The 56751-nt window shown below is 59.2% G+C and carries 40 protein-coding genes and 4 pseudogenes; 23 read left to right on the plus strand and 21 right to left on the minus strand.

The window, feature by feature from the left end; all coding sequences use genetic code 11:
* Positions 1 to 46: 46 nt before the first annotated feature.
* From KQH55_RS14870 to KQH55_RS14890, 5 genes are all read right to left on the minus strand, one after another.
* Entirely contained in the window at positions 47 to 1780 is a 1734-nt protein-coding gene (locus tag KQH55_RS14870) for a ClcB-like voltage-gated chloride channel protein (RefSeq protein WP_235091541.1), read from the minus strand.
* A 17-nt stretch (positions 1781 to 1797) separates the two neighbouring features.
* Entirely contained in the window at positions 1798 to 2559 is a 762-nt protein-coding gene (locus KQH55_RS14875; protein WP_235091522.1) for a glutathione S-transferase, read from the minus strand.
* A gap of 174 nt (positions 2560 to 2733) precedes the next feature.
* Positions 2734 to 4431, minus strand: coding sequence for a hydantoinase B/oxoprolinase family protein (locus tag KQH55_RS14880; protein ID WP_235091523.1), 1698 nt, complete (start codon positions 4429 to 4431; stop codon positions 2734 to 2736).
* Positions 4432 to 4440: 9 nt separating this feature from the next.
* On the minus strand, positions 4441 to 6525 hold the full coding sequence (locus KQH55_RS14885) for a hydantoinase/oxoprolinase family protein (protein WP_235091524.1): 2085 nt from the start codon (positions 6523 to 6525) through the stop codon (positions 4441 to 4443).
* Positions 6526 to 7285: 760 nt separating this feature from the next.
* Positions 7286 to 7579, minus strand: coding sequence for a hypothetical protein (locus tag KQH55_RS14890; protein WP_235091544.1), 294 nt, complete (start codon positions 7577 to 7579; stop codon positions 7286 to 7288).
* On the opposite strand from KQH55_RS14890, the pseudogene KQH55_RS16570 reads away from it, so the two are divergent.
* Together KQH55_RS16570 and KQH55_RS16575 are read left to right on the plus strand one after the other, a co-directional pair.
* A pseudogene (locus KQH55_RS16570) lies at positions 7578 to 7742 on the plus strand (PIN domain-containing protein); the annotation flags it as partial. The gene KQH55_RS14890 and the pseudogene KQH55_RS16570 overlap by 2 nt on opposite strands.
* Positions 7743 to 7821: 79 nt before the next feature.
* Entirely contained in the window at positions 7822 to 7920 is a 99-nt protein-coding gene (locus KQH55_RS16575; protein WP_255763176.1) for a PIN domain-containing protein, read from the plus strand.
* A gap of 185 nt (positions 7921 to 8105) precedes the next feature.
* On the opposite strand, the gene KQH55_RS14900 is transcribed toward KQH55_RS16575, so the two are convergent.
* The gene (locus tag KQH55_RS14900) at positions 8106 to 8510 is read right to left on the minus strand and encodes a type II toxin-antitoxin system VapC family toxin (protein ID WP_235091542.1); all 405 of its coding nucleotides are present in this window, start codon (positions 8508 to 8510) and stop codon (positions 8106 to 8108) included.
* Between the two features lie 7 nt (positions 8511 to 8517).
* Entirely contained in the window at positions 8518 to 8772 is a 255-nt protein-coding gene (locus KQH55_RS14905) for a type II toxin-antitoxin system Phd/YefM family antitoxin (RefSeq protein WP_013435358.1), read from the minus strand.
* 70 nt (positions 8773 to 8842) lie between these two features.
* Between KQH55_RS14905 and KQH55_RS14910 the strand changes: the two genes are divergently transcribed.
* The gene (locus KQH55_RS14910; RefSeq protein ID WP_235091545.1) at positions 8843 to 9181 is read left to right on the plus strand and encodes a hypothetical protein; all 339 of its coding nucleotides are present in this window, start codon (positions 8843 to 8845) and stop codon (positions 9179 to 9181) included.
* Between the two features lie 370 nt (positions 9182 to 9551).
* Here KQH55_RS14910 and KQH55_RS14915 read toward each other — a convergent pair whose 3' ends face one another.
* Entirely contained in the window at positions 9552 to 10418 is an 867-nt protein-coding gene (locus tag KQH55_RS14915; RefSeq protein ID WP_235091525.1) for a hypothetical protein, read from the minus strand.
* A gap of 345 nt (positions 10419 to 10763) precedes the next feature.
* On the opposite strand from KQH55_RS14915, the gene KQH55_RS14920 reads away from it, so the two are divergent.
* Positions 10764 to 12143, plus strand: coding sequence for a hypothetical protein (locus KQH55_RS14920; protein WP_235091526.1), 1380 nt, complete (start codon positions 10764 to 10766; stop codon positions 12141 to 12143).
* A 338-nt stretch (positions 12144 to 12481) separates the two neighbouring features.
* Here KQH55_RS14920 and KQH55_RS14930 read toward each other — a convergent pair whose 3' ends face one another.
* A complete protein-coding gene (locus tag KQH55_RS14930) occupies positions 12482 to 13579 on the minus strand; it encodes a YeiH family protein (RefSeq protein WP_076794229.1) in 1098 nt (365 codons plus the stop codon).
* Positions 13580 to 13689: 110 nt separating this feature from the next.
* Between KQH55_RS14930 and KQH55_RS14935 the strand changes: the two genes are divergently transcribed.
* Entirely contained in the window at positions 13690 to 14565 is an 876-nt protein-coding gene (locus KQH55_RS14935) for a LysR substrate-binding domain-containing protein (RefSeq protein WP_076794231.1), read from the plus strand.
* A 246-nt stretch (positions 14566 to 14811) separates the two neighbouring features.
* On the opposite strand, the gene KQH55_RS14940 is transcribed toward KQH55_RS14935, so the two are convergent.
* On the minus strand, positions 14812 to 15459 hold the full coding sequence (locus KQH55_RS14940; protein WP_076788051.1) for a phosphatase PAP2 family protein: 648 nt from the start codon (positions 15457 to 15459) through the stop codon (positions 14812 to 14814).
* Positions 15460 to 15644: 185 nt separating this feature from the next.
* Here KQH55_RS14940 and KQH55_RS14945 point away from each other — a divergent pair, with 185 nt between their 5' ends.
* Positions 15645 to 16010 (plus strand): DUF3022 domain-containing protein, encoded by a 366-nt coding sequence (locus KQH55_RS14945; protein WP_076788052.1) that lies wholly within the window; start codon positions 15645 to 15647, stop codon positions 16008 to 16010.
* A 191-nt stretch (positions 16011 to 16201) separates the two neighbouring features.
* Here KQH55_RS14945 and KQH55_RS14950 read toward each other — a convergent pair whose 3' ends face one another.
* From KQH55_RS14950 to KQH55_RS14960, 3 genes are all read right to left on the minus strand, one after another.
* On the minus strand, positions 16202 to 16840 hold the full coding sequence (locus tag KQH55_RS14950) for an ATP-binding protein (RefSeq protein ID WP_076794232.1): 639 nt from the start codon (positions 16838 to 16840) through the stop codon (positions 16202 to 16204).
* A gap of 67 nt (positions 16841 to 16907) precedes the next feature.
* Positions 16908 to 17051: a cytochrome bd-I oxidase subunit CydX gene (gene cydX, locus KQH55_RS14955; RefSeq protein WP_076788618.1), complete on the minus strand. Its 144-nt coding sequence runs from the start codon at positions 17049 to 17051 to the stop codon at positions 16908 to 16910.
* A 141-nt stretch (positions 17052 to 17192) separates the two neighbouring features.
* Positions 17193 to 17678: a universal stress protein gene (locus KQH55_RS14960; RefSeq protein ID WP_076788620.1), complete on the minus strand. Its 486-nt coding sequence runs from the start codon at positions 17676 to 17678 to the stop codon at positions 17193 to 17195.
* Between the two features lie 468 nt (positions 17679 to 18146).
* Between KQH55_RS14960 and KQH55_RS14965 the strand changes: the two genes are divergently transcribed.
* Complete coding sequence (locus KQH55_RS14965) at positions 18147 to 19235, plus strand: purine nucleoside permease (RefSeq protein ID WP_235091527.1); 1089 nt, start codon at positions 18147 to 18149, stop codon at positions 19233 to 19235.
* A gap of 65 nt (positions 19236 to 19300) precedes the next feature.
* On the opposite strand, the gene KQH55_RS14970 is transcribed toward KQH55_RS14965, so the two are convergent.
* Positions 19301 to 19498, minus strand: coding sequence for a hypothetical protein (locus KQH55_RS14970; RefSeq protein WP_235091528.1), 198 nt, complete (start codon positions 19496 to 19498; stop codon positions 19301 to 19303).
* A gap of 40 nt (positions 19499 to 19538) precedes the next feature.
* Here KQH55_RS14970 and ribA point away from each other — a divergent pair, with 40 nt between their 5' ends.
* Positions 19539 to 20168, plus strand: coding sequence for a GTP cyclohydrolase II (gene ribA / locus KQH55_RS14975; RefSeq protein WP_235091543.1), 630 nt, complete (start codon positions 19539 to 19541; stop codon positions 20166 to 20168).
* A gap of 212 nt (positions 20169 to 20380) precedes the next feature.
* On the plus strand, positions 20381 to 21529 hold the full coding sequence (locus tag KQH55_RS14980; protein ID WP_076794234.1) for an ADP-heptose--LPS heptosyltransferase: 1149 nt from the start codon (positions 20381 to 20383) through the stop codon (positions 21527 to 21529).
* Positions 21530 to 21608: 79 nt separating this feature from the next.
* On the opposite strand, the gene KQH55_RS14985 is transcribed toward KQH55_RS14980, so the two are convergent.
* Entirely contained in the window at positions 21609 to 22223 is a 615-nt protein-coding gene (locus KQH55_RS14985; RefSeq protein ID WP_139337182.1) for an OmpW family protein, read from the minus strand.
* Between the two features lie 210 nt (positions 22224 to 22433).
* Positions 22434 to 23321 carry a LysR substrate-binding domain-containing protein gene (locus tag KQH55_RS14990; protein WP_235091529.1) on the minus strand — a complete coding sequence of 296 codons (888 nt, stop codon included), beginning with the start codon at positions 23319 to 23321 and terminating at the stop codon, positions 22434 to 22436.
* A 199-nt stretch (positions 23322 to 23520) separates the two neighbouring features.
* On the opposite strand from KQH55_RS14990, the gene KQH55_RS14995 reads away from it, so the two are divergent.
* The 9 genes from KQH55_RS14995 to KQH55_RS15035 all read left to right on the plus strand — a co-directional run bounded on the left by KQH55_RS14995 (position 23521) and on the right by KQH55_RS15035 (position 32525).
* Complete coding sequence (locus KQH55_RS14995) at positions 23521 to 24276, plus strand: sulfite exporter TauE/SafE family protein (RefSeq protein WP_076794235.1); 756 nt, start codon at positions 23521 to 23523, stop codon at positions 24274 to 24276.
* Positions 24277 to 24353: 77 nt separating this feature from the next.
* Entirely contained in the window at positions 24354 to 25916 is a 1563-nt protein-coding gene (locus tag KQH55_RS15000; RefSeq protein ID WP_076788057.1) for a 4-hydroxyphenylacetate 3-hydroxylase family protein, read from the plus strand.
* 11 nt (positions 25917 to 25927) lie between these two features.
* Positions 25928 to 27004: an aromatic ring-hydroxylating dioxygenase subunit alpha gene (locus tag KQH55_RS15005; RefSeq protein ID WP_076794237.1), complete on the plus strand. Its 1077-nt coding sequence runs from the start codon at positions 25928 to 25930 to the stop codon at positions 27002 to 27004.
* On the plus strand, positions 26997 to 28403 hold the full coding sequence (locus KQH55_RS15010; RefSeq protein ID WP_235091530.1) for a diaminobutyrate--2-oxoglutarate transaminase family protein: 1407 nt from the start codon (positions 26997 to 26999) through the stop codon (positions 28401 to 28403). Before KQH55_RS15005 ends, KQH55_RS15010 begins: the two co-directional genes overlap by 8 nt.
* Entirely contained in the window at positions 28400 to 29839 is a 1440-nt protein-coding gene (locus tag KQH55_RS15015; RefSeq protein ID WP_076794241.1) for a SidA/IucD/PvdA family monooxygenase, read from the plus strand. Before KQH55_RS15010 ends, KQH55_RS15015 begins: the two co-directional genes overlap by 4 nt.
* Positions 29799 to 30446: an FMN-binding negative transcriptional regulator gene (locus tag KQH55_RS15020; RefSeq protein ID WP_076794243.1), complete on the plus strand. Its 648-nt coding sequence runs from the start codon at positions 29799 to 29801 to the stop codon at positions 30444 to 30446. The genes KQH55_RS15015 and KQH55_RS15020 overlap by 41 nt, the downstream gene beginning before the upstream one ends.
* Positions 30436 to 31506 carry a cell division protein ZapE gene (zapE, locus tag KQH55_RS15025; protein WP_235091531.1) on the plus strand — a complete coding sequence of 357 codons (1071 nt, stop codon included), beginning with the start codon at positions 30436 to 30438 and terminating at the stop codon, positions 31504 to 31506. The genes KQH55_RS15020 and zapE overlap by 11 nt, the downstream gene beginning before the upstream one ends.
* A 2-nt stretch (positions 31507 to 31508) precedes the next feature.
* On the plus strand, positions 31509 to 31898 hold the full coding sequence (locus KQH55_RS15030) for a tautomerase family protein (RefSeq protein WP_076794246.1): 390 nt from the start codon (positions 31509 to 31511) through the stop codon (positions 31896 to 31898).
* Between the two features lie 372 nt (positions 31899 to 32270).
* Positions 32271 to 32525, plus strand: coding sequence for an integrase core domain-containing protein (locus tag KQH55_RS15035; protein ID WP_139337316.1), 255 nt, complete (start codon positions 32271 to 32273; stop codon positions 32523 to 32525).
* Between the two features lie 181 nt (positions 32526 to 32706).
* Here the strand turns inward: KQH55_RS15035 and KQH55_RS15040 are convergent.
* Positions 32707 to 46179 (minus strand): annotated as a pseudogene (locus KQH55_RS15040) (amino acid adenylation domain-containing protein); the annotation flags it as partial.
* A gap of 1063 nt (positions 46180 to 47242) precedes the next feature.
* Between KQH55_RS15040 and KQH55_RS15045 the strand changes: the two are divergent.
* Positions 47243 to 47530, plus strand: a complete 288-nt coding sequence (locus tag KQH55_RS15045) for a hypothetical protein (protein WP_076794252.1) — start codon at positions 47243 to 47245, stop codon at positions 47528 to 47530.
* 108 nt (positions 47531 to 47638) lie between these two features.
* Positions 47639 to 47851, plus strand: a complete 213-nt coding sequence (rpsU, locus tag KQH55_RS15050; RefSeq protein ID WP_076794254.1) for a 30S ribosomal protein S21 — start codon at positions 47639 to 47641, stop codon at positions 47849 to 47851.
* A 19-nt stretch (positions 47852 to 47870) separates the two neighbouring features.
* Here rpsU and KQH55_RS15055 read toward each other — a convergent pair.
* The 3 genes and pseudogenes from KQH55_RS15055 to KQH55_RS15065 all read right to left on the minus strand — a co-directional run bounded on the left by KQH55_RS15055 (position 47871) and on the right by KQH55_RS15065 (position 53476).
* Positions 47871 to 48706 (minus strand): annotated as a pseudogene (locus tag KQH55_RS15055) (AEC family transporter).
* Between the two features lie 199 nt (positions 48707 to 48905).
* The gene (locus KQH55_RS15060) at positions 48906 to 51365 is read right to left on the minus strand and encodes a mechanosensitive ion channel family protein (protein WP_235091533.1); all 2460 of its coding nucleotides are present in this window, start codon (positions 51363 to 51365) and stop codon (positions 48906 to 48908) included.
* A 758-nt stretch (positions 51366 to 52123) separates the two neighbouring features.
* Complete coding sequence (locus KQH55_RS15065) at positions 52124 to 53476, minus strand: 2-hydroxycarboxylate transporter family protein (RefSeq protein WP_235091534.1); 1353 nt, start codon at positions 53474 to 53476, stop codon at positions 52124 to 52126.
* A 463-nt stretch (positions 53477 to 53939) separates the two neighbouring features.
* Between KQH55_RS15065 and KQH55_RS15070 the strand changes: the two genes are divergently transcribed.
* Together KQH55_RS15070 and KQH55_RS15075 are read left to right on the plus strand one after the other, a co-directional pair.
* Positions 53940 to 54746, plus strand: coding sequence for an IS5 family transposase (locus KQH55_RS15070; protein ID WP_235091535.1), 807 nt, complete (start codon positions 53940 to 53942; stop codon positions 54744 to 54746).
* Between the two features lie 149 nt (positions 54747 to 54895).
* A complete protein-coding gene (locus tag KQH55_RS15075; RefSeq protein WP_235091536.1) occupies positions 54896 to 55141 on the plus strand; it encodes an MATE family efflux transporter in 246 nt (81 codons plus the stop codon).
* Between the two features lie 402 nt (positions 55142 to 55543).
* On the opposite strand, the gene KQH55_RS15080 is transcribed toward KQH55_RS15075, so the two are convergent.
* Positions 55544 to 56349, minus strand: a protein-coding gene (locus KQH55_RS15080) for an IS5 family transposase (RefSeq protein ID WP_235091537.1) whose coding sequence is annotated in 2 segments (ribosomal slippage) — positions 55544 to 56019 and positions 56019 to 56349 — 807 coding nt in all. Because the reading frame shifts where the segments join, the coding sequence is not laid out codon by codon here.
* 185 nt (positions 56350 to 56534) lie between these two features.
* Between KQH55_RS15080 and KQH55_RS15085 the strand changes: the two are divergent.
* Positions 56535 to 56751 (plus strand): annotated as a pseudogene (locus KQH55_RS15085) (IS110 family transposase); the annotation flags it as partial.

Below are 56751 nucleotides of genomic sequence, written 5' to 3' on the forward strand. Positions count from 1 at the left end.
TCCGTTGCTTTTTGCCGTCGCGACGACGCGTCGCATGCGGCGTGACTCAATCGCTAGCATTCATCCGGAAGTATGCCTGCAGCAGCGAGGTCTTGTAGACTACGCCTAGCAATTTAGGCGCCTGCTTCGATGCGACGACGGGCAGCCGCTCGCCTTGGAAGGCGAGAAAGTGCTGCAACGCGGCGGCAAGCGGCATGTCCGGCGTCAGCGCGGCGAAATCTCGGCGCAGGTAGTCACGCGCACGGTGCTCGCGCGGGCCGTGCTTGTCGAGCAGGTCGGAGGTGATGTCCTTTAACGCGACCACGCCCTGAAACCAGCCGGCAGCGTCGACGATATAGATGTACTTAACCGGATATTCGAGAAATACGCGCGTCATGTCCGCCACGCTCGCGTCTAGGCCAAGGACGGTGTCGGCCGGGCGCACCAGTTCACGCATCTGCGTGGCCTTCAGGCGCAGCCGTTCACGCCGCTCGCGGTTGCGCCGCAGTGTGACCTCGTACATTGAAGTCTCGGCCAGGGCCCGCGCGATGAAATAGGCGATCACGCTAGCCAGCATCAACGGCAGCACGACCTGATAGCTGAGCGTCATCTCAAAGATCATCAAGATCGCCATCAACGGCGCATGGGTCGCTGCCGCGAGGAAAGCCCCCATCCCGACGATGGCATACGTGAACGGCGCCGACGTGGCGAGCGGCAAGTGCGCATGGGCCGCGAGTCCGTAGATCGCGCCGAGCACCGCACCGACGAACAGCGTCGGCGTGAAAATACCACCGACCGCGCCTGAGCCGACCGTCGCGCAGGTCGCCGCTACCTTGAACGCTAACACTGCGACGAGCGCTTGCCAGGTCCAAGGCTGGTGCAGAATGGCGTTCACCACGCTATAGCCGTTGCCCCACACTTGCGGTGCCTGGATCGATAAGGCGCCCACCAGCGCGCCGCCCAGTGCGAGCCGCCAGGGCAGGGGCGCCACCCATCGGCCGAACAGCCGGCGCGAGGCACCCAGCAGGAGGAGGAACGCCGGCGCGAGCATCCCGCACAGGATGCCGAGCCCGACGAACCACAGTACTTCGAGGCCGGAGATGGTCGGAAAGGGCGGCATCTCGTAGGGCGCCTGGTAGCCGGACAATGCGCGCATCGTGACATTGGCGACCACAGATGACACGATGATTGGCCCGAAGCTCTCCATCGCGATCGAGCCCAGCACGATTTCAGTGACGAACAGCGCGCCGGCGATCGGGGCGCTGTACGCGGCCGTGATGCCGGCCGCGGCGCCGCACGCCACCAGCAAGCGCAGACGTTCTGGGTCGACATGCACGAGGCGGCCGAGCAGTGATGCGCTGAGCGCGGCAAGCTGCACCATCGAGCCCTCGCGGCCGATTGAGCCACCCGAGGCAATCGTGACCAGCGACGAGCCGCTGCGCCATAGGCTTTGCCGCACGGGCACCACCCCTTCGCCGATAGTAATCGCTTCCATATAGTCAGCATGGCTCTTGCCGTCGTCGTCACGCCGGGCTGCCAGCAGGAGCATGCTGGCCACGGCGCCGCCGACGATGGGCAGCGCGAGCCGTGCGTACCACGGTAGGTCGCGCGCGACCTCCACCAGTCCGCTCGCGTTAGGATCGACGAGCGATTCCAGCCAGTCGACGCCGAGGCGGAACACGATGGTCGCGGCCGCGCCGACCAAGCCGGCGAGGGTGGCCCACAGCAGCATCGTATGCTCGTCGGACAGCCTGAGCAGGCGTTGCGCGCGGGTGCGCAGCTTGAGCAAAAAGGCCAGCACGGCGCGATGGCGATGAGTCAACTGGCGTCCAATTCCGCGTAGTGCCGGAATATGCACGACTCGTTGTGCGGGATGCGGCGAGGCGACGCCAGGTACGCGGCGATACGCGGCCGCGTGCGCACCGCTTCATGCAGCGCTGTGAGCTTCGGATACTGTGTCGCGAAGCAAGCGGTGGCACGTGGAAACGCGTAGCGCAGTCCATCAATGAGTTGGAACATCGACAGGTCTGCGTAGCTCAATGCCGCGCCGACCAGGTGCGCGCATCCCGCGGGGTTCTGCTCGAGCACCCGCTCGAAATAGCGCATGAACTTCGGTATCCGGTTGGCGATGAAATCGGCGGCGCGCTGCCGGGCGGCGTCGCGTTGCTGCTCGAAATACAGTGCGTTGGCAATCGGGTGGTGCGTGTCGTGTGCCTCGCTCACCATGTCGGCAATCGTCAGCTGCAGTCCGTGGACCCAGTGGCGCAGTGTTTCATCGGCGGGCACCAGGCCGAGCCGGGGTCCCAGGTACAGCAGAATGTTAGCGGTCTGCGCAATGAGTGTTGTGCCGTCGCGCAGGAAGGGGGGAGCGAACGGGATGCAGGGCTCGGTTTGGCTTTGCAGAATCGACATCATCGTGCCGATGCCGTGCTCTGTGCCTTGCGGATTTGCGTCTTCGCGGCGACCGGACGGCGGTAAGCGCGCGACGTCAAGATAATCTGCCCCTGCCTCTTCGAGCGCTAAGCGGACGAATTCACCGCGGCCCTGTAGGCCCGGCCAGTAGTACAGTTCGTAGCTCATCATCACAGTCCTGGGATAGCGTAGCGACGGACAGCCGCCGCTGGCAGCCAGTGTTTCGGCGTCCGACGGCCGCTGCGCCCGCGCGGCACCGCAAGCCGGGCCGCGCCTGCCATCACGATACCATTGACTGCTGTACCACTGGGCTAGAGCGTGTTATGCACTTTGCAAGTACTTTCAGATCTGGCCTGCATGATGTAGTCGCACGCTCCCCTCCCAATGATAGACTTCGCGTGCCAGCTCGGCAGAGATATAGCCATTTCGGATGTCGTCGCGAACCGCATCGGGATCGCGCATCGACGGATCACCGTATCCGCCACCTGAGCCCGTACGCACGCGGACCACATCGCCGCGATCGAGCTTGACGCCGCTGGCCATGGCGTAGCGCTCGCTGCGGCCGTCGGCGCGCACGACCTCGACGTAATTGAGTGAGCCGTCACGCCCGTTCGCCTGGCCCCACGGTGGCACTTTGGCGCGCGTATATCCGCAGGTCAGGAAGCTGCCGTCGGAGCGGATCCGATAATCGAGCCGGATGCCGCGGCCGCCGCGATATTGCCCGTATCCCCCTGGCTCGTCGTTCAGTTCCATGCGCTCGACATAGACGCCATAGCGCGCCTCGCAGATCTCGGCCGGGCAGTTGTATGTCTCGCCATGCATTGCGGAGAACATCGCACTGTTGCCGTCGCGATCCCGCTTTGCTCCCCAACCGCCGATCTCAGGCTCGATCAGCGTGAAAATGCGCGCGGTTTCCGGATGGGGGCCGCCAATCACGGTGGCGCATATCGACGAGAAACTGCCGGCGGGGATGCGGTCGGGCAGATGCGGCGCAAGACAGCGTAAGATCAGGTCGTGCACCCGGATCAGGTTTTCAAAGTAAAACCCTTCTGCCGCAGGGCTACACGCATCAAACAGCGAACCAGGCCGTGTCACAACCTTCAGCGGCCGGAAGGTGCCGCCGTTGGCGCTGCCGTTCGGCTCGGTGATCGACTTAAATGCCATCTGGGCAGCCACTACCGTGCCGTCGCGGCTGAGATTGCCCGGTCCATGGACCTGGTCCGGGTTGTCGCGCAAGTCGACGATCATTCCGTTGTCGCCGATTTCAACGACTACTTTGTATACCTTGTCGTCGTCCTGAGGTTCGGCCAGTTCGAAGCGCCCTTTCGGCGTGTGACGCAGTGCTTTCAGCGAGACCTTTTCACCGTAGTCCATGAAGTCTTGCATTGCCTGCAGGAACATTGCTTTACCGTACTTCTGGGTCAGTTCAATCAAGCGTGTCGCGCCGCTGCGCGCGGCAGCGATGCCTGCCCAAAGATCACCTTCCATGAAGTCGGGCATGCGCGTGTTATAGCGCAGAATCTGCATCACGGGACGCACTGGCTTGCCGCGTGAAATCAGTTTTACCGCGGCCAGGCGCAGCCCTTCCTGGAAGATCTCGGTTGCATCGGTAGAGAACGATCCCGGAACCATGCCGCCAACATCGTTCCAATGAGCAATATTGGCCGTCCACGCGACGATGTCGTCGCCAACGAAAACCGGCATCGACAGTACCACGTCGTTCAGATGCGTCACGCCGCCTGAGTACGGGTCGTTGGTGATGAAGATGTCGCCCGGCTCGATGTCACCTGGTTGGTCGTGCTCGACCAAAATGCGGCGCACCGCCTTGTCCAGCACGCCAACAAAGGCAGGGATACCGGCGCCGGAGCTGGCGATATTGCCTTGTGCATCGGTGATGCCAGTCCCCATGTCGAGCACCTCGTAGATGATCGGGCTCATCGCGGTCTTGCGTATCGCGGTGAACATCTCGTCGGCGATGGCTTGCAGTGCATTCTGAATGATATCGAGCGTGAAGATATCGATCTTATCGCTGTGGCTCATGATGATGGCTCACACGGAAAGAGTGATGTGAAAGTTGCCGAGGCGGTCGACGCTCACGGCGTTGTTCGGGTGGACCACGATGGTCGTGCCGGGGTCTTCGATAATCGCCGGACCGGCGAAGTGCATGCCAGGCTCGATGCGTTTTGCGTCGTAGACGATCGCTTCATGCCTCCCTTCGAGCGCATAATCGACGGTGCGACGGCCTTTTGCCGCAACCTGAATAGTGGCGCCGGTGACTGGCAGGTCGGCCAGGTTGAGCTTGCCGATTTCTGCCACGGCGACGATATGAAAGCCGACGATCTCCAGCGGGGCGTTCAGCCGATAGGTGTACTGCTGCTCGTAGCTGGCGTGAAAGCGGGCAACGATATCGGCCCAATGCGTGGCGACGCGTTCATCTTGCCGCAGCGGCACCTCGACCGCATGCTCCTGGTTCTGGTATCGGATCTTGCAGTACGGGGCCAATTCGATAGCGTCGGCGCCGATGCCCTCGGTCGCGTACTGTGCCGTTGCATCATGCGACAGCTGTTCAAGCAGCGCTTGCGCACCGAGCGCCGCATCCGGACGATCCATCTCAAAGAGGCGGTTGACGAAGCAGTCGCGACGCAGGTCGGACATCGTCATGCCCCACGCGGAAAAGACAGACGCGCCACGCGGAATCACCACCTTTTTCACGCCAAGCTCCTGCGCGAGCGCAACGGCGTGCATCGCGCCGCCGCCACCAAAGGCGAGCAGCGTGAAGTCGCGCGGATCATGGCCCCGGCTGAGCGACACCAACTTCAGCGCATTCACCATGTTGTCGTTGGCGATCCGAATAATGCCGCGCGCGATTTCCTGCGGCGACAGCCGTAGCCGCTCGGTCAGCGGTGCCATGGCCCGGGCCACGGCGTCCATGTCGGCAATGAACGTACCGCCGCAAAAATAATCCTTATTAATGCGGTCCAGAATCAGGTTTGCATCGGTGGTGGTCACATGGGTGCCGCCGCGACCGTAGGCTGCGGGACCAGGCGACGCCCCAGCCGATTGCGGGCCGACATGCAACTTGTCGAATTCGTCGATCCACGCGATCGAGCCGCCACCATTGCCGATCTCGACCAAATCGACCACAGGTACCATGATCGGATAGCCGGCATGCGTCCGGTCGCGCTCGATCCAGTAGTCCGTTTTGATGGAGATCTGCCCGTCCTTGATCAGTGTGCATTTGGCTGTGGTGCCGCCGATATCGAGCGCGAGCACATTGGGCTCACCGATCAGACAGCCTAGTTCGGCCGCTCCCCAGAAGCCGCTGGCCGGCCCCGACTCCACCATCGTAATCGGGATTTCTCGGGCGTGAGCCACGGTGTCGACACCGCAGTTCGACTGCATCACATAGAGCGGCGCCCGATAGCCGTTCGATCGCAATCCGTCTTCAAGCCGCTGCAGGTAGCGTGCGGCGATTGGCTGCACATAGGCGGACAGTACCGCGGTACTGGAGCGCTCGTATTCCCGCCACTCGCGCGTGATTTGGTGCGATGCCACCGCCGATGCCTGTGGCCAGAGCCGACGCACACCGGCCAGCACCGCTTGTTCGTGCACCGGATTGGTATAGGCGTGCAGCAGGCAGATCGCGACGGCTTCCACCCCTTCGGCGCGGAATGTGTCGACGATGGCGGGCAGGCCGGATAGGTCCAGCGGCTCGCGCTCGCTGCCGTCTACATGCAGGCGCCCCGGTATTTCACGACGCAGGTAGCGTGGCACAAATGGCGCGGGCTTGACCCAGCTCAAATTGAAAAAGTCAGGCCGGTTGGCACGCGCAATTTCTAGCGTATCGCCAAAGCCTTGCGTCGTGATCAGTCCCGTCTTAACGCCACGGCGTTCGGTCAGCGCATTGATCACTACGGTGGTGCCGTGCGCGAGGAAGGTAACAGCGCTCAAATCCACATCGGCCTTTTTTAGTACGTTGAGGATGCCCTGCTCGTAGTCAGGCGGCGTCGTATCCGACTTGGCAGTCCGTACCGATTGCCGGCCTGTGCGCGGATCGACTTCGAAGTACACCAGGTCGGTAAAAGTGCCACCGACGTCAGTAGCCACGCGAATCGTCTTGTTTAGTTTGCTCATCGCGTGTCTCCTTGCCACTGAAGGCCGTCGCCCTGTCCTTTGATGTGACGCGCGCCGGCTTTTTGCTGTCGTATATGTTTAGCGCACCGATCCAGATCACTTCCGCATCTAGATCGGCCCGGCCAGGCGGTCAATGTTTTGCCCGGTGCCAAATGCTGCCGCTACAGCGTATTCTCGGTCATGTCAAATGCGGTTGCCTCGACCACCGCCGCGACACGGCAGGCGGCCTCACCGTGATCGCGCATTTTGCGATGCGTGACCCAACCGCCGCATTCAATTGCTACATGCCCCACTGTCGAACTGGCATCGACCGGATAGCATTGCAATACAGCGACTCGCCATTGAGACGGACCTGCGTCATGTGGCGCCGGAACGGGTCCAGGTGACCCGGCGTCCCCTGGGGGCACGCGGCTGGGCCGCCTGCTCATAAGCATAGGATGCGTGCCACAGTTGTGGGGGTATACAGGCGGATAGGGTTAAAAAGCGGCCGCTCAATTATATGGATCGGTGCCGTCCGATGGCCGCTACGCTTTATGGACTAGCTCGTATTGGGGGGAACTGTTTACCAGTATGCCAGTCAACTCGCGCGCCGAGGCACTCAAAAAATTAAACTGGTATGCCATGCGCTGGAAGATCGAGGCACTCCATAAGAACGTGAATCGGGGTGCAGGGCAGAATGAGGCTGACTCAAAAATCCGGCCATTCAAAAGTAGAAAAATCCGGCACGATGTGTGAATCCTGAAGCTACCCCTTCATACACTTATCGAATATGCCCGTTGCGGTGACGCGGCATGGCCAGACGGTAGGGTACTTCATTCCGGCACATGGTCAAGCCGAAGCGCATCTTGCCGCTATGAAAAAGGCGAGTGAAATCTTGGATGATCTGCTGACTGGCCGTGGCGTGGATGTCGAAGGGGTAGTGTCCGAGTTTAAGGCAGTTCGACTGGCAAGGGCAAGACCGGTGCCAAATCCGCATGAGCAATAAGGCAATCGTACCCGATGCGAACATCTTGATCCGGGCAGTTCTTGGCACGCGCGTGCGCGAGTTGGTCATGGTGCATGCTCACGCAGTTCAGTGTTTCGCTCCCGACGTGGCGTACACGGACGCTAAAAAGTACCTGCCAGCATTACTGGAGAAGAGAGGCGTTGCGCCGGAGTCAGCGATAGCCGTGCTGGATAGCTTGGTTCCCTTGATCCCAATTGTTGACGCTGAAATCTATGGAGATACGCAGGCCGCTGCGCTCCAGCGCATCGGGGCAAGGGATGCCGACGATTGGTCCTGTCCTGGCATGTGCTATGGCAATCGGATGCCTGATTTGGACGGAGGATGCGGATTTCTTCGGGACGGGGGTGGCGACTTGGACGACAGATCGAATCCAATTCTATTTGAATTAGGTCCTACGTAGTGTGAGAACAGCCAAAGGGAGGTGCGCTCGACTTATGATATCGGATCACCAGCCGCTCAATCTGAAGCGCACTTAGCACCAGCCGTTCGGTGAACCCCAACCCCGTTCGCATTTTTGCTTTCCTAGTCGTTAGGCGAGCCCGCCGGCGCGTTGACCGTCAAGATGTAGGTAAACTTATTTCCCGAATGGGTTGAACACCGGTACGTCAAAGCGTTCAAAGTCGCGAACGTTTCTTGTGGCGACGATAAGCTTGTGCGTCAGCGCGCTGGCCGCGATCATGGCGTTTTCATAGACTGTGTTCGACTGACGATGCATCAGCTTCGCCCAGAGCCGGAAGGTCGCAGCGTCCATGGGCAAGACATTGTAGGTCGCGCTGACTTGATCGGCCCACGCTTCTATCGCCGATGCCTTGTCGGCGTCTTGCTCGCGCGTGATTTCGATGCCTGCTTGAATTCCACCGAGTGTCACGGCGGACAGATAAAGCTCGTGATCGGCAACGCTTTCGAGCCATGACACGACTGCCCCATGCGGGCGCAGCTTGCGAAGTTCAGAAACAATATTCGTATCCAGAAGGAACACGGTGGTTTTATAGAGCAAGCGTTGTGCGACGCTGCGCCCGTCCACGTTGTGGCAAGTCAAGGTCACCACGACTGAAATCGGACAACAGCAAGGCTTTCAGCGAAGGGCGTGCGGCGGCGTTGAGCCGTTTCCACTCAGTGATAGGTACCAGCACAGCTGTTTCTGCGCCGCGACGGGTCACCAGCTGTGGCCCCTCACTGACACAGGCGTCAAGTAGCTCGCTGAAACGGGCTTTCGCGTCTTGTACAGGCCAAGCATGCATGGCGGATCCATAATGACTAGACATATAACTAGTTTATACGTGACATCACCGCAATACAAGGGTTCATTAATTGGCGCTGATTCACAACCGCATGTCTGGCGACAATTACTGGCTCTTCCCCACTTTGTGTGAAGGTTCACGTCACAAGTCAGCACCGATTCAACACGCGAGTACGAAGCAGTTGGAAGCCGGCGCGGCCATACATTGGGCGCTTGAGAAACTTGAGCCGATTGGCATGGCCTTCGACGATGCCGTTACTGTAGGGTGTGAGCTGTGCAGCGTGTATGGCATCGTAGTCGTGACCAATGCTTGGCTGCAAACCGCTGCATTTCTGGTACACTGCTGGTCTGCGCTTGACGCAGCCAGCTTGCCAACGCTTGATGTGTGCGGTGCTTGGCCATGTCAGTAAACTCGAGCGGCAGTTGTCGGATTGTTGTTATCTGGGAATTCTGCTCGGCGAGTCGTTGAACCAAGCGCTGGACGTGCCGCTTATCGCCGCTGGTGAGCGCGGTCGTACCCCGATCCATTCACCAGTAGCTTCGATGTTGTTGCCACGCCGGGCGCATTCGATTCGATCGCTGGCAATGCGGCAGAAGCGTCCTCGTGATTGAGCGAGCGTGCAACTCGCGGATAGGCAGCTGGCAGCGGCTCAGCGCGCGCTCAATGGCATCACCAAGGCTCTTCAACAGATACCATCGGTCGGCCACTTGTATGGCTTGCGGCGCGCCACGGGTGCAGTAGCAAACTAAGCTTGAAACAATCTGACCATGCGCCGGACCTCACTGGTCGAACTTGGCTTGACAGAGCAATTCAGTTCCGATATGGCGCGTGTTGTCGCGTTCAATAAGTTCTTTGTTGGTTCTTGGCATAGACCGTAAATAACCAAATTTAACCATTCTGCAGTAAATGACGCGGGCACCGCCGCTTTCCCGCTGCCCTGGTAGTTCCAACGTGTTTTTTTGCATCTGTAAGCTCAGCGCCCTGCGGAGGTGATGATTCGCGGCCTGTCGAGATCGGCTATAGGCTGAACTATGCTTGCTAAATGGCCTGCGGCCACATGAGCCTTTGTATAAAAAGCGAATGTCGGTGACCGCGTCACGGAGTCTTTTCGAGCGCACGCGTGAGCGGGCGTTGCCGCCTAATCGGACCGGTGGTGCGGCCCGATGCGGACTGGGTGGGTGTGCGCTGCCGCACACGCCGCGTTTTTCAGCGTCGGCATTCACACGCTGCAGCGCGGCCAAGCTGCCTTCCAGCATGCCAATTTGCTGACGTGCGTCCCCCAGTTGCGCCTGCAGCGCTTGCTGCTCAGCGCGGCGCTGCGCGTCCCTCTCGTCGTCACGTCGCACCGCCGCATCCCGTTCCTTGATTAGGCGCGCGCTGGTGTGGCGCTCATGCTCGGTCTCCAAAAGAGCGCGTTTTTCCGCCGCTTGCAGCCGCGCTTCGGCGCGAGCAGTGTCGGCCCGCAGCTTATCGAGTTCGCGGGCAAAATCGGCACCCGCCTGGGCGAGCGCCTGTGCGTCGCGTTGCAGGCGCTCGACTTCAGTGTGCAGCGTCTGGCGCGCCGCCTCGGCCACCGCGAGCGCGGGCTCCAGTTCCTGCAAGCGCGTGCGTTCGGCGTGCGCCGCAGCCTCGCGGGCGGCGGCCACCTCGGCGGTGGCCGCGGCTCGTTCCCACAGGCGTCTTGCGATCGAGCGATTCGTCCGCCGACGTCTTTAAATTCAGCCCTCAGGTTACGTAATCGGCAAAAATCACTCCACAGTTTCCTACAAAAAGCCTTAAAGTTGAGGCATTGGCCGGTTGATACGCCTTTTTGTCAGCACGCTTGCGTCGCCCCGTGCGATGTCGCGCAGTCTGTCCACCGGCCGGCTTATGCTACTCGCCAAAAATCTCACACTTACGACGTATCGCTGCACGTCTTCTCCTACTTTTCGTTAGCCTGCTGCACAGCTTCGCTACGCGTGGTGTCTTTTTACTGATTACTGAGCTTGCTAATGGACTTTGACTTGAATGTCGCTTTAAACCCTCACTCTAGCTACGTGTGCGCAGGGCAGGCGGGCCAACAGCCTGCCGCGTCAGCGCCGCCACGACCGTCTTCCAACGACGCGTTGACTCGCCCTTTGCCCACCCGACCGACGACGTATGATGACCTGTCGTCCGAACTGATTGCCCGGATCGGTGACTATGTACCCATTCAAGACGTGATGCCGTTCGCCATGGTCAATCGCCGCACGTATCATACGATGCAGACCCGGCGCCTCGTCCACCGCTATTGGCAGCGGGCAAACCAAGCCGTCAGCTTGGCGTCAGTCAACCAGCTGCTGGACGAAATAGGCGGTGCGTTGAGCAATCCAGCGCAGTATGTCGAACCCATTGATGCGCTAAGTCAGCGTCTGCGAGCGTTGCCAAAAGCCGAGCGAGTCGAGGCATTCAAGCGCGTGTTTGCGGCTGCGGAACGTATCCCGCGGGACGGCGTGCGAATACAAAGAGCGCTATTACGCGCTTTTTTTATTTTTCCTCCGAGCCGGCGTGATGAGCTATTCGACTTCGCTTATGCGATGGCGGAACGACGCGCGCCCGGGCAAGACAATATCTGGGCGGAGCTGGCTGATAGTTTGCGGTTTTTTTCGTTCCATTCGCCTTTTATCGAGCAGCGTTATCAGGCGCTTTTAGATCGGCTTGCGTCGTTAAGGGTATCCGAACAAGCGAAGCTCATCCCGGTATTATCCAATTTGCTCCTTTACTTTAATAAAACAGACCCACGCGTCCCTGAACGCTATGCGCTCTTACGCGGACACGCGTTACAACTGCCGCCCTCTCATCAAGGCGCATCGGTCGGCATATTAGCGAGTTGCGTACGGATTTTGCCAAAAGCAGAGCAATTTGCCCAATACACGCAGATGCGTGATTGGGCGCTGTCGCTGCCTGACGAGCAGTGGGGGATTGCTTTGCAATATTTGCCTGAAGGGCTTGAAGAGCTGTCGGATGAACAACGTGCGCAGGAGCTGACGTTACTTGAGGATCATTTAGCGCGCGTGCCTATGTCACAGCGTGTTTCGGCAGCGTTTGGACTACTCAAATGCCAATTGTTTTTAGACGATGTACAAATGAAGCGGGCCTGGCGGCAAGGTTTGAACCTACTGAATGGTGCGGGCGAAGCCGCTTTATGGGATTTGCTTCGCCAACTTCGGGCCGCTTGGGTGTTATCTGAGTCCAGCAATTTCAGATGGGAAATGGCAGTGGAGGAGATTACGCGCTTTATGGAGGCCAGCCAGTTCTCCGAGCCGGCGCGGGCGCGATTCCGGACCAACGTAGATTGGCTCAGAAGTGAACCACTAATATTTAGTGAGACTGAATCCAGTATGCTTCGTTGATCCAACGCCGGAACAGATACTGTTGTGCCATCGGCACGCTGGCAAGGGTTCGTCGTTGTTGTCATGCAACCTGAGATCGCCGCGAGATGCTCACCTGCAAGATCCAACAAGGTCTGACGTCTGGCAGACGAACCCACTGGCAAGTGAGCCGGGCATCCTTAACTGTGCGATCTCTCGGCCCATCATTTTATTTTAGTTGAAACGATGTCCGTGAATCGCACAAATCAAGGACATGGCAGCAGTTGTCGAAGGCGTTACTCGTCAGCTTGCATTTCGTCGTCTTCGCCATGCTCATGCTCGTTCATGCCGTACCTATCTTGCAAAGTGCATAACACGCTCTAGCCGAGCCAGCGCTCGACACCGAGCGTTAGCGCGTAACCTCCAGCAATCAGCCAGAGCTGTAGCAGCGCGCCGGCGATCAGCGCACGTGGCCCAGCCTCGCGAATCTGCGCGACCCGAGTTTCGATCCCGAGCGCGGTCATCGCCATCGTCAGTGCGAAGGTGTCCAGGCTATTGAGGACGTGTGACACGTGCGACGGGATCACGTGCAGCGAGTTCACCAGCACCAGCATGAGGAAGCCGAGCGCGAACCACGGCACGGGCAACTTGCCGCGCCGCGTGCTACTGCCGGCCGGCTGTGCATCGCGCGCGGCACGGGCGATAAAGCCGGCGACCACAAAAATCGCCGGCACTAGCAGCATCACACGGGTCATCTTGACGATCGTCGCCACGTGTACCGTTTGCGCGTTGATCGCGCTGGCGGCGCCGACCACTTGCGCCACCTCGTGAATGGTGCCGCCAAAGTATAGGCCGAGCCCGGTCGCGTCCAGGTGAAGCCATCCGGCATTGGCCATCAGCGGATAGACAAACATCGACAGCGTGCCGAACAGCACCACCGTGCCGACCGCCATCGCGCTCTTGTGCGGCTTGGATTGCAACGTGGATTCGAACGCGACGACTGCCGCCGCGCCGCAGATCGCGCTGCCCGCGGCTGTGAGCAGTGCGGTATCCCGGTCCAGCTTCAGCCATCGGGTTCCAACCCACCAGCCGATAGCCAGTGTCGCAGCGACGACCACGACGGACATCGCCAGCCCGGCCAACCCGACTTGCGCGATTTCCTGCAAACTGACACGTAGCCCAAAGAAGGCGACCGCGATGCGCAGCAGCTTGCGCGCGGAGAAGTTCACACCGGCAGCCCAACTGTCTGGCATGGCGATGCGCAATGCGTTGCCGTACACCGCGCCGCACGCGATGCCCACGATCAGCGGGCTCATGCCGAGCCCGGCGATGGGCGGCCACGCGGCCAATTGGGTGACCGCGAAGGCGAACAGCGCAACGAATAGCACGCCGTTGAGCAGCCCGCGACGTGACGCTGCGACAGCGCCCGCTGGCGTGCCCCGCGACGGCGAGGAGGACTCGGAAATTAAGAGGGACATGGCATTCACCTGAGAGATGACCTCGACAGCCTCATCGTAAAATGGATATAACGATATGAAAAATCGTCATTTGGGATGTAAACTATCGGCTAATCTGATAGATTAAGCGCATGACCCCCGATCAACTTTTGACTTTTGCAGCCGTCGCAGAACATCAGAACATCAGCCGGGCGGCCGAAGCGGTACACTTATCGCAACCAGCGGTGTCTGGACAGCTGCGGTTGCTGCAAGAGGAATTCGGTGAGCCGTTGTACGTGCGTGACGGCCGCGGCGTGCGGCTCACGGACGCTGGCCGGCAACTGGCTGTCCATGCCGCGCGGTTGCGCGACACATGGCGGCAGGCGCATGCGCTGCGCGACGCGTTGCGGGGTCTGGAGTATGGCACATTGCGCATCGGTGCCAGCACGACGCCAGCCAGCTATCTGCTGCCCTATCTGGTCGCGGACTTTCACCGCGCCCATCCCAATATCGAAATCCGCACCACCTATGGCAATACGAGCGATGTCTGCCATGTGCTGCAGGGGTTGGACATCGCGCTGATTGAAGGCGGTGTGCCCGCCGAGCTGCCGGCTGACACGCGCGTGCATCCATGGCACGACGACGAGATTGTCGCGATCGTGCCAGCCGGTCATCCGTTGGCCACCGATAGAGCCGTACCGTTGTCGTGGATCAGCCAGTTTCCGCTGATCTGGCGTGAGTCCGGCTCTGGCGTGCGGCACGAGGTCGAGCGCGCGTTTGCGCGGGCCGGCGCGCGCGCGCGGGTCGCGTTGGAGCTGGCCGGCGTCGAGGGCGTGAAGGAGGCGGTGCGCGCCGGCATGGGCGTGGGCTTTGTGTCGGCGATGGCGATGCGGCATGAGGATGCGCGCCTGACCAGCGTGTCGCTGGCGCCGCAACCGCTGACGCGGCGTTTCTCGATCCTGGTCATGCACGGTTCGGCGGCGTCGCGCGCGGCGCTCAAGTTCCTGGCCATTTGCGGCATCGATTAGGGTTAGTCTGCGTGGCACGATGTGCAAACCCGTACGGATCATTCCAGCATCCATCAGGCGCGGACCTCATGCCTTTTCGATGAAAAATCGGAACCGGTATATAAAATCGGAACCCATTCCAGAATTGGCTTTAAAAATGGACTCCATTGCCTCTTACTGCGCGAGATGTCGGCATGTCTGTGCCACGCGGGGCGCCGACGGTGAGCTGAGGGTGCGCGCGTCAACACAGCGGCGCTGACGGCCGTACTACGCGACCGCCCAGCCGCGCCGAATCAGCGCCGCGCACAGGAACCGATAGGGCGGCTCACCGCAGCGCAACAGTGGCGGCACGACCCATGGCGCGAGACGGTAAGCGAGCACGGCGCACGTCATGCCGAGCAGCATGCCGCAGCCGACATCCAGCGGGAAGTGGATGCCGGCATAGATGCGAGCCCAGCCGACCATCAGCCCGGCCAACGCCAGGGCCACTCCGGTCACCCGGGTGCCGGCGTGCAGCAGTAAGCTGCAGGCGACTGAGAAAGCGAGCGTGGTATGGTCGCTGGGCAGCGATGCGTCGTCGGCGTGGGCAATCCATGCGTGTCCCAAACCGATCGCGAACGGCCGTGGGTGGGGCCACATTGCACCGATGATTTGGGCGATCCCCAGGCCGAGCATGGCGGCCAATGCGGCTTCGACGAAATGGCCACGGCATGCTTGCGGGCGGGCGGCCGCACCGGTGAAGGCCACCGCATGCGTCGGGCGCGCGCGGCTCGGCACGCGTAACCAGCCGGCGATGAGCGTCGCCGGCATGGCCCAGATCAGCGCATTCGCGCAAAATGACATTAATGCGTGCAGCGTCGGCGACGGCGCACTCGCGTTGAGCAACAGGAACAGCGTTTGATTTAAGGATTCCATCGATTGGTGCAGCACGATTTTAGAAATGATGAGCGCCTGAGGATATCGCAACCACCTTAAAGTGTGCTAGGGTTGCGGCCACGGCACGCTTGGCGCGGCGGCGGGCTTCACAGGGCTGAAGCCATCCCGACTGGCATGCGCGGCTGACTGTGATAGCCTCGGCACTCTTTCCGAGCCCTACATCCATGCCCCGTCCGCCTTTTCTCTTTAACGATCCGCTGCGCGAGCACCTTGCCCGTGTCATCAGCGACCTGTTGCCGGAAACCGCCCACTTTACCGATACGCAGACCGAGGCCGGCCATCCGGCGCTGCGCATCGACTGGACAGTCTCGCCCTTTTCGCGGCGGCACTCGAAGGTCACGCTTGATGTGGTGTTCGTCGATTCGAGCCTGGCGCGCTATGCGGTCGCGCCGCCCAACGAGCGCGCGCGGGCCGAAGCCGTGCTGCGCGCCTACTTAGAGGCGGTGATCGGTTCGATGGAAGAGCAGTATGCGCTGGGCAAGGAGATCGAGCCGGTGTCCGAGGTCGAACTCGGGCGCGAGTTCGCATGACGTGTGCGTTGCGGCCAGGCGCACGCCACGCCGGATCGGCGCGATCGAATTGACGAGCGCCGGTGCGCTCGTGGATTTGTTTCGTGAAAGCAGGTTGCCGCAAAGCAACTTTATTCGGGAAGCAGGCCGCGCTTGATGCCTTTCTGGACAATCGCTTTGGCCGCTATCTATGAGACAGCCGGAGCGGAAACTCATTCGGGCGTGAACGGCGGCCTGCCGGCAGCGAGGGGGAAGGGCTCAGCGGAATGCGCTGGCGCGAGGAGCCGATCCTGCAGCGCGCGTCGGTTCGCGTCACATGGCGCATCGTTGTCGAAAATCAGCAGTTGGGGGTAGTCGGCCGGATCGGGTTCGAAACGTCGCTGGCGATAGGTTTCCCAATGTGCGAGCTTGTATGCGTCATTGGCGTTCGCCCGCCGCACGATGCGCTCGCGCGCGATATGTTCCGACACGCTAACCCAGACCCAACGCACGTCGACGTGCGCCGGCACGCGTAGCCAATCGCGATCGAAGATTCGCCGGTCGCGTACCTCCCGCGACAAGGGGCCGACGACAACCGCACTGATGCCCAGCGATACGTTTTCGCGCGCAGTGTCGAGCAGCCCCTGGTATTCGGGGTCACGCAATGTCTGTAGATAGACCGGGCTGTCGCGGTCGTTCGGGTCGTGCGTGAGCGCTTGCATCGCGACTGCGCTGTAGCGGCCGTACAGCGTGTCTTTGTCGAGCAGGCACAGCGGCTCGCGCGTGGCGTCGAGCAACGCCGGGACCAGTTGCTTAGCCAGCGTGGTCTTGCCCGCGCCGGCGTGCCCGCAAAAGAAAAGCAATCGAGTCATCGTAGCGGCCGCCCGCAGCCCGCCTGGTGCAGCGTAACCGAGGCATGCGTGGGGCGGCTCATGCGGATCAGTCGTGCCAACGACAGGCACGACCGTCCCGCGAGTCGGACCGCATCCGCGCCAGGTTCCTTTCGTTTTCCAGCCACATCGCGTTGATCACACCGAAGCCCAGCGCCACGCCGATACCCAGTATCCAGCAGAAGTACCACATTGCAGTTTTCTCCATTGGGTTGGATGCTGCCGCGCCGGCCGGCCGCAGCGGGACATAACCATGCCCGATGGAGTAATGATGACCGCGCACGCGTGCGCACGCAAGCATCACGATGCACGATGCGTGGGACAGTAGGCGGCGTTAACCGTTCGCGGTGGTCGACGGCGCCGCTTGCGGCACGTGGCTTGCCGACGGAATCAGCAACACCGGTAGCTGCGCGAGCCGCAGCGTTTGTTCCGCCACGCTGCCCAGCACCAATCGGCGCACGCCGCGCCGTCCATGGGTACCGAGCACGAGCAGGTCCGCGTTGAACGCCTGTGCCGCCTGCACGATACACTCGGCAATCCCTTCGAGGGACGATGTCGTCAATATCTGCGGCGTGCCGGCGATGCCTCGAGTACGCATCGCGTCAGCCGCCTCGTCGATCACGCGTTGGCCTTCCTCTGTCTGCGCGCGCATGACGATTGACGGATCGTAGCCGGGCACCGAATAGTAGAGTGGGACGTCGTCGACGACGAAGATTGGCTGGAGCTGCGCGCTCTCGGACGCCGCAAGATCGAGCGCGGCGTTGAATGCATGACGCGAGGTGCGGCTGCCGTCGACGGCCACGAGGATGCGATGGTACATGCTGGCGTTCTCCTAGTGTGATGGACCCTTCGTGCGCCCGAGCGTGCGCACGCACCTATGCATTATCGCCGCAAAGGAGAGCGCGCAGCGTTTGCCGCTCCCGTCCACGAGCCTGCCCGCCTCGTCGTGCGCTGCCTGTTGTTGCAGTGCGCGGCATGGGTGGCGCGTCACCCGAACAGTAGCGCGGTACCCACCGGCAGGTCGTCGACCATCAATGGCGTGCGATTGCGGGACGCAGGGGGAGGCTGTCTGCATTGGAATCTGCGCTCCTTGAAGCGTCGGATACGGGCGGCGTGATGCGCAAGTACGCTCCTCAACCGTCGCACGAAGACACACCGCGTCGTATCGATGTTTTATCAGACATCGTTAATAGAATCTTTGATTCGCTTTGTCCCTTGTTTTGACCTGCAACACCCTATAGTCTCGCCGGTGGCGTGGGCCGACTCGTGTTCGAACAAGGAGCGAACGATGTTCAAAAAGCTGATTGGCGGTACCGTACTGGCGGCTGGTCTGGCGTGCGCCGGCCTCGGCAGTGGTCATGCGGAACAAGCGGCAGACGTGGTGCAGGCGGAGCCGGCGCTGCATTCGGATTGGGCCGGCGGGTCCGGCCGCGCCGTCAAGGTGATGATCGTTTCGATGTTCGGGCCGGAGGGCCAGGTATGGCTGGATCAGCTAGGGCCATGGCAGGCGATCCGTGTTCCGAGCTTGTCGTCCGACTATCCGTCTGTGCACTGCAATCGCAGTGACGTTTGTGTGCTGACGACCGGCATGGGCCATGCAAACGCGGCGGCATCGACGATGGCGCTGGTCCTGTCCCGGCAGTTCGACCTGCGACGGACCTATTTCATCGTCGCCGGGATCGCGGGCATCGATCCGGCGCAGGGCACGATCGGCTCTGCTGCTTGGGCGCATTACCTCGTCGATTTCGGTCTGCAGTGGGAACTAGATGCGCGTGAGATCCCCGCCGGGTGGCAGTCCGGTTACCTCGGCGTCAACACGAAGAGTCCGGTCGAGAAGCCGCCGCTGGATTATCGCACTGAGGTATTCGAGCTAAACGACGCGCTGGTGCAGCGCGCGTTCGCATTGTCGCGCGGCGTGCAATTATCGGATAGCGCGCCAGCGCAGGTGGCCCGCGCGCGGTTCGGCTACGCGCCGGCCAACCTGCCGCCGTCTGTGATCCAGTGCGATACGCTGGCGAGCGACACGTGGTGGTCCGGCACGCAGCTTGGTCAACGTGCGCGTGACTGGACGAAGCTGGTGACGCACGACAAGGGTGTCTATTGCACCACGCAGCAGGAGGACAACGCGACGTACGAGGCGCTCAAGCGGGGGGCCGCGGCGCACCGGGTGGACCTGTCGCGCGTGGCGGTGCTGCGCACCGGCTCGGATTTCGATCGACCGGCTGCGGGCCAGAGCAGCGCGGATAACCTGTTCAATTATGCGGCGCAAGGAGGCTTTCAGGTTGCGCTGCAGAACCTGTACCTGGCCGGCAACCCATTGGTGCAGGAGATCGTGACGCACTGGAAGGCTTGGCGCGATGGCGTGCCGAAGCACTGAGCTTCTCGCGCACTCGTGTCGCTCGATGAAACGCGTGTGCCAAGCGGCAATCCCCGCCGCATTACTTAGTATCTCACCCAATGCGGCGCATCGATCTCCATGCGCTCGTACGGACCCCGCCAGCGTTCGAGTCCGATCGATAGCGACGGATGGACGTAGCGGTCGCGCATCGGCACCAGGTATTGCACCGGAGCATGGGCGCGCCGCTTATGCGGCATACGCAGCCGTGGGACGATATTGGCCGCGACGCGGTAGACTTGCATCCCCGAAGCCCCTATGGCAGTGCGAATGATCGAGGTTACGATGCAGCAACAACATTTTGACGAGGCCAGCGAATGCGCGGCGCACATTGCTAGCGCGACGCTGCCGACCCGCTATGGGACTTTTGCGTCCCACGTGTTTCGCGTCAGGGGCGACGGCACGGAGCACCTGGCACTGGTCATGGGGGAGGTGCGCGCGCGCGAGGCGGTGCTCACACGGCTGCATTCGGAGTGCCTGACCGGCGACGTGCTCGGCTCGTTCCGCTGCGATTGCGGCGAGCAGTTGGACGCGGCGCTGCGCCACATCGCGGCCGAGGCGGCAGGTGTGCTGCTGTATCTGCGCGGGCAAGAAGGACGCGGCATCGGATTGTCGAACAAGATTCTCGCGTATGCATTGCAGGAGCAGGGCCGCGACACGGTCGATGCAAACCGAGACCTCGGGCTACCCGACGATGCGCGCGAATACGATTCAGCTGCCAGCATCCTGCGCTGGCTCGGGGTGTCGTCGGTACGATTGATGAGCAACAATCCGGATAAGTTTGACACGCTACGGCGCCATGGCATTCCCGTGCATGACCGCGTCGACCTCGCCATCCCGATGCGCGAGGAAAACGAACGCTATATCTGGGCTAAGCGTAAGCGCTTTGGCCACTATTTCAGCGAAAACGAATAGGATACGTGCCGGATCTGCGAGCACCTATCTGTCAACGTTGGCCGGCACCTCGGACGAAGTTCTTGCCGGCGTTGGAAACCGCAGGCCGAGCGCGTGATTTGTTTGGAGGCGACGCTGGAGCTGTTGTTGCGCGCAGGCGCAGATAACAAGAAGCTGCCGCGCTCGTAAGCAAGGAAACAAAGTAGGAGGATCGTTGTCTGGACCGGCACGCCATGACTATGCTTGATGAGGTTTGCGTACTGTCGAATCCCGGCTCACTGCTGTCGCCGCACGCCCACGTGGCAGCCTCATATGACCTGAAGGTGACCGGCAAGCCGGCACATGGCTACCAGCCGTTGTCGGTGGTGAGCTGGATCCGCAATGCGAATGCGGTGCCCTTCACGATCGACTATCGCCAGCAAACGCATTTGCATGTGGTTAACGGCATGGGTGTCACACTCGGTGACTCGATTATTGGATTGAGCGCGCTTGACGCAATCCGACGCCTGCATCCGTCGTTGTCGGTGACGATTTATCGGCCCGCCCATGCGCCAGATTACGTGAAGCAACTGTATGCATTGGCAGCACCCCGCTTCGGCAACGTGATCGACTTGCCGGTGCCGCTCGACTCGATTCCAGCAACCGAACTTGCCATCGACGTTGGTAACCATCTTTTCTGGCCCGGCTTTGCGACCCTGCCGATGATTGATTTTTTCCTGTTCGCGCTCGGCATGGCGCCCCACACCGTGCCCGCGCGGTACAAGGCGAACGATTGGCTCACCACGCTGACATTACCGGCTCCCGGCAGGGGGTGGTGTGCACGTGGCTATACGTTGCTTTGTCCGGAGGCGAGCACGCCGGTGCGCAGTATCCCGGCCGCTGTGCGCGTGTCGATCGTCGATGAGATGTGGCGCACCTTCGGCTTGCCAGTGCTGGGCTTCGGTGCGCTGGAGCACGATCACTATACGGATATTGCCGCACTGTCGCCCGATACGGCGAGCTTTCTGAGCTGGGTTGCTCATGCCCGCCACGTGGTGACCTCCGACACGGCCGCGGTACACGTGGCGGCAGGCTTTAGCGTGCCAAGTACCGCGTATTTCACGACGATCGCACCGGCGCTGCGCGTGCGCGACTATCTACACTGCAAGGCGCTCGCGTTGGACGTGCCGGAATTGGATGGAATGCAAGTGAGCGAGCGGGCCGCCGACTTGCGTCGGGTCGAGCGCGCGTACCACGAATGGTATGCGGCCCGCGGCAACTGGTTAGCAACCTGTGATCGCGCGCCGGGGCAGCTGCTGTTGAGTCAACCGGAGCAGGGCCAACTGGAATCGGGCCAATCGGAACTGGCCCTGCCGGAATTGACGCCAATCGGGCTGGGCTAACCGGTGCTGAGTCCGCCTACGCTGAGCGTAACCTGCGCCGGTTCGCTCAGCCGACCCGTCGCGATCGTGCAATAGCGCCTCAGAAGCGCATTCCGACGCCGATGCCCACCACTAGCGGGTCGATTTTCAACGAGCCAAGCTGTGTGTCACCGATCGATGCGCTGGTGCGCATCCAGATCTTCTTGATGTCGGCGTTGACGAAAATGCTCTGGGTCACTTGCACGTCCACACCAGCCTGCAGCGCCGGACCGAAACTGGAGTGCTTGATTGACACCGGCGTGCCGCCCGCATGCAGCCCATCGTTATAGAAATAAGTGTAGTTCAACCCGGCGCCCACATACGGGCGGATCTTGCCGGCCGGATTGAAGTGATATTGCAACAACAACGTGGGCGGCAGCACGTTGACACCACCCAATGCGCCGATGTTGGACGTAATCTGGTGCCGCGATGTCCCAAGGATCAACTCGATGCCGATGTTGCGTGTCGCCATGTACGTGAAATCGAGTTCCGGAACGATCGCATTGTTGACCCCGGTGCCGAGTTGGCCGAGCGTGCCGCCGGCCGACACGTCGGGCTGAATGCTAATCGCGCGCAAGCGGGCCAGGATATCACCTTGCTCAGCCTGGACGGGCGCCGCAAACACGACGGGCGCTGCAAGCAGCATGCCGGCTGCGATACGGAAAAGTGCGTTCATGGTGTCGTCTTCTTGTGCAATGTTGTGGGTGGGTCATGTATATTGTCGAACGGACGTTCACGCTCTGTATTGACGTGAGTCAATACCCATGCTCGCGCCGGGTAAGAGTCGAGCGACGCGCTCGTCGTACAATTGCATGCCACGCCCACGCCCACGCCCACGCCCACGCCTACGCCTACGCCTACGCCTACGCCGGCGCGATGACCGTGCTCAGTTTTTTTCTGTGATTGCCGCCACGAATGTTTGGACGAGTGCGGATGCATTGCTCCGATACAGCATCGCAATGGCAGTGGTATTGCCGGCGCCGGCCAGCCGAATGAAGCGCACGCCTGCTGGCGCGATTAAGCGCATGCTTTCTGCGACCAGTGATACGCCGAAACCTGCTTCGATCAGGCTCAGTTGCGTTGTCTTGCGTGATGTCACGCGAGCCGAACGCGGAAAGTAGCCGTTTTTCATGCACAATTCCGCGACACGAAAACTCAACCCTCCTCGTTCGTGATGCGGCAGTGACACGAACGGCTCCTCGCGTAGCTCGGCAATCGAAACTGCTTCGCGTACCGCAAGCGGATGCGTGGCGCTAACGGCCAGCATCAGTGGCTCCGAATAAAGCTCGTCAGCACGCACACCGGGAAATTCCAGGTGAACAGGCAGTCGTACAAAGCCGACATCGTTCACGCCTTGCTCGATACTCGCCATCTGTTCTTCTGACGGCATTTGGGACACCTGCGCTGAAACGTGCTCGTTGACGTCAAGATAGCGTCGAACGCGTTCCAGCAAGGGTCCAGCGAATGGCACCGAGCTTGAATGGACCAGGCGGATGATGCCTTGCTCGCCGCGATTCGCATGACGTGTCTGTACAAGCGTTTCATTGAGGTTGAACAGTAGACGCTTTGCGCCATCATACAGCGCCTTTCCAGCTCGGGTTAGTTCGATCCGGCGCGCACCGCGCACGAGTAGCTGCACTTGTGCCGTTGCCTCTAGTTCCTTGATCTGCCTGCTCAAGGCGGATTGCGCGATGAAAAGCCGCTCGGCGGCAAGACTGTAGCTGCCCGCCTCGACGATTTCCACAAAGTAACGCAGTTGCCGTAGCGACATCATCTCCATGCCTTATTGAGATAGCACTTTGCCAAAATGATATTGGTTGGCCAAAAATTAGCGCGATATATTGCCTGCGGATTTGGCGGTTAGGTTAAATAATTGGGCTGATAAATAAGGGTCATAACGTATTCTGTCATTGTTTTCCTATTCCGAGTGATCGATGTAGAACACCGAAATAGCAATAAATCAAGGACCGCAATTGATCTTCGATCTGACTGTAACGCATTTGTTCATCGTATGGTTAGGGATCGCATTAGCGTATGTCGTGTTCGGCATGACTGGGTTTGGCACTGCACTGGTGGCTAGTCCACTGTTGGCCCAGTTCATACCGGTATCGCACATTGTCCCGCTGCTCGCATTGCTGGATTTTTGTGCGGCCACCACGAATGTGGTGCGAGACGGCAGAAAAGCCGAGCGCGGCGAATTGAAGCGACTGGTTCCTTTGATGGTGGCCGGCAGCGGAATCGGTGCGGTGATCTTGTTGGTGACGAAACCGGATCTGTTGCTGCTGCTGCTTGGGATTTTTGTGATTGGTTACGCAGCATACTCGTTAAGTGGCTATCGGCCAATGACACAATTAAGTTCATGGTCGTCGGTGCCTTTCGGACTCGTTGGTGGCATCTTCAGCGCGTTATTTGGCAGTGGCGGTTTTATTTATGCGATTTATCTGCAGGGACGGCTTGAAAACAAGGAGCATATCCGCATCACGCAAACCACGCTGATTGGATTGTCGACGCTTACCAGGCTGGTGATGTTCTTGGCGGCCGGCGTCTACGCCAACTGCAGTCTGCTGCTGCTCGCGGTGCTGCTCGCGCCAGGCATGCTGGCCGGCGTGTGGATAGGACGCCGCATTACGCTGAGGCTCTCGCGTGAGCAATTCGTCAAGCTGGTGAATAGCGTCATCCTCGTATCCGGTGTGTTTTTGTTGGTGCGGTATTTTTCGTCAATTTCATAGGTTATACCCGGTAGGACCGGGCGGTTCCATGGCGCTGTAGGCAGTCGCGGTTAGATTTAACGTTACCAGGAGTATCCATGATTCAAAGCACATCCGCGGCATTGAAGCTGGAAGCCGCTGAGAAGGACGAAATGTTGACGGCTGACGAGTATCTCGCCAGTCTCGACGACGGCCGTGAAGTGTTCATCTATGGTGAAAAAATTCGATCTGTCACGCAGCACGTGGCATTTCGCAACAGTGCGAGATCCATCGCTCGGTTGTACGATGCGCTGCATGCACCGGCGTCCCGAGACACGATGACGACACTGGATCCGTCCGGTTATCGCACGCATTGCTATTTCACCCCAGCGCGTTCGGCCGACGACTTGCTGCGGGCCCGCGCCGCAATCGCACACTGGTCGCGGCTGTCGTACGGCTTCATGGGGCGTACGCCCGACTACAAGGCGGGTTTTACCGCAACGTTGCTGTCCGATCCTGACTTCTATGATCCGTTCCGCGACAATGCGATCCGCTGGTACCACGAGACGGCACGCAAAGTGCTGTTCATGAATCATGTTCTGGTGAATCCACCAGTGGGCCGGGCCAAGTCGATTGACAGCATGCGTGACGTCTATCTGCATGTGGAGAAAGAGCGTGACGACGGTATCGTCGTGCGTGGCGCTAAGATGGTGGCGACCAGCGCGGCGATATCGAATGCCACGTTCGTGGCACAAAACAGTGCAACGCAGTACCAGCAGGGTCGGGAAGAGGATTTTGCACTGTGCTTCATCTTGCCGATGAGTACGCCAAACTTAAAAATTGTTTGTCGGCGCTCATACGAAGCGTCGTCGTTGAGTCCGTTTGACAATCCATTGTCCAGCCGTTTTGACGAGAATGATTCGGTGCTGATTTTCGATGGCGTGTTTGTGCCATGGGAAAACGTGTTGATTTACCGGGATATACCGAAGGCGCGCAGTTTCTATTCGGCCTCGGGATTCCTGAATCGTTATCCGTTGCAATCCGGCACGCGGCTCGCAGTCAAATTGGATTTCCTCTGTGGCGCGTTGATTAAGCTGCTCGAATCAAACGGCAGCTACGAATTCAGAGGCGTGCGCACGAAGGTGGCCGATGTAGTCGGCTGGCGCAACGCGATGTGGGCGATGACTGAAGCGATGTGCATTGCGCCGCAAAAGCGCAGCGACGGCTCTGTCGTACCGCGGCTCGAAGTGGCGGCGACAGTGCGGCACTTCGGCGCACAGGTGATGACCCACATCAAGCCGATTTTCGACACGATCCTCGGTGGTTCGCTGATCATGCAGGTGGCCAGTTTCGCGGACATGCACAATCCAGAACTGCGTGGGCTCATCGATACGTACTACCAAGGCACTGATTCGAGCGCACAGGAGCGGCTCAAGCTTGTGAAATTGCTGTGGGACGCGATCGGCAGCGAGTTTGGCGGCCGGCACGAGCTGTACGAGTACAACTATGCGGGTAACCATGAGCAGGTACGGTTGGACATGCTGAACCATTCCACCGCATGTGGTGCGATCGACCAATGCAGGTCGCTCGTCGAGCAGTGTCTTGCCGATTACGACGTTGATGGCTGGCGCAACCCGTCATGGCAGTTTGACGGCCAGCGTGAAGCCTACCCGTTTGCGTGATGAGGTGAACAATGATCTATTCTGGAAAGTGGGACCGGGATGCGCTCGACTACCGGGCGCTGCGCGATCAGTGGCATGTGGTCGCCCGCTCGGACGATGTGGCACGCGATATGCCGCTTGCCGTGCGCTTGCTGGGCGAGGACTTGGTGCTGTGGCGGAACCATGCCGGCATCAACGCGTGGCTCGATTATTGCGGTCATCGTGGCGCGCGGCTTTCGCTGGGCTGTGTGCGCGACGGGGAAATTGAGTGCCCTTATCATGGATGGCGTTATGCGTCGTCGGGACAATGCACGAAAGTGCCTGCGCATCCGGACCAAACGCCGCCCGCGCAGCGGCTTGTTCGCGTGTACCGTGTAACCGAACGCTACGGGTTAGTTTGGGTCTGTGTCGGACAACCGGCAGCTGACGTGCCGCCGTTCCCCGAATGGGATGACGCGAGCTTCCGCAAGGTGTATGCGGGACCTTACCGCTATCGGGCAAACGCATTGCGCTCAGTGGAGAATTTCCTCGATGCTTCGCATTTTCCATTCGTGCACGCAAATCTAAACGGCGATCCAAGTTGTCCCGATAAAATTGAGGATTACGAAGTAAAAATGACGGAAAACGGTCTCAAAACTTCGGAAATCGAGGTATTTCAGCCGTATGGCGATCATCGTGGGATCCCGGTTACCGCTCGCTATACCTATCACGCTTTTCGGCCTACGACCGCCTACTTCTCGAAGAAGACCGGCGTTATCGAACGCTTTTGCACGTTTCTGAACGCGACGCCTGTTGACGAGGACGAGTGCGTGATACAGCTCATTGTGGCGATCAACTTCGGTGAAGACTTGAGCGACGCACAAATCCTCCAGCGCCAGGACCGGGTGTTTGAGCAGGATCGCCACATCGTCGAATCGCAGCGTCCCTATCGGCTGCCACTGGACTTGCGCGAAGAGATGCATGTGCGCAGCGACCGCCTCGCGGTGGAGTATCGACGCTGGTTGCGTGTGCTGGGTGAGGCTGCAACAGCGGGCTGCAGCGCCCACCAAACCGCTGGCGTGCAACAGCATGCTCGCAGTGAGCATTCAAAGGAGTCGTATCATGCATAAGCAAACGCTGGATGCATTGTCCATGCTCGAGCATCGTGAGTCCAATGCTCGTACGTATGCACGCTCGATCACTCGCGTCCTCACGCGGGCAGAGCTTGCGACCGTCTACGATAGTGAAGGCCGTCAATATTTGGACTGCCTCGCGTGCGCTGGCGCGCTGCCGTTGGGACACAATCATCCGTACGTCATGGAGCGGGTCAGCCAGTTTCTCGCATCGGGCCACATTCTGCAGGCACTGGACATTGCGACGCCGGCGAAGATCGAATTTGTCGAAGCGTTATATCGCGTATTGCCGCCGCAGTTTGCCAACGATGCCAAGCTTCAGTTTTGTGGGCCGACCGGCTCCGATGCGGTCGAGGCGGCGATCAAGCTATTCAAGACAGTCACGGGCCGGCGGTCGGTACTGGCATTTCACGGCGCGTATCACGGCATGACGATGGGCGCGTTGAGTCTGATGGGCAACCGGGGACCGAAGGAAAGCGTGGCCGGGGCGATGGCAGAAGTGCATTTTTTGCCTTATCCGAATGCCTATCGATGCCCGTTCGGTGTTGGCGGTGCACAAAGCGATACGTTGTCGTTGGCGTATATCCGCCATCTTCTTGAGGATCCGGAGAGCGGCATCACGAAGCCCGCGCTGATTCTGCTGGAAGCGGTGCAGGGCGAGGGCGGCTGCATTCCGGCCAGTGCCGATTGGTTGACCGGATTGTCCGAGCTGGCGCTGCGTCATCAGATTCCGCTTGTTATCGATGAGGTGCAGACCGGCTTCGGTCGTACTGGCACGATGTTCGCGCATGAGGTGGCTGGCATCATACCCGACGCGGTCATCCTGTCTAAGGCAGTGGGCGGCGGTTTTCCACTATCCGTGCTCGCCTATCGGCGCTGCTACGACGGTTGGCGACCCGGTGCCCATGCGGGGACGTTTCGAGGCAACCAGATCGCATTGGTGGCGGGTGCCGCTACGCTTGAATTTCTACGCTCGCACGGTATTGCGCAGCAGGCAGCTGAGCGCGGCGCCAGGCTGCGCGCCGGTCTTGAATCGTTGCAACGGCGCTACGCGTGTATCGGCGACGTGCGTGGTCGTGGCCTGATGCTCGGCGTCGAGATCGTTGATCCACACGGTCCGCTGGATGCGCGCGGATTGCCGCCAGCGGAGGGCGAACTAGCGCGGCGCATCAAGCATGCTTGCCTGGACGAAGGTTTGATCATTGAGACGGGAGGACGTCACGGTGCGGTGTTGCGGCTGCTGCCGCCGCTGATCATTACAGAGGCTGAAACGGACGAAATCCTAGCTCGTCTCGAACGAGCGTTATCGACGGTGACCAGCGCGGTGGATGCGCCCTTGCTTACCCCTGACGGTATCGGCCGCAACGCTCACATTTCTGTATCGGAGACCTTATGAAAGCAGGACACGACGCCGCCACGGCGCTTGAACCTTGCGTTTACGATGTGATTGGAATCGGCTTTGGTCCCGCCAACATTGCGCTTGCCGTAGCGCTTGAGGAGCTGACCGACGGCCTCGACGTTTTGTTTCTCGAAAAGCGCGATGCGGCGTGCTGGCAGCAGGGCATGCTGCTGGAGGAGTCGGACATCCAGAACCATCCACTGCGCGATCTGGTCACGCCACGCAATCCACGCAGTCGCTATTCATTTACCAATTTCCTGTTCGAGAACGGGCGATTATTCGAGCATTTGAACCTCGGGCTATCGTTTCCATTGCGGATCGAGTATGCGCAGTACGTGCAGTGGGTGGCCGGCTTCTTCGCGCATCAAGTCAATTATGGCGTGGACGTGACGAGCATTGAGCCGGTCATCGACGCGCGTTCTGGACTGTTGGATGGCTATGTGGTGAGCGATTGCACTGGTCGCACATGGCGGGCCCGCTCGGTCGTTGTCGCGCCGGGGCGTACGCCGAACGTGCCGATGCAGTTCGCCGGCTTTGACGATCCGCGCATTGTCCACTTAAACGACTATCTCTTCGCGCTGCGACGGGCGTGTGACGGCGGCCGCAAGCCGCGCATCGCGGTCATTGGTGGTAGCCAGAGCGCAGTCGAGATTTTGCTGCACGCGTATGGTACCGGCTCGTGCGCGTCGGTTGTCGGCATCACGCGTAACTTTGCGTTCCGGCAGAAGGACACGAGCCCGTTTTCCGACGAGGTTTATTTTCCTGAATTTATTCAAACATTCTTTTTTGCGGACCAGGCAACGCGCAATCGGTTGCGCGCGGAACTGATGCCGACCAATTATGCTTCGGCGGACAAGGACGTACTGGAGGCGCTGTACGTCAAGCGCTACGTGAACCGAATATTGGGACGTGATGGTCTGGCGATACGGACCAATACGTACGTCGATGCTGTGACGGTCACAGAAGAGGGGATTCGCCTGGCGCTCGTCAACTCGGTGAGCGGTGAGCATGTGCTCGACTGCTTCGACCTGGTTGTCCTGGCAACGGGCTTTCTTGATATTGGCGACGGTCCGAGGTACGAGCCCTATCCACCGCTGCTGCGGCAGCTGGCGCCGCTGCTCGACTTGAGCCGCGGGCACCTGGATGTGTCGTTCGACTACCGCGTGCATTTCTCGTGTGCAGTGGCGCCGGACGCACCGCTGTATTTAAACGGGTTATGCGAGTCATCCCACGGCATGGGGGACTCCGGCTCGTTCAGTCTGCTGGCGTTGCGCTCCGAGGCCATTGCTCGGTCGCTCTACGCGCAGCTGTCGCGCCCCGCGGCACGCGCCAGTTCGAATGCAGTCGTGCCTTCTGCCACGGCCACTGCGGCCATCCATGATACGGACAAAAATGGAACCTCTAGCGAACCAACCCGTTTCGTTTCATTATGATGCGTTCCGCTTTACTGATCCGGAGCGGATCGACGCGATCATCGACAGCTTTCCGCTCGCGTTGATCGTCAGCACGGACGCGGGGCTATCTCATGCGAGCCATATCCCGCTTTTTCGCGAACGCCAGTCGCGCAGTCTATTCGGTCATGTCGATGCGGCAAACCCTCAGTTCTGTGATGTTAAAACGGTGCGTGCGCGTATTGTGTTCACTGGACCCGACAGCTATATTCCGCCCGAAGCGTACGTGACGCGACAACTTCCGACGTGGAACTACGTGGCCGTCCATCTGGTGGGCTCTGTGCATGTCGTGACCGACCTGGCGCAGAAGATCGACGTGCTGCGCGAGACAGCGGCCCGCTTGCAGCCCGACGATGCACGATGGCAGTTCGACGCGAATGATGAACGGGTGGCACGGTTCGCGCCGGGCGTGCTCGCGTTGCGCGTACACGTCGAGCATGAGGAGGCGCGCATCAAGCTTTCGCAGGATAAGGGCTTAGAGGACCAGTATGCGGCGCTCGACTGCCTGTTGTCCACGCGCGCGCGTAGTCTGCGGCCGCTGCTGGAGACATTCCTGCCGCCACGGGAGGGGGCCGCGCATGCTCGATGACGCGCAAGTCGTAGCCTCGCTTCGCAGCAGCGGAATCGAGCCGGACGAAAGCCAGCGCCGGGCAATCGCAGCGTTATGTATGCTGCTCATGGCACCGGGTCGGCGCTGGCTGGGCGCGCTGCACCGGTTGCATGGCGTGTATTGCCATGGTCTACCCGGACGAGGCAAGAGCATGGTCGTCGATGCGTTTTTTCAGCTCGCGCCAGGATCGAAGCGGCGGATTCATTTTCATGAGTTTCTGCGGGATATCAATTGCAGGCTTGTGAAGGCACCGCGCAGTAGCGATCGGCTCGCGGACGTCGCGAAGACTTGGCTGCACGGCGTCAATCTGCTGTGTTTTGATGAATTTCACGTGCATGACATCGCTGATGCGTTTCTTATTGGGCGATTTCTGACAACGGCCATCGCTGAGGGCGTGCGTATCGTGCTCACGTCGAACTATGCGCCGGACGATCTGCTGCCGAACCAGGAATATCATGCGCGTTTCGCACCGACGATCGACATGATTAAGCGTCATTTCACGATCGCGCACTTCGATGGACCGCGCGATTACCGGTTCAGTGATGCGGATACCGCACAGCCTCGGTTCTTTTCGCCGCTTGCGCTTGCTCGCGAGCCGTTACGCACCATTTTCGTCACTCGGGAAGGCGAAGCTGCGCTGCAACCTGGCGTTATGGAGTTGGCGGGTCGGCCGTTGCCGGTGAGCGCTGCGGGCGAGACAACGGTATGGGTGGATTTCGACGTGCTTTGCATGGCGCAGCGTTCGCATGTCGATTATTTGGCGATGGTTGATCGCTGGCAATGGGTCATCATTGACAACGTCTACGCAACGGCACTGGAAAATCCCGATACATTGCAGCGTCTGGTGTGGTTGATCGACATCTTGTATGACCGCAAGTGCGGTGTCTGTATCGCATCGGACATTGCGATCAGCGATGCACTCGAGGGCCTCGAAGGTGCGCATGATCTATCGAGGACAGTTAGCCGCCTTGCCGAGATGCAGTCTCGTGCCTACGCTGGTTTTACCAAAAATCCACTTACCATGATTCAGGAGACTTGAATATGCCAATCGTCAAAATCGAAGAGCCGCGGACGCGCACCGCAGACGAGAAGGCGCGACTCGTCGACTTGCTATTCAGCGTACTTCGACAAACACTGGGGGTTACTCCGAACGAGTTGCAAGCGAGATACCAGACGTTCGAACCGGAGGATTTTTATCCGCCGGCGGGTACTGGCGAGTATCTGGTGATCGAGATCACGCTGTTCGCCGGACGCTCGCTCGATGTCAAGCGCCGACTTTACGAACGCGTTGTCGCGGAGGTGGCGCAGGCGCGTCAGGTTGATCCATCCCGCATCCTAGTTCTGTTGCGTGAAGAGCCGCTCGACAACTGGGGGTTACACGGTGGCCATGCCGCAACGGACCTGAAGTTCGATTACGCGATTGCGATATGAAAGACGACGAACCTGGCCCGGCGGATTCCGACGCCGGATCGACACACGTGCCGGAAGACGCTTTTCCGTCGGCCGGTATTGCGTTCTGGTGTCAAGGCACCGGACTTGTCGTGTCCGCTGTCGATCGACGACAGCTCGCGTCCCCGACGTTATGGCGTATGCTGGAGGCAGCGCGGCGATCGCATCAACGTGCCGCTTGCGCGGCGGCAGCCCCCGGTCCTGACGGCAGTGACGAGCATGCGTCTGATGCGTAGTTGGTGAGGTCACGCGATCTATGACTATGTGTCACACCGAATCGCTTTCGGCATAGGTCCGGTACCGTCAGCTTTGCCTCCTCGCGCTTGAGCGTGTCCCTGAGCTGGCTGTCCGTGAATCTCGACTTCTTTATTCTGTAGAACCCCGTCAACGAAAAAATGCTACTTCTGTTCCCGCTGGATCCTCGGGAGGATTACCTTGTCACTCGAGAACGCCAAGCGCAAAATCGAGACTTGGCGCCAGTACTATAATGAGATGCGTCCCCACTGTGCACTGCAGTGGATGACGCCTGCCGAGTTTGCCCGCCAATACAGCCCCCAGGCCAATTTGGCCACCCCAAAGAGCCGGAAATTTCTACTAGAACGGCCCTGATTCGGGGGCAGCCTCAGCTTCTTTCGTATGCTTAATCCGCGTGAGTCGTTCTTCCCCCACTGCCGCCACAATTTTTTCATCGATGACAATCGATGTGGAAAGCTTGTAGCAGGCAGAGTTCATATCAAAAATATTAATACAAAAATATTTAAAGCAAGCTCTTATTAAAATTTCCGATCTTCTATGATGAAAATTCTTCCTCTTCATCACCGTTTGGCCGACATTCCTGTAACTCATTTAGCTTCTGACGCAGCATGCGCCCAATATGCGCAGTCGGTTCCGGCAGATCCATATCCCAATGCTTGCAGACAATGTCATGAACCTCAACATTGCCTAACACGTAAGGCTGCCAGACGTCCGGGGAGATGGTCTCAATAGACGTATCCTGTGGCACCGTCGCTCGAAAAAACAACATTTCACCACCATAAATACACGGAGAAAAGCTTTGAATAATACGTTCATTATTCTGTATAACTGCACGAATTTTTTTCCACAGATATTGACCGACCTCCGATAAGCTTTCCGCTTTGTAACGCGCAAACATATTCATATAAAACTCTTCTTCGATTATTTCCAGCCCATCATCCTGTTGCGTGTGATTAGGCGTAGCATCCAGCACTGCCAGCAACGCGACTCGCTCGCCCTGCTGCTCGAGTTGCGTCGCCATGTTGTGGGCAACGTTGCCACCCAACGACCAGCCCAACAAATAGTATGGACCACGAGGCTGAATACGACGCATCTGCTGGATATAGTCCGCCGCCATGGCCTCGATCGTAGGCGCGAGTGGCGAAGCGCCATTCAGTCCGCGGGCTTGCAAACCATAGACAGGATGATCGGTTCCCAAACAGCTTGCCAAGCTTCGATAGTGCCAACTCAACCCAGTAATGGGATGGATGCAGAAAAGCGGGGGCCGAAAGCCGTGCGGTTGAATCGGCAGCAGTACCGCAAAGGAATCATCTTGCACGCTGCCTTGCATGGAGACACGCTGCGCCAGCGCGGCAAGGGTAGGGGCCTCAAATAGCGTGCGCATCGGAATGGACACACCCAATGCGGTACGGCTGCGACTGATCATTTGCATTGCCTGCAACGAATGGCCGCCGAGCGCGAAAAAGCTGTCGTGACGGCCCACCTGCTCCACCCCCAACAGTTCGGACCAAATTTGGGCCAGTGTCGTCTCGAGCTCGCCTTGCGGCGCTTCATACGCTTGGTGCACGAATGCGTTGACGTCCGGTACGGGTAGTGCCCGACGATCGAGCTTGCCGTTCGGTGTTAAGGGGAGCGCGTCCAGCCGCACGAACGCGCTGGGCACCATATACTCGGGCAACGCTGAGGCCACATGTGTGCGCAACGTATTGGCCAGTTGCTCATCGGCCTGCGCCACCACATACGCCACCAGGCGCTTGGCGCTCCCTTCGCCCGTGGCCAACACCACCGCCTCGCGTACCTGGGCATGTTTAGCCAAACACGCCTCGATTTCGCCCAACTCAATCCGGAAACCGCGGATCTTGACCTGATGGTCATTGCGACCCAGGTATTCCAAATGACCGTCGGGTAAATAACGCGCTAGGTCACCTGTTCGGTACATCCGTGCGTCGGCTTCGCCCGAGAACGGATCACGCACGAAGCACTCGGCCGTGAGTTCGGGCCGGTTCAGGTAACCGCGTGCCACCCCCGCTCCGCCAATATACAACTCACCGACCGCACCCAACGGTACAAGCTGGCGATGGGCATCGAGCAAATAAATCCGCGTGTTCGCAATCGGTCGACCAATCGGCACAACCTTGCTGTTCATATCCCGCCTGCCTCGCCATATGGTGGCGCACACCGTGGCTTCCGTCGGGCCATACGCATTGAAAACGGTGTAGTGTTGGCTTAAATACTGCACGAATGCCGGATCAGGGGCTTCCCCCGCAAGAATCAGCATTAAGGGCGTACTGAGGGTAGGCAGCGCTTCGCCCTGTTGAAGCAGCGCGGGTGGCAGCGTCACGTGCGTAATCGCGTGACTTGCCAAATAAGTCCAAAGCTCCCGTTGATCCCAACGGGTGGTCTCGGGCGGCAAATACAATGTCGCACCGCTGCCAAACGCCATCAGAATTTCAGAGATACTCGCATCGAAACTGAGTGAGGCAAACTGCAATACGCGGCTGGTCGCGCACACCTCAAAGCGGGCAATCTGCGCGTGCACAAGATTCATCACGCCGCGATGTTCCACCATGACGCCCTTCGGCGTGCCGGTGGAGCCGGACGTATAAATCACATAGGCAAGATGACGAGCCGTGAGCTGCGGCACCGATGGATTCATGTCCCTCTGCTCCGGCACTGTGTTCGGGTTGAGCACCGTGCGAGACGCGAGTGCCGCGTCACCGAGCGCGGCACAACCCACCGCATCCGCCAACACAATCTCGGGCGCTGCATCTTGTAAAATATGCGCGAGCCGCTCGCCCGGATACGCTGGGTCCAGCGGCACATAGGCTCCGCCTGCTTTTAGGATCGCCAGCAAACCCACCATCATGGCAGGCGAGCGCTCAACACACATTGCCACTTTCGCGTCAGGCCGTACGCCCAGCTCGATCAATCGATGGGCAAGGCGATTCGCCTGCGCATTCAGCTGTGCGTAGCTCAGTAGGTGGGTACCCTGTACCAACGCCGTCGCATCGGGCGTGCGTACTGCCTGCGCTTCGAACAATTGGTGAATACACAGGTGGGCTGGATACGTCTGCTGTGTCGCATTCCATGTCTGAAGCAATTGTTCGCGTTCGGTGTCAGGCAGCCACTTCAATTGCTGAACAGGTTGGTCGGGCGTGCAGTCCAGTGCATTGACCAAACTTTCGAGCACCTGCTGCATGTAAGCGCACACGCGATTAGGATTACCGGGTTGTGCGATCTGCACAGTTAATCCGAGCGCAATACCATAATCCTCCACAGACAAGGCCAGTGGATAGTTGCTTCGCTCTTGCCCGCCCAGAAATTGGATGCCAGCCAGTGCTTCACTGTCCTCTGCCGAGAGCGTATTGTGCCGGTAATTCAACAACGCGCTAAAGAGTGGCGAGCCGGCGGGCATACCGCTACAGCGCAGCGCGCGCACCAGTGGCGTATGCTCATGTTCGAGCAGCGACGCCAGTCGAGTATGCGTGGCGTGTACACTCGACTCTACGCTGCCCTCCAGATCCACGCGCAGCGGCAACACATTTAAGAATAGCCCCAGCGCCCGGTCCGCGCCGTTGCCCGTTTGCATCCGCCCTAGCAGCACCGTACCGAACACGACGCGTTGTTGACCACTCGCGCGCGCGAGCACTTGTGCCCAGGCCAGATGACACAGACTGGCTAAGCTCACGCCTAATCGCTTAGCTTGTGCACGCAGCCGATCATTTAATGCTTGCGGCAACTTCCAATGTGCTTCAATGATTTGGTCACCGTTACCATACACGTCGGCGAGCCCAAACGGCAACGTCGGCTCCGACACGTCCGCGAGCATGTCAGTAAAGAAACGTTCGTGGGAGGCTTGATTGGCGCTCAATCTTACGTGCGCAACGAAGTTGCGGAACGGTTGCGCAGCAGGCAGCGTCTTGCCCTGGCCCATGAGAAATGTCTGCACCTCGGTATGCATCATCTCGTCAGTGGCGTGATCGCCAATCAGATGATGCAGTAGCTCGACGAGCAGCCAACGACCGTCGGTGTCCTGCGCAATGGCAAAGTGCAAAAGTGGCGCCTGAGTTAAATCCAATCGATAGTGACGGGGATCAAAGCGCTGCGCCAATTGCTCGGCGATCGGCCCGTCGGCAGCATCCAGCACAAGCTCAGTGACCGATAGGGGCGCATGTCGCCAAACCACCTGCGCGGGCGTGGACAAGCCCTCCCAAACAACGGCAGTGCGCAAAATATCGTGACGATTGACGACCTGTTGAACCGCATCCAAATACTGATCGAGCCGTTCGCGCGTGTCAAAAGCCCATTGTGCGACTAGCAGATACGGATCCCCGTCCGTCACCAGCAGATGATGGAACAAGATGCCATCCTGCAACGGTGATAGCGCATAGATGTCCTGGATATTGGCGACCCCACCCGGCACCTGCTCGACAATGCGATCGATCTCGGCTTGGGTCAGCTCGATCAACGGCAACAGGTCCGGGGTCAACTGACTCGTCTCAAGCGTGATGCGATTCGCTGGCACCACCACTTCCTGATGCTGACCCAGCGACTGAGCCAGCGTGCTGAGCACCGGCATATCGAACAGCGATCGCACAGAGATCCCTAAGCCGCGTCGGCGTAGCCGCTCGATCAATTGCACGGCCAGTAGCGAATGACCGCCCAAAGCAAAGAAGCTGTCGTGACGGCTGATCTTCTCCACACCCAGCAACTCGGACCAGACCGCAGCCAATGTGGTTTCGAGTTCGCCTTGCGGTGCCTCATACGCTTGATGCGCAAACGCGTCGGCGTCGGGCTCGGGCAGTGCCCGACGATCCAGCTTGCCGTTCGGTGTCAGCGGCAATGCATCGAGCCGCACGAACGCGGCCGGCACCATATACTCGGGCAACGCTGAGGCCACATGGGTGCGTAACGTATTGGCCAGTTGCTCATCGGCCTGCGCCACCACATACGCCACCAGGCGTTTATTCTGGCCTTCGCCAGTGGCCAGCACCACCGCCTCGTGCACCTGCGCGTGCTGGGCCAAGCACGCTTCGATCTCGCCCAACTCAATGCGAAAGCCCCGGATTTTGACTTGATGGTCATTGCGGCCCAGGAACTCCAGGTTGCCATCAGGCAAGTAGCGCACCAGGTCCCCTGTCTTGTACATTCGGGCATCGGCTTCGCTCGAGAACGGATCGCGCACGAAGCGCTCGGCCGTGAGCTCCGGCCGGTTCAGGTAGCCACGTGCGACACCCGCTCCGCCGATATACAACTCGCCCACCGCACCCAGCGGCATCGGCTGGCTGTGCGTATCCAGGATATAGAGCCGGGTATTGTCAATGGGCCGACCGATCGTGCGCCAGCTACTTTCGTGATCCGTCACCTCATGCACGGTAGCTGTCACCGTCGTCTCGGTCGGACCGTAAACGTTCAACAAACGCGGTCGATGACCGTCTCTGGCAAACCAGGCATCACGCGCTGTCGCGCTCAACGCATCTCCACTGATCATGACCACACGTACACTGTTGGGGAGTGGAGTTTTTTCCTGGATCAGTTGTGTCCAGAATTGGGTCGGTAAATCCGTTACACTGACACGGTTGGCCTGGCAAAGCGCCCAGAATGACTGCGCCCCGGCTAACCAAGCGTCGGTGCGTAACACTAATGTCGCGCCCTGAGTGAGCGTGACAAACATTTCCCCGAGCGACGCGTCAAAGGACAAAGACGAACATTGCAGCATCCGGTCTTGTGCAGTTAAGTCAAGACGACGCACCATCGCTGTCACCAGGTTAACCAAGCTGTGGTGTGGAACCATCACTCCTTTGGGCTGACCTGTGGAACCTGACGTATAAATCACATAGGCCAAATGCTGTGCATTCAACGATAATTCGTACGCGTCAGGATTATGCGCGCTTCGATGTGCCCACTGCGCTGCATCAGCGTGCAGATCCAGTACCGTCACACCGGCTCCTAAGCTTTGCGTTACCGCGGCAGGTGGTGTACCCACGCTGAGCAATACGGCAGGCGCACTATCTGTCACCATATAAGCCAGGCGTTCTGGCGGATACGCGGGGTCCAGCGGCACATACGCACCGCCGGCCTTCAGAATCGCCAGCAGCCCTACCATCAGCGCGGGGCTGCGTTCGACACAGATCGCCACCCGCGCATCGGGTGCAACGCCCAATTCAATCAGATGGTGTGCCAAACGGTTGGCCTGCGCATTGAGCTCTGTATAGCTGAGCATTTGGTCTTCGTAGACCAGTGCCGTCGCCTCCGGTGTGCGCACCACCTGTGCTTCGAACAATTGGTGGATGTACTGATGCGTCGGATAGTCCTGCTGCGTTGCGTTCCACGTTTCAAGCAGTAAAGTCCGCTCAGCTGGCGCGAGCAGCTCAACATGGGCGACAGGCTGTTGTCCGCCAGCGACTATCGCTTGCAACATCGCTTGCAGATAGCCGACATGCCGCTCAATCGTTGCGCGATCAAATAACGCCGTTGCATAGCTTAGGCTGCCGACGATTTCCTCGCCCGCCTCGTACAAACCTAACTCCAGATCAAACTTAACGACGTCATAGTCCAGCTCCATCGACTGCACAGCCAAGCCGGGCAAGTTCCAAGCCGCGGTCTCGCTGTTCTGCCACGCAAACATCACCTGAAACAGCGGCGTATGCTCGAGCCGGCGCGGCGGCTGCACGATCTCTACGACTTGCTCGAATGGCAAATCCTGATGCGCTTGCGCGTCTAGCGTCGTGCGCCGCACGCGCTCGAGCAACTGTGTCACATTGGGCTTACCGGACAAATCCATACGCAATGCGAGCGTATTGACAAAAAAACCAATTAACGGCTCGATTTGATAATGGTTGCGATTGGCGCTGGGTGTGCCGATCACCAGATCGTCTTGGCCCGACAGGCGGGACAGGACCGCACTCCACGCTGCGAGCACCGTCATGAACAGTGTGGCGCCGTGTGCTTGGCTCACGCGCTTCAACGCCCCCGTGGTTTGGGCATCAATACGAATCGGTACCTGCGCACCAGCAAACGATGGCTGCGCCGGGCGCGGCCGGTCAGTGGGCAACTCTAACAGCACCGGCGCGTCGGCCAGCGTCGCGCGCCAATAGTCGCTTTGCCCTTGGAGCCGCTCGCCCGATAGCCATTGACGTTGCCAGGCCGCATAATCCGGATACTGGATCGCCAGCGGCGGCAAAGGATCGGTCTGGCCGGCAGCGCTTGCCGCATAGAGTGTACTGAGCTCGCGCACCATCACCCCGATTGACCAGCCATCCGAGACGATATGGTGCTGCGTGAGCAGCATCACGTGCTCTTCGTCAGCTAACTGGATGCCGCGTGCGCGCAGCAGCGGCCCGTGCGCCAGATCGAACGGCGCGTGCGCTTCTTCGACGCTCAGCCTCGCCAGCTGTGCATGCGCGTCCGGTACGCCACGCAGGTCATACCAGCGTATCGGCACGCCCGTCTCGCGGGGCAACAAGTGTAACTGCGGCTGACCGTCAACGGCCACAAACACCGAGCGTAGCGCTTCATGGCGTGCGAAGAGTGCGTCGAGTGCTTGCTGCCAAGCGAGTTGATTTAAGGGGCCATGCAAGTGCAGTGCCAACGGAATGTGGTAAGTGCTACTGACCCTATCGAGCTGCGCGAGGAACCACAGCCGTTGCTGTGCAAACGACAGCGGCAGCGCCCCTGCACGCGACACCGGCGTGATTGTCGGTGGTGCGCTACTGTCTGACGCGCGTTGCGCATTGAGCGCAGCGGCCAACGCAGCCAGCGTAGGCGCGGCGAACAACGCTGCGAGCGGCAATGGCACACCGAGTGCGGCCACCCGATTCATCAAGCGCACCGCAAGCAGCGAATGGCCGCCGAGTGCAAAGAAGCTATCATGCCGGCCCACGCGCTCCACACCCAGTAGCTCCGCCCAGATCTCAGCGAGCGTCGTCTCGAGCTCGCCTTGCGGCGCTTCATACGCGTGATGCGCCAGTGCCTGCGCGTCTGGCTCGGGCAATGCACGCCGATCAAGCTTGCCGTTCGGCGTCAAAGGCCACGCGTCCAGCCGCACAAACGCGGCCGGCACCATATACTCGGGCAGCGCTGCGGCCACCTGCGCGCGCAGCGTGCTCGCCAACGACTCGTCGGCCTCAGCGACCACATATGCCACGAGCCGCTTGTGGCTGCCTTCGCCTGTCGCGAGCACCACCGCATCATGCACCTGCGGGTGCGCCCTCAAGCATGCTTCGATCTCGCCCGGTTCAATCCGAAAGCCGCGGAGCTTGACCTGATGGTCATTGCGCCCAAGGTATTCCAGGTTGCCATCAGGCAAATAGCGGGCCAGATCGCCCGTCTTGTACATCCGCGCGTCCGGCACCTCGCAAAACGGATCGGGCACAAAACGCTCGGCGGTGAGCTGCGGGCGGTTTAGATAGCCGCGCGCGACGCCGGCGCCACCAATGTACAGTTCACCGACCGCACCCAGCGGCACTGGCTGTCCATGTGCATCAAGCAAATAAACACGAATATTGTTAAGGGGACGACCAATCGGAACTACTGTGCTGCTCAGATCACGTGAGCCAAGCCATACTGTTGCGCAAACGGTCGTTTCCGTCGGACCGTATGCATTGAAGACGACGCATTGACTGGCCAAGTTCCGAAATAATGACGCACTGGCCGCTTCGCCTGCCAGAATTAATGTCAGAGGTGCGCCCAGATTGGGCAAATTCTCACTATTCTGGAGCAATGCAGGCGGGAAGGTCGCGTGCGTGATTGTGTGTTTTTCCAGATAATCCCACAGCCTTTGTCGGTCATAGCGGGTCTCATTGGGCAGTAAATACAAGCTTGCACCACAAACCAAAACCATGATTTCCGAGACACTTGTATCGAAGCTGAACGAGGCAAACTGCACGACCCGGCTGCATGCGTTTATTCGATAGCAAGTGAGTTGCGCCTGCGCATAATTCACTACACTCCGATGCTCGACCATCACGCCCTTGGGTGTGCCGGTGGAGCCAGACGTGTAGATGACATACGCAAGATTGCGAGCGGTGAGGTCTGGGACCGACGGATTGACGTCCGAGCACAGCGGCAGCGCATTCGGATCCAGCACAGTGCGGGAGGCCAGCGCCGCTTCCCCCAACGCGGCACGGCCCGCCACATCGGCCAGCACCAGCGCCGGTGCCGCATCACTCAGAATGTACGCCAAGCGCTCACTCGGATACACCGGATCCAGCGGCACATACGCGCCCCCCGCTTTGAGGATCGCCAGCAGTCCCACCACCAGCGCCGGCGAGCGCTCGACACAGAGCGCCACGCGCATCTCGGGCTTGACGCCCCGCTCGATCAACTGATGCGCGAGGCGATTGGCCTGTGCATTCAGCTCTGCATAGCTCAGTGTCTGCTCTTTAAACACGAGCGCCGGCGCCTTGGGGGTATGCTCGGCCTGCGCTTCGAATAGCTGGTGTACGCACCCATGTTCTGGATATGCCTGCTGCGTTGCATTCCACGTGTCAAGCAACAATTGGCGCTCCGCCTCGGGCAGAACCTGCAACTGCTGCACTGGGGTGTCCGGCGCCGCCTCAAGCGCATCGGACAGACTCTGCAGCGCTTGCTGCATATACCCACACATCCTGGCGGGCTCCAGCGGCTCCACCGTCTGCATCGTCAACCCCAGCGCTTTTCCGAAATCTTCAACCGACAGCGCCAGCGGGTAATTGGTGCGCTCTTCGATGCTCAGCCGCTCGATGCCCGGCGGCATGCCGTGCTCGTCTAAAGTCACCACATTGTGCCGGTAATTGAGCAGCGCGCTAAACAGCGGCGTGCCCGCCGGCACGCTACTACAACGCTGCGCGAGCGCCAACGACGCATGCTCATGCTCGAGCAGCGCCGCCAGGCGCGCATGCGTGGCACATACACTCGTTTTCACACTGCCGTCTAAGTTTACGCGTAGGGGCAGCGTATTGATAAAAAGCCCCATTGCACAATCCGCGCCGCCGCCGGCTTGCATCCGTCCAAACAATACTGTGCCAAATACCACTTGTTGTTGGCCACTGGCACGCGCAAGCACCTGCGCCCACGCGAGATGACACAAACTGGCTAAGCTTACACCCAGCCGCTTAGCCTGCGCGCGCAGTCGATCGTTCAATGCCTGCGGTAGCATCCGATGCGCTTCGCTCACCTGTGTGCCGTTACGATGCACCTGCACCAAGCCGAACGGCAACGTCGGCTCCTCAATGTCGGCTAGCATGTCACTAAAGAAGCGTTCATGTTCGGCTTGATTGACGCCCAAACGCGCCTGTGCGATTAGATTACGGAATGGCTGTGCCGGTGGTAACCTCCTACCCTCACCTGCGATGAACGCCTGCACCTCCACGTGCATCATCTCCAGCGTCGAGTGATCGCCGATCAAATGGTGCATTAGCTGAACCAGCACCCAGCGATCGTCGGTGTCTTGGGCAACCGCCAAACGTAGTAAAGGCGCCTGCGTCAGGTCCAGCCGAGCGTGACGCGAATCAAAACGTCGCGCCAGTTGCTCCGCGATCGGCCCGTCGGCCGGCTCCAGCGTGAGCTCGATCACCGACAGCGGCGCCTGGCGCCACACCACCTGCGCGGGCGTGGACACACCTTCCCATACCAACGCAGTGCGCAAAATGTCGTGGCGATTCACGACCTGCTGGAGCGCATCCAGATACTGATCGAGCCGCGCTCGCGTGTCAAAAGCCAATTGGGTGATCAGCAGATACGGATCACCGTCGCGGGTGAGCAGATGGTGAAACAGAATGCCGTCTTGCAGTGGCGACAGTGCATAGATATCCTGGATATTTGCGACGCCACCGGGCACTTGTTTAATAATCCGATCGATCTCGGCCTGCGTCAGCTCAATAAGCGGTAGCATTTCGGGCGTCAGCGCGGTGGTGGCCGGCGTGATAGCATTGGGCGGCACGACCACTTCACGATGCTCGCCCAGCGTTTGGGCCAGTGCCATAAGCACCGGCGTGTCAAACAGCGCACGCACCGACAAGCCGATTCCCCGGCGCCGCAGACGCTCAATCAACTGCACCGCGAGCAGCGAATGGCCACCGAGCGCAAAGAAGCTATCATGCCGGCTCACTTGATCGACACCCAGCAGCTCGGTCCAAATTTGCGCCAGCGTCGTCTCGAACTCGCCCTGCGGCGCCTCGTACGCCTGATGCATGAACGCGTTGGCATCTGGCGCGGGCAGTGCACGCCGATCGAGTTTACCGTTTGGTGTCAGCGGTAATATGTCCAGCTGCACGAACGCACTGGGCACCATGTACTCGGGCAAGCTTGCCGCCACATGCGCGTGCAATGTACTGGCCAAGTGCTCATCGGCTTCTGCGACCACATACGCCACCAGACGCTTGCCGCTGCCGCCGCCTTGTGCAAGCACGACCGCCTCGCGCACCTGCGGGTATTGCGTCAGGCATGCTTCGATCTCACCGGGCTCAATCCGAAAGCCGCGAATCTTGACTTGATCATCGTTGCGGCCCAAGAACTCCAGATTGCCGTCGGGCAAGTAACGCGCCAAATCCCCGGTCTTATACAGCCGTGCATCAGCTTTATCTGAGAACGGATCGCGCACAAAGCGCTCGGCGGTCAGCTCCGGCCGGTTCAAGTAACCACGTGCCACACCCGCGCCGCCAATATACAACTCGCCGACCGCGCCCAGCGGCACCGGCTGACCGTGAGTATCTAGCAGATAAATACGTATATTGGCAATCGGGCGACCGATGCTTTCAATGCATGGGTCGCCACGGTACATCGAGTTCCAAGTCGAATAGGTGGTGCACTCTGAAGGCCCATAAAGATTACACAGCCGCTTAACCGGCGTCTGTTCAAAAATCTGTTTGATTAAGCGCGCTGTCAGCGGCTCGCCTGCCAGATTGATTGTGCTCGCCGAAGCTAAGCTCGCTCGACGCATCAACAAGGACTGCAGCGCAGAAGGCACGGTATTAATTAAGCTGACTGGCTGAGCTCGATGCATTAAAGCCAAGGCATTGTCAGCCAGGTGCACAGTTGAGCCTTGCGTGAGCGGCACAAAACACTCGAAGACCGAAAGATCAAAATTAATTGATGTCGCAAACAGCGTGTGCCGCGTCTCTGATGGCGTAAAAGTTTGCAGTGCCCAATGCAAAAAATTGACTGTTTGAGCATGTTCAATCATCACACCCTTCGGCATACCGGTCGAGCCAGATGTGTAGATCACATACGCCAGATGCTGTGCGGTGAGGCCCGGCACCGACGGATTGGTGTCCGCCTGCTCCGGCAGCATGTTCGGACTGAGCACTATACGTTCGGCCAGCACCGTGTCACCGAGTGCGACGCACCCAGCCGCATCCGCGAGCACAATGTTCGGTGCGGCATCGGCGAGGATGTGCACCAAGCGCTCGCCCGGATAGTTGGGGTCCAACGGCACATACGCGCCGCCAGCTTTCAAAATTGCCAGTAGTCCAACGACCAGCGCGGGACTACGCTGCACGCAGACCGCCACACGGGCGTCCGGCTTGACGCCTAATTCAATGAGCCGATGCGCCAGGCGGTTAGCCTGCGTATTCAACTCCGCATAGCTCAGTGTCTGCTCTTCATACACCAGCGCCGGTGCCTCAGGTGTACGCTCGACCTGCGCTTCGAATAGCTGGTGTACACACAAGTGCGATGGATAGTCTTGTTCTGTCGCATTCCACTCGACCAACAGCCGACGCCGTTCGTCAGCGTCGAGCAGATCGATGCTGCCAATCGGTTGCATGGCATTGTCAGCCAGCGCTTGTATGAATCGGATAAACCGGCGCTGATGCGCTTCAAGCTCCTGCACGCTGTAGCAAGCAGGATTGGCGTCAAAGTCAATGCGCAATTGATGACTATTAGGTATCCAATAGACATCAAGCATTAAATCGTCAACCGGACCAAGGAGCAGATTATGGTTTGTCGACAGATACCTGCCAAACAACAGGTCATAGTCAAACGGCATCACGTTGACCGTGGTACCAAACAGCCGCTGCCCGGGCGGCAGCCCAAGTTGACGCCGCAGCGCTTCGCTCGGGTAGCGTTGATGCTGTAGCCCGCTTTGCATCTCCTGCGCGGCCTGCTGCATGAACGACGACAGGTTTATTCCTGGTCGTATTGTGAGCCGCAGTGGCAATGTATTGGACTTCATGCCAGGAATATGCCGGTCGGCACCGAAGCGGGCCTTGACCGGAAGACCCAATACGACGTCTTGTTCACCCGTGAATCGATAAAGATACGCGGCCATCGCCGCCGTCATAAACTGTGTTAGCCGACGAGTATCCGACGCAGTGTCGCCCAGCGCCTGGGTGGCCAGATAAGTTGTCTGGCGCAGCCGCTGCTGTGAAGCAGAGGCGCGGCGGCTTACCAGCGTCGCAGGCTCAGGCCAATTGGCGCAGTGCTTAAGCCAATAGGATTCATCCCGTGCTCGCTGGGCGGAGGCCTGGTATTGCGCATCGCTTTCTAACAGCTTCAGCACCGAGCCAAACGTACAAGGCGCGGGCTCACGTTTCGCGCGCATCGCACTGTACACGTGTGCGACACGCTGTGCGATGAGGAACTGGCCATATCCGTCCATGATGATATGGTGATAGCGCTGATACCAGAGCCATTGCGTGGGCGCGACTTGCAACAACGCGTAGCAAAAAAGCGGATCCCGTAAAAGATTGACTGGCTGCTCATAATCGGTGCGCATCCACCCCTGGGCGGCCGCCTGCGGATCCGCTTCTGTTGTGAGGTCCAGCACCGGCACTGACCATGCGGGTGAGCCGATCCTCTGCCGCAGCCCGTTATCGCCGTCGATAAATTGCAAGCGCAGGGTGTCGGCCTCATCAATGACTTGACACAATGCCGCTTTAAAAACGGCAGGATCAATCGCGCCTTCGATCACCGTGTACTGTGCAATGTTGTAGACAGGGCTGTCTGGATGCAGCTGCTGCGCGAGCCAGATCTCCGTTTGGGCAGCGGATAATGCATACGTAGCAGACGTGACGCTAGCATCCATAACAAAGCTCCGATTCAGGTGACTGATTAGCCTAACATTTAATAGGCATACAAATTAACATTAAAGCTATAATCAGGATTTATCGTTGCCCTTCATAAACCACTCGGCTTTTATGTCACGCCGCGTGCAATCCCTAACCATTCACTGCGGCGATCAGAGCCACCCATCGGCACACGTCAGGGAGCCGTTCGTGTCACTTGGCCCGCCGGTGACCACGCCACAATCAACTTGTGCCAAGCTTTAGCGAAAACGCTGAGCATAACGCGAAGGCTGCGCACTGGCGCGGCGTCATTCAGTTTAGTACTGGGGTACTTCTTCATTTTTCCCTCCAGACATCACTTTTATTTAGCCATACGGCTATGGCAACGCACCCGTTCCTTGACTAATCAGCTTGACGTTACCTACTTCACCTCTTGCAAACACTGTGCCCAACTGTCAAGAGCCGCTACAAAGGTTCATGTAACTGCAACGCTTAGCGCCTGGTTGAAAGACTGCAAAGCGCCCGCCATAATGCATTCAATTGCATTATCTTTGCTTAAACGACAAGCCATTAAACGATAAAGCCGAAACTTGCAACAAATAGCGAAAAGCAAGTCATTGCGATCGCCACTGTGCCAACCTATCAGCGAGGCTTAGTACGCTTTTAGCTGAGACTGCTTGGGTAGCAAAACGCGTCAGATGCTGTGAAGCGTGAAGCCACCGCATCATTGGCACAACACGTCTCCTTCAGTACGCGAGCCATAGGCTTTATATTAGTGATAACATGTTCTCATCCGTTATTGAGTAACGCTCAGCTGCGAACCATCACAATCGCATCATCGTATTTGCGTTCTACATCGTACTCATCGATAATCGTGGGCACCGCTATCTCATCCGTCAACGTACAGCGATCCTTGATGAGCTTGGGCCCTCGGCACTATCAGCTCACCCCGAAGAGCCGGAGATTTCCACTTTAGAGCGGCCTGATTTGAGGTTGCCCTCACCCATTTCTCAGAGCGCCAGAATATCGGGACCCGCTCCGTGATTTGCGTGTATAGTGGCCGATGTCCCCTGTCGAGGAGCGACTATGTCGACACCGCTGCGACTTCTATACAAGGGGTTCGAGCTTCGTCCGCTTGTTTTCGCGCGCCAATTCAGCCGTTTCGACGGTCACCGGCGCTATGACGAAGGTTATGATGTTGCCGTGCGCATCTGTCGTCTGGGAACAGACGGCGTCGTGGGCGCGGGCCGCGTGTTCAAGATGGACCAGGAGCATGTGTTTGCCGATTTCGGCGTGGCCCGACGTGTTGCCTGTCAGCGAGGACAGGACATCATCGACGGCAAGGTGGACGGCGCGTCGGTGATCGACATGTGAGCGGGCCAGCCATTACTTGCTTTAGCTGATGTTTCGTGAGCATGCGACGCCTTGGGTTTCGCACAGGCGTGCGGTACCTTTTTCTCCCATTGAACTCAAAGGAATGATTTGACCACTGTTATCCCGAAGCCTAATGAGCCCGTCGAGGTTGCACTCCGGCGTTTCCGCCGTTCGATCGAAAGCACTGGCTTGATCAAAGAGTTGCGTGCCCGCACGGCATATGAAAAGCCCACCGCAGAGCGCAAGCGGAAAAAGGCAGCCGCCGTGGCGAGATTGCGCAAGCAAATTCGCCGCTCCTTGCCACCCCGGAAGTTGTATTGACCCTATCGCGTGTGGCGAGTCAGCCGCCCGGTGCGCGCATCCAATACAGCAGCAGCAACAGCGACGCCAGGGAACCCATCGTGGACAGCAGGATCGTCTGCGCCGTCACGGCAGCTTCGCGGCGGTAAAACTCGGCTAGCATGTACGGCCCCGTGCCGGTGGGCAACGCGGCGAGCAGCACGGCGACGTCGGCCAGTGGCGTGGCGAGAGCGAATACGTGGACTGCCAGCCACCATGCAAGCATTGGCTGCACGAGCAGCTTGACGCCGGTAAACACGAGCGCCGCGCGGGTAGTTCCGGTTGCCGGCCGGGGCTCGGCCAGGAACAACCCGAGGCTCACGAGCGCGCATGGACTGGCCGCGCCGCCTAGCAGTTTCGTGAACACGGTCAGGCCGGGCGGCTGCGCGATCGCGGCACCGGAGACGAGCGCGCCGACGACAGGTGCCATGGTTAGCGGATTTTTCACGAGTGACCACGCCACCTTCGCCGCGAGCTTGCGCGGCGCGCGTTCATTTTGCACGCCGATTTCTATTAGCACGATCGCAAAGGTAAACAGTACGCAGGTGACGATGACCGTAGCGATCGTGGTCGGCGCAAGGCCAGCATGGCCGAACGCGAGCAGGACAAGGGGGAAGCCGAGATAGCCGGTGTGCAGCTGACAGAGAACGTGGCGACCAGCGCCGGGTTAGTCAGCTGCGCCCAGTCCGAATGGGCGGTGATGTCGAAAAGCAGCGCTGGCAGCGCGAGCCGTACAACAAAGCGGTTCAATTCGGACGCGGCCGTCGGGCCAAGCAGTGCGCGCCGGCGACACACGAAGCCGTAAATTGAGTTGGGCTGGAAAGCCGGTCGCGACAGGTTAAGCGGTTACAACGATACAATCCAATTCAGAATGTGATGGTCAGCCCTGCTTTTTGCATCGTGATCGACGTCAAGCCGCTTCGTTATTGGGTCGCGCTCGCGCAGCTCCCCATTTCGTGCGGGCGGCCGCGCGACTGAACCGGCTCCCCCGGAGCCGGCAGTTGGGCGCGTTAGGGGCGCCGCGCAATGCGCAATTCTACCGGTTCGGGGACGTGCCCGCGTCCGGCCCGCTCGGCTGCGTGGCCGTCGCGCGCGCATCGATCACGAAGTTGCGCTGCTGTGGATTGGCCAACTCGATGCCCCGTTCCGTGAAACGATCCAAGATGCGCCGGTTGAATTCACGCTGAACCGGCCAGCGACGGGTATCGCGGCACGCGATCTGACCGACCAGCGTAATGCTCGCGCCATCGATCTGGTCGACGCCCCAGAAGCTGAAGTCGGACAAGATGCCATCCTTGAACTTGTCATCGCTGCGCAACTCGGCGCCGATGTCGACCAGCGTCTGGATCGCGTACTGGACGTCTGCCCCTGCTGCGATCACGACCTTCACTGCGGCGTTGCCGATGCCGCGATTGGTGTTGTTGACCGTTGTGACAGAGCTGAATGGCACCGTGTACAGCGAGCCGTCGCCGCCGCGCAAACGTACAGTGCGGATCGATAAATACTCGACCGAGCCCGATACGCCCGCGACCGTCACCCAGTCGCCGACCTGCATCGCGTTTTCCATCAATAGGAAAATGCCGGTGATGAAGTCTTGCACCAGCTTTTGCGAGCCGAATCCGAGCGCGACGCCAAAGATGCTTGCGCCGGCCAGCAGGGGGCCCGTGTTGACACCGATTTGGCTCAGCGCGGTGAGCCCGACGATCATCAAGATCGCGATGAATAGCGTGGTACGCAGCATCGGTAATAGCGTGCGCAGCCGCGCCGCCCGGATCACGTCGCCAGCCGCCGTCCACCGCTCGAGCCGCCGCTCGGCGCCTACGTTCGCGATCTCCCAGATCAACACTGCGACCAGCGCTGCAATCGCGATCGTCACCAGCGCCGAGCCAAGCCGGTTGCCGATTGGATTGTAGACAAGGAACGTGCCGACGTGCAGTCCCCATATCGACAGCAGCACCAACAAAGTTGCTACGCCGATCACCACGGACAAGGCTTGACGCAGCAGCGGATAATAGCGGTACGCGCGCCGACGTCCGACGCTGGAAGTGTTGTCGTCCACGCCTTGTCCAAACACGCGTCCGAGCGCGCCGAACGCGACAATGGCGACGACGCGCGCGGCGAGCAGTACAGCGAGTGACAGCCCGCCCAGGTGTAGCACCATCTCGTAGCCGTTGCGCACGTCGAGCGCCCAGACTAACCACAGCGCGAGGATCACGAACACCGTCGAGCCTGCCCAGATATCCGCCAGCCAGTGGCCCAGGTACGCGAGCGTTGGCCGTTTCGTGAAATAGCCACGGATCGTACGCGCCACCGGTACCCGGCATTGCAGGATTGCGATCGCCGCCATGATGTGTACCGCCAGCGCCACCAGCTTGACCAGTGCCAACTGCGCTTCCTGCGTCATGCCGAGCCGGCCGGCAGCGCCTGCCCATGCTCCGCCGGCCCCTGCGACGACCACCATTCGAGTCATCCAGCTTTGTGCAAACGACGCCCAGCGATCTCGCAACGGAAGTAGACGCAGGTGTGGCGCGTTAGGCGAAAAAAAGAATGCACAGGCGAGCAATACCGCCCGGCCAATTACGTACGCATCAACGACTACGCCCATTGCGCTTGCCGCTTGCGCGTTGGAATCGCCCCACACGGACAGCAGCATGGATGCACATAGCGCAAACGCGGTCAACGGCAACGCACCAAGCGACAAGTGGACCAGCGCGCGGGGTAGTACTTGCAGGCGGCTCCAATGATGTGCCGCGCGCGACGCAGACGCTCGCGGCACGCCTGCGTCGCCGGGCTGGGTGCCACTTTGGGGCGATGGGGCAGGCGGCTCGTGGGGTGTGGCGTGATGGGACGCCAGCGCGCTGCGTGAGCGCCGTACTGCCCGTCGCACCAGCAATTCGAGCATTAGTGACGGCACCAGCACGGCAAGTAGCAGTTCTAGCAATCCTAGCAACGCATGCCTGCCTTGTGGGCTGGATAAATGCCATGCCCACCATTGATGGACCGACGGAAAGTCGAGCAATGCCGAACTCGACAGGTGCACGCGCTGTCCGAAAGTGGAAGCGGATTGTGCGATGTGCCGCGATAACTGTGTCACCAGTCCATCCGCGTCGAGCGCCTTGGCCAACGACCCAGCCGGACCGCTGGCGGCCGAGGGCACACTCGCGGCGACGGCAGGGAGCGACGCGGCTGGGCTTGCCAGCGTACCCGCCGCGGCGATCGCCCGCAGCGTGTCCTCGAACTGCGCGCGGCGCCGAGGATCGTTCAATACTTGCAAAGCGGCACGTGCCTGCTCCGGCGTGAGCGTGACCACGGCGTTGCTCGCTGGCGCGGCCGGCGTGCCAGATGACGGCGGCACAGCAGCGCTAGGAGCGGGGGTGGGCGCCGCGCTTACTCGCACTGCGATAGATAACGCGACCACCAGCACTGCGAATACGGTTGCAACCCAGGTAAGCTGACGGGCGGGTTGGCAAAGTGGCGGACGGAAAGAAACGGGCATGGCAGTAATTCGAAAAGGCACAAATCGATTACGACAGCGTTCGTGCAGAGGAATTCATCTCGGCGCTACGTCGGGTCGATGCCGCAACATGTCGATGTCCTATTGCTGCGGTACACTGCGTTGCAATAGATACGTCGGACATCCCAAGAAAACCGGCGCCGATCATATAAGCATTTCTGCCATTCGGATCTTCATGTGATGTTGTCCGGTTTTCAAGCGGGGCCTGCGTTGGCGGACGAATACAGAGTAAAATGACGTTGGATCGTTTGATTTTACCCGAAAGGAGCGTGCTCGTCTCGCCCTGAGGCTGGTAAATCCAGAACCGAATGACGGCCCGCGATGGCGCGCGACGCGATTGTCATTGCGATGCCTAGCCAATCACGCGGTCCTGGACATGGATGCATCCAAAGAAGCAGTCGTTATTGCCGCGCATCATGCAGAAAGTGATGCCATTACATACCGTAATTGCCCGACAGCTGTTTGACTCAATGCATACTGCCTCAGCATGCGTTCGCGTTTCCTTGAGGATGACTTTAACGTTGTTGCGGCGTTTCTTACCATTGTAGCCGGCGTATCAGTTGCAAGAGCCAGCTGTTAAGCCATATCACGCTTGACGCGACTGAACATGCATTACACAATCGCGGTTCACACATCGTTATGGAATATAGCTTAATTGGCCCCTACATAAATTATATAATATTTTAATAATGTTACTGATTTTATGTCGACGACGTAGATAGAACATGTGCATTTTTGCATCAAATACATTGGTCCAACAATAACAGCGCTACCACCACTGTAAGCGCCCCACCGATCCGAGTGGCAAGTTGCGCAAACGGCATCAATGGCAAACGGTTGGCCGCGGTGAGAATGGCCAAGTCTCCGACACTACCCATGCCACTATGACATGCGTTGACCAACGCGCTTTCAATCGCCGGCAGCCCCGTCCAACGTCCGACGAGAAAGCCGGTGGTCATTAGTACAAGCACCGTGACAAGTGCTGTGACAAGGTGCACTGGACTCAGAGCGGCAATGACTGCACCCCATGGCATCAATGTGATGCCAACACCACATAGCAGTGGATAAGACACCGCGCATGCGAAGAAACGATAATTCCAGTGCGCGCCATGTTCGAGGTGAGAGGGCACGGCACCAATTATCTTAATCAAAACGGCGAACGCTAACATGCCGATCGGTGCGGGCAAGCTTGTAAAATGTTGAATAACCAGGCCAGCAAAATACAAGCTAATGGCAATCGTTGCGGCTGCCGCAATGTGCTCAATGGGAATAGACTTACGGCATAACAGTGCAGTGTTATCCGCCGTCGTCAGCCAAGCCTGGGTGTCTTGGGGCCAACTTCGGCTGACTCGATGCAGTATTGCGGCACTAGCGATGACACCTAAATTGCCTAGGACAATCGCCGGCACTACTTGCGCAAACAATTGGCCTTGTGGTTGCTGTAATAGCGCGGCATAGCCGATGGTAAGAGGAATCGCACCTTCGCCGATTCCGCCGGCCATAATAGGTACAACAATGAAAAAGAATGTATCCTGCGCGCTCAAACCGAATGCAACACCCGTTGCGGTGCCAGCTAATGCCGCAGTCACTGAACCGGCCACAACGGGGACGCAGAATCGCACAATGCCTTTAATCAATACTTGTCGATCCATACCCAGTAAGCAGCCCGCGATCACGAGGATGCAGAATAGATAGAGGATATTTGTTGCCACCCACAGCTCGCGGATTGAAACAATCAAGTTTTTTGGCAACCATTGATGATGGGTCAAACAAGAGGGTAATAATAGTGTCACGATCACCGGACCACCCATGTGACGTAGCATGGGCATCCGGGCGCCAATTTCAAAGCAAGTGAACCCGACAACTGCAAGCACGGCGATGAGTACTGGCAATTCGCTCGGTAGCTCCTCAAGCGCAATAAGTGCGCTTAAGCATGCGAGGATGAGCCCATACGCTGGCAATGGGATAATGCCAATATGTTGCTTCATCAGCCGTTGCCAATACGCAGAGGCACAGAACCTGCGAAAACGGAAAAGAAATACTTGACGAAGAAACTGCCGAGTCGAGCGAGCAGCAATAGGCGGCATAGCCATGGCTTGGCTCCTTGATCAGAATTTTGTATTGTCCCCTTCTTACAGGGACGCGAATTGATCGAGTTCTGCAAACTGAACGCAAGAAACTGGCCTGGCTGAGATATGGCCAGCCCTGGTCCGAGTGCAACGTTGGCCGTGTGCTTTCGATTGATCAATCGCTTGTTTAGCATCTTCCCTACCATGTTGAACAACGGGGCTGCGAAGTTTCATAGACTAAGATTTTGCCGTTGTATAGGTCCAAGTTCGGTGCAAAATACAGCTTCTGGCCTCCCATTTTGCGTTTCTCACGTCGGTTACGTGCTTTGGGTTGAGACGTTGCACATTGAATTGTCGCTCAAGAAAATTGAGTATATTGTGATCTTTGTACACTCGGTTTTTCTTCATTCGAACGCAGCCCCTTAAGCCTCAGTTCAGCCATTAGAGCGTGTTAGGCAGTTTTGGTCAGAGTTGTTACCCTATCGGGATGACAGAACACAAGCCTTACCCGACAGATGTATTGAACGAGGAATGGAGCTTTGCCGCTCCCTACCTGACTTTAATGACTGAAGAGGCACCGCAGCGTCGATACGAACTGCGTGAAATGTTCAACGCGCTGCGCTGGATGGCGCGAGCAGGTGCATCGTGGCGTATGCTGCCGACCAACTTCCCGCCGTGGGAACTGGTCTACCAGCAAACGCAGCGTTGGCTGAACGCGGGTTGCTTCGAAGCGATGGTCAACGATTTGCGTTCGGTGCTGCGCGTGGCGCAACAGCGCCAGGCGCAGCCCAGTGCAGTTATCCTGGATGGACGCACGTTGCAGTCCACATGCGAAAGCGGCCCGCGTGCGGGCTACGATGGTCATAAGCGCAAGCGAGGCAGCAAGGTTCATATGGCGGTGGACACGCTGGGCCTGCTGCTGACGGTGCACATTACGCCGGCCAACGAGCAGGAGCGCACACAGGTGGCCGAGTTTGCGCGTCAGGTTCAGCATGTCACCGCTCAGACAGTGAAACTTGCATTGGCTGACCAGGGCTATACGGGCGACACGCCTGCGCAGGCCGCTCGCGATGAGGGCATGGAACTGCAGGTCATCAAACTGCCCGAGGCAAAGAAGGGCTTCGTGCTGCTGCCACGCCGCTGGGTGGTCGAGCGCAGCTTCGCCTGGCTTAACCGGTTTAGGCCACTGGCACGCGACTACGAGCGCCTGCCCGAAACCCTGGCCGGCCTGCATTTCGTCGTCTTCGCTATGCTCATGCTCTTTCATGCTGTACCCATTATGAAAAGTGCATAACACGCTCTAGGCGCTGGATGGCCTTACGGTTGATCGCAATGCTGTCTTGAAGGATGGTGGCTGTAATGCGCTGATACCCGTATCACTATGCGTTCTCTATGGCGGTCTTGTTCACTTGGCCTCGAATTCAGGAGGAGGTTTGTGCAATCTTGGAGCTTGCCGTTCCGCTGTTTGGAGGTCGCTTGTCTTTTATCGGTATAGGTTTGATCAATGTAATGCTCGCAGGTCAGCTGTGCGCCCATGTTCTTGCCACAGTGACGATCGGATCAAGCGTCTGGATGTTAGCTGCCCTTGTGCTAAACGGGCTGATGATGGCACTACAGGCTTTGGTGGCACAACTTAAAGGTGCGGGCCGACACGCTGAAGTGGGACCACTTTTCCCGCAAGTGCTGTGAGGTAGCATTATGCTTAGTCTGTTTTTGACGGCGCTTGAATGTTTCTTAAGATAGTTTTTAATTCAATTAATTGAGGCGGCACTGGAGGTGATCCGAAATGCACGCAATTTTTTATATGCATATTATATGAATCGCTGGGCCTGTGTTTGTCATTTTATAAGCTTGTCGAGGGCTATTTGAAAGGTTGTCAATGGCGCGGAAAATTTCAAGTTTAATTTGATCGGATTTGTGCTGATAGGTAAAATTGGATGCGTGTTAATGTAAGTGTATTTGGTTTGACAGCGCTTGGTGCAGTCGGCAATGGAATAAAAGGTGGGCATCATTGCTTGGGTACAAACGTTAAACTTTATTTTTTATATTATCGTAAAGTTTTTTTATTTTGAATTGAGGCGCTAAGAGTCGCTAACCCAAGTCGTCCACGAAGCGCGAACAGATAATGGCGGCGGCCAAGCGGAGCAAGGCGATATGAATGTCCAGACGCCGCTCGAAGCGGATGCGCAGCTTACCCAAACCGGCAAACCAGGCGTGCGTGCGCTCGACTACCCAGCGATGCCGTCCGAGCCGCTCACGGTTTTCTACGCCGCGACGGGCGATGCGTGCAGTGATTGCGCGTTGCTTCAGATAGCGTCGACAGCGGGCAAAGTCGTAGCCCTTGTCCGCATGCAGTGTGCCCGGGCGTTTGCGCGGCGAACCGCTCAAGCCCGGCACGGCTGGGATGGTATCGAGAGGGCGCTCGAAGGCCATCGAATCATGCCGGTTGGCACCCGTGACGGTGATCGCCAAGGGAACGCCCCGGGCATCTACGACCAGATGCCGTTTGCTCCCGAGTTTGCCCCGGTCCGTCGGGTTGGGGCCGGTTTCTTGGCCCCCCGGGGGCTGGCAACGCTGGCCGCATCCAGGCTCGCTCGCTCCCAATCAATTTGATCATGTTCACGCAACCGGCAAAGCATCGCCAGATGCAGCCTGCTCCACACGCCTGCGGCCTGCCAGTCGCGCAATCGTCGCCAGCATGTCATGCCGCTGCCCAAGCCCAGCTCCTGCGGCAAGTCTTCCCATGGAACGCCCGTATGCAGGACATACAGAATGCCGTTCAATGCCGCCCGGTCGTCAACAGTGCGCCGACGCCCGCCTTTCGGTGAGGGCTTGAACGCTGGGATCAACGGCTCCAGCACCGCCCACAATTCGTTGCTGATTTTGCGTCTTGCCATGACCCCAGGATACAGCGCTTACGGCCTAACGTCCAGGTTGCGTTAGCGACTCTAATACTACAGCCGTAATTATTCACGGTGGCGCGCAACCACGAGCCCGATAATTAGATCCTATGTAGCGAGAGACCAACCCAAGCTTAAGTCGTAAGCTTAAGTGAATCAAGGCGAACGCAACGGAGGCTATCATGCGTACAGATCACTTAGCCGGAGTCGATGCTGAGAACGTAATACTGGCAACATCACTCGAACTGGCGGGGGCCCAATGGAAGATTGCGCTGCATGACGGACGCAGACAGAGTCCAGCGGTACACACGATAAGGGGAGCGCAAGCGGCCCTGCGAGTGCAAGCCCTATTGGAGGTGATTGAGCGGTACAAGCAGAAATGGTCGCTGCCCCAAGATG

This window comes from Mycetohabitans sp. B3, assembly GCF_021498065.1.
Taxonomy (GTDB): Bacteria; Pseudomonadota; Gammaproteobacteria; order Burkholderiales; family Burkholderiaceae; genus Mycetohabitans.

Coding starts and splice junctions, on each gene's coding strand:
- KQH55_RS14875 (WP_235091522.1), bottom strand. CDS start 2,559: ATGAGCTACGAACTGTACTACTGGCCGGGCCTACAGGGCCGCGGTGAA.
- KQH55_RS14880 (WP_235091523.1), bottom strand. CDS start 4,431: ATGAGCCACAGCGATAAGATCGATATCTTCACGCTCGATATCATTCAG.
- KQH55_RS14885 (WP_235091524.1), bottom strand. CDS start 6,525: ATGAGCAAACTAAACAAGACGATTCGCGTGGCTACTGACGTCGGTGGC.
- KQH55_RS14890 (WP_235091544.1), bottom strand. CDS start 7,579: ATGACCAACTCGCGCACGCGCGTGCCAAGAACTGCCCGGATCAAGATG.
- KQH55_RS16575 (WP_255763176.1), top strand. CDS start 7,822: ATGGCAATCGGATGCCTGATTTGGACGGAGGATGCGGATTTCTTCGGG.
- KQH55_RS14905 (WP_013435358.1), bottom strand. CDS start 8,772: ATGCATGCTTGGCCTGTACAAGACGCGAAAGCCCGTTTCAGCGAGCTA.
- KQH55_RS14920 (WP_235091526.1), top strand. CDS start 10,764: ATGGACTTTGACTTGAATGTCGCTTTAAACCCTCACTCTAGCTACGTG.
- KQH55_RS14930 (WP_076794229.1), bottom strand. CDS start 13,579: ATGTCCCTCTTAATTTCCGAGTCCTCCTCGCCGTCGCGGGGCACGCCA.
- KQH55_RS14935 (WP_076794231.1), top strand. CDS start 13,690: ATGACCCCCGATCAACTTTTGACTTTTGCAGCCGTCGCAGAACATCAG.
- KQH55_RS14940 (WP_076788051.1), bottom strand. CDS start 15,459: ATGGAATCCTTAAATCAAACGCTGTTCCTGTTGCTCAACGCGAGTGCG.
- KQH55_RS14945 (WP_076788052.1), top strand. CDS start 15,645: ATGCCCCGTCCGCCTTTTCTCTTTAACGATCCGCTGCGCGAGCACCTT.
- KQH55_RS14950 (WP_076794232.1), bottom strand. CDS start 16,840: ATGACTCGATTGCTTTTCTTTTGCGGGCACGCCGGCGCGGGCAAGACC.
- cydX (WP_076788618.1), bottom strand. CDS start 17,051: ATGTGGTACTTCTGCTGGATACTGGGTATCGGCGTGGCGCTGGGCTTC.
- KQH55_RS14960 (WP_076788620.1), bottom strand. CDS start 17,678: ATGTACCATCGCATCCTCGTGGCCGTCGACGGCAGCCGCACCTCGCGT.
- KQH55_RS14965 (WP_235091527.1), top strand. CDS start 18,147: ATGTTCAAAAAGCTGATTGGCGGTACCGTACTGGCGGCTGGTCTGGCG.
- KQH55_RS14970 (WP_235091528.1), bottom strand. CDS start 19,498: ATGCAAGTCTACCGCGTCGCGGCCAATATCGTCCCACGGCTGCGTATG.
- ribA (WP_235091543.1), top strand. CDS start 19,539: ATGCAGCAACAACATTTTGACGAGGCCAGCGAATGCGCGGCGCACATT.
- KQH55_RS14980 (WP_076794234.1), top strand. CDS start 20,381: ATGACTATGCTTGATGAGGTTTGCGTACTGTCGAATCCCGGCTCACTG.
- KQH55_RS14985 (WP_139337182.1), bottom strand. CDS start 22,223: ATGAACGCACTTTTCCGTATCGCAGCCGGCATGCTGCTTGCAGCGCCC.
- KQH55_RS14990 (WP_235091529.1), bottom strand. CDS start 23,321: ATGATGTCGCTACGGCAACTGCGTTACTTTGTGGAAATCGTCGAGGCG.
- KQH55_RS15000 (WP_076788057.1), top strand. CDS start 24,354: ATGATTCAAAGCACATCCGCGGCATTGAAGCTGGAAGCCGCTGAGAAG.
- KQH55_RS15005 (WP_076794237.1), top strand. CDS start 25,928: ATGATCTATTCTGGAAAGTGGGACCGGGATGCGCTCGACTACCGGGCG.
- KQH55_RS15010 (WP_235091530.1), top strand. CDS start 26,997: ATGCATAAGCAAACGCTGGATGCATTGTCCATGCTCGAGCATCGTGAG.
- KQH55_RS15015 (WP_076794241.1), top strand. CDS start 28,400: ATGAAAGCAGGACACGACGCCGCCACGGCGCTTGAACCTTGCGTTTAC.
- KQH55_RS15020 (WP_076794243.1), top strand. CDS start 29,799: ATGGAACCTCTAGCGAACCAACCCGTTTCGTTTCATTATGATGCGTTC.
- zapE (WP_235091531.1), top strand. CDS start 30,436: ATGCTCGATGACGCGCAAGTCGTAGCCTCGCTTCGCAGCAGCGGAATC.
- KQH55_RS15030 (WP_076794246.1), top strand. CDS start 31,509: ATGCCAATCGTCAAAATCGAAGAGCCGCGGACGCGCACCGCAGACGAG.
- KQH55_RS15045 (WP_076794252.1), top strand. CDS start 47,243: ATGTCGACACCGCTGCGACTTCTATACAAGGGGTTCGAGCTTCGTCCG.
- KQH55_RS15060 (WP_235091533.1), bottom strand. CDS start 51,365: ATGCCCGTTTCTTTCCGTCCGCCACTTTGCCAACCCGCCCGTCAGCTT.
- KQH55_RS15065 (WP_235091534.1), bottom strand. CDS start 53,476: ATGGCTATGCCGCCTATTGCTGCTCGCTCGACTCGGCAGTTTCTTCGT.
- KQH55_RS15070 (WP_235091535.1), top strand. CDS start 53,940: ATGACAGAACACAAGCCTTACCCGACAGATGTATTGAACGAGGAATGG.